General features: G+C 36.0%; 50 protein-coding genes, 1 tRNA gene and 1 other RNA gene. 23 read left to right on the top strand and 29 right to left on the bottom strand.

Going from position 1 to position 57,671, the window contains the following annotated elements:
* Positions 1 to 355: 355 nt before the first annotated feature.
* From EZ449_RS20000 to EZ449_RS20020, 5 genes are all read right to left on the bottom strand, one after another.
* A tRNA-Ser gene (locus tag EZ449_RS20000) sits at positions 356 to 442 on the bottom strand.
* 94 nt (positions 443 to 536) lie between these two features.
* Complete coding sequence (locus tag EZ449_RS20005) at positions 537 to 1,526, bottom strand: YihY/virulence factor BrkB family protein (RefSeq protein WP_131562267.1); 990 nt, start codon at positions 1,524 to 1,526, stop codon at positions 537 to 539.
* 6 nt (positions 1,527 to 1,532) lie between these two features.
* Positions 1,533 to 1,943 carry an acyl-CoA thioesterase gene (locus EZ449_RS20010; RefSeq protein ID WP_131562269.1) on the bottom strand — a complete coding sequence of 137 codons (411 nt, stop codon included), beginning with the start codon at positions 1,941 to 1,943 and terminating at the stop codon, positions 1,533 to 1,535.
* Entirely contained in the window at positions 1,943 to 2,998 is a 1,056-nt protein-coding gene (gene mltG, locus EZ449_RS20015; protein ID WP_131562271.1) for an endolytic transglycosylase MltG, read from the bottom strand. Before mltG ends, EZ449_RS20010 begins: the two co-directional genes overlap by 1 nt.
* Positions 2,999 to 3,014: 16 nt before the next feature.
* On the bottom strand, positions 3,015 to 3,785 hold the full coding sequence (locus EZ449_RS20020; protein WP_131562273.1) for a PASTA domain-containing protein: 771 nt from the start codon (positions 3,783 to 3,785) through the stop codon (positions 3,015 to 3,017).
* Positions 3,786 to 3,989: 204 nt separating this feature from the next.
* On the opposite strand from EZ449_RS20020, the gene EZ449_RS20025 reads away from it, so the two are divergent.
* The 3 genes from EZ449_RS20025 to EZ449_RS20035 all read left to right on the top strand — a co-directional run bounded on the left by EZ449_RS20025 (position 3,990) and on the right by EZ449_RS20035 (position 6,086).
* Positions 3,990 to 4,976: a D-alanine--D-alanine ligase gene (locus tag EZ449_RS20025; protein ID WP_131562275.1), complete on the top strand. Its 987-nt coding sequence runs from the start codon at positions 3,990 to 3,992 to the stop codon at positions 4,974 to 4,976.
* Positions 4,977 to 4,995: 19 nt separating this feature from the next.
* On the top strand, positions 4,996 to 5,577 hold the full coding sequence (locus tag EZ449_RS20030) for a Crp/Fnr family transcriptional regulator (protein WP_131562276.1): 582 nt from the start codon (positions 4,996 to 4,998) through the stop codon (positions 5,575 to 5,577).
* Positions 5,578 to 5,687: 110 nt separating this feature from the next.
* On the top strand, positions 5,688 to 6,086 hold the full coding sequence (locus EZ449_RS20035) for a DUF983 domain-containing protein (protein ID WP_131562278.1): 399 nt from the start codon (positions 5,688 to 5,690) through the stop codon (positions 6,084 to 6,086).
* A 28-nt stretch (positions 6,087 to 6,114) separates the two neighbouring features.
* Here the strand turns inward: EZ449_RS20035 and EZ449_RS20040 are convergent, their stop codons facing one another.
* The 5 genes from EZ449_RS20040 to EZ449_RS20060 all read right to left on the bottom strand — a co-directional run bounded on the left by EZ449_RS20040 (position 6,115) and on the right by EZ449_RS20060 (position 11,104).
* The gene (locus EZ449_RS20040) at positions 6,115 to 6,639 is read right to left on the bottom strand and encodes a hypothetical protein (protein WP_131562280.1); all 525 of its coding nucleotides are present in this window, start codon (positions 6,637 to 6,639) and stop codon (positions 6,115 to 6,117) included.
* 505 nt (positions 6,640 to 7,144) lie between these two features.
* A complete protein-coding gene (locus EZ449_RS20045) occupies positions 7,145 to 7,960 on the bottom strand; it encodes a copper homeostasis protein CutC (RefSeq protein ID WP_131562282.1) in 816 nt (271 codons plus the stop codon).
* A gap of 59 nt (positions 7,961 to 8,019) precedes the next feature.
* Positions 8,020 to 9,066 carry a N(4)-(beta-N-acetylglucosaminyl)-L-asparaginase gene (locus tag EZ449_RS20050; protein ID WP_131562284.1) on the bottom strand — a complete coding sequence of 349 codons (1,047 nt, stop codon included), beginning with the start codon at positions 9,064 to 9,066 and terminating at the stop codon, positions 8,020 to 8,022.
* 67 nt (positions 9,067 to 9,133) lie between these two features.
* Positions 9,134 to 9,937 (bottom strand): nitrilase family protein, encoded by an 804-nt coding sequence (locus EZ449_RS20055; RefSeq protein ID WP_205943042.1) that lies wholly within the window; start codon positions 9,935 to 9,937, stop codon positions 9,134 to 9,136.
* A 21-nt stretch (positions 9,938 to 9,958) separates the two neighbouring features.
* Positions 9,959 to 11,104, bottom strand: a complete 1,146-nt coding sequence (locus EZ449_RS20060; RefSeq protein ID WP_131562286.1) for a methionine aminotransferase — start codon at positions 11,102 to 11,104, stop codon at positions 9,959 to 9,961.
* Positions 11,105 to 11,440: 336 nt separating this feature from the next.
* Between EZ449_RS20060 and EZ449_RS20065 the strand changes: the two genes are divergently transcribed.
* From EZ449_RS20065 to EZ449_RS20085, 5 genes are all read left to right on the top strand, one after another.
* Positions 11,441 to 12,028 carry a TetR/AcrR family transcriptional regulator gene (locus EZ449_RS20065; RefSeq protein ID WP_131562288.1) on the top strand — a complete coding sequence of 196 codons (588 nt, stop codon included), beginning with the start codon at positions 11,441 to 11,443 and terminating at the stop codon, positions 12,026 to 12,028.
* A gap of 50 nt (positions 12,029 to 12,078) precedes the next feature.
* Positions 12,079 to 12,846: an SDR family oxidoreductase gene (locus tag EZ449_RS20070; protein WP_131562290.1), complete on the top strand. Its 768-nt coding sequence runs from the start codon at positions 12,079 to 12,081 to the stop codon at positions 12,844 to 12,846.
* 19 nt (positions 12,847 to 12,865) lie between these two features.
* Positions 12,866 to 13,099: a DUF2798 domain-containing protein gene (locus EZ449_RS20075; RefSeq protein ID WP_131562292.1), complete on the top strand. Its 234-nt coding sequence runs from the start codon at positions 12,866 to 12,868 to the stop codon at positions 13,097 to 13,099.
* On the top strand, positions 13,096 to 14,346 hold the full coding sequence (gene fabF, locus EZ449_RS20080) for a beta-ketoacyl-ACP synthase II (protein WP_131562294.1): 1,251 nt from the start codon (positions 13,096 to 13,098) through the stop codon (positions 14,344 to 14,346). Before EZ449_RS20075 ends, fabF begins: the two co-directional genes overlap by 4 nt.
* A 132-nt stretch (positions 14,347 to 14,478) precedes the next feature.
* Complete coding sequence (locus EZ449_RS20085; protein ID WP_131562296.1) at positions 14,479 to 16,320, top strand: sensor histidine kinase; 1,842 nt, start codon at positions 14,479 to 14,481, stop codon at positions 16,318 to 16,320.
* A 3-nt stretch (positions 16,321 to 16,323) separates the two neighbouring features.
* Here the strand turns inward: EZ449_RS20085 and EZ449_RS20090 are convergent, their stop codons facing one another.
* Positions 16,324 to 16,974, bottom strand: coding sequence for a YceH family protein (locus tag EZ449_RS20090; RefSeq protein ID WP_131562298.1), 651 nt, complete (start codon positions 16,972 to 16,974; stop codon positions 16,324 to 16,326).
* Positions 16,975 to 17,234: 260 nt separating this feature from the next.
* Here EZ449_RS20090 and EZ449_RS20095 point away from each other — a divergent pair, with 260 nt between their 5' ends.
* Genes EZ449_RS20095 through EZ449_RS20105 form a run of 3 tightly spaced genes read left to right on the top strand, consistent with a single transcriptional unit; the run spans position 17,235 to position 20,970 of the window.
* Positions 17,235 to 17,858, top strand: coding sequence for a (2Fe-2S)-binding protein (locus EZ449_RS20095; protein ID WP_131562300.1), 624 nt, complete (start codon positions 17,235 to 17,237; stop codon positions 17,856 to 17,858).
* A complete protein-coding gene (locus EZ449_RS20100; protein WP_131562303.1) occupies positions 17,855 to 18,838 on the top strand; it encodes an FAD binding domain-containing protein in 984 nt (327 codons plus the stop codon). The genes EZ449_RS20095 and EZ449_RS20100 overlap by 4 nt, the downstream gene beginning before the upstream one ends.
* 2 nt (positions 18,839 to 18,840) lie before the next feature.
* Entirely contained in the window at positions 18,841 to 20,970 is a 2,130-nt protein-coding gene (locus EZ449_RS20105; RefSeq protein WP_131562305.1) for a xanthine dehydrogenase family protein molybdopterin-binding subunit, read from the top strand.
* A gap of 438 nt (positions 20,971 to 21,408) precedes the next feature.
* Here the strand turns inward: EZ449_RS20105 and EZ449_RS20110 are convergent, their stop codons facing one another.
* The 4 genes from EZ449_RS20110 to EZ449_RS20125 all read right to left on the bottom strand — a co-directional run bounded on the left by EZ449_RS20110 (position 21,409) and on the right by EZ449_RS20125 (position 25,004).
* Complete coding sequence (locus EZ449_RS20110) at positions 21,409 to 23,019, bottom strand: S8 family peptidase (RefSeq protein WP_131562307.1); 1,611 nt, start codon at positions 23,017 to 23,019, stop codon at positions 21,409 to 21,411.
* 303 nt (positions 23,020 to 23,322) lie between these two features.
* Positions 23,323 to 23,919 (bottom strand): DUF4142 domain-containing protein, encoded by a 597-nt coding sequence (locus EZ449_RS20115; protein ID WP_131562309.1) that lies wholly within the window; start codon positions 23,917 to 23,919, stop codon positions 23,323 to 23,325.
* 59 nt (positions 23,920 to 23,978) lie between these two features.
* Entirely contained in the window at positions 23,979 to 24,428 is a 450-nt protein-coding gene (locus tag EZ449_RS20120) for a GNAT family N-acetyltransferase (RefSeq protein ID WP_131562311.1), read from the bottom strand.
* An 84-nt stretch (positions 24,429 to 24,512) separates the two neighbouring features.
* The gene (locus EZ449_RS20125) at positions 24,513 to 25,004 is read right to left on the bottom strand and encodes a YajQ family cyclic di-GMP-binding protein (RefSeq protein ID WP_131562313.1); all 492 of its coding nucleotides are present in this window, start codon (positions 25,002 to 25,004) and stop codon (positions 24,513 to 24,515) included.
* 75 nt (positions 25,005 to 25,079) lie between these two features.
* On the opposite strand from EZ449_RS20125, the gene EZ449_RS20130 reads away from it, so the two are divergent.
* The 3 genes from EZ449_RS20130 (at position 25,080) to EZ449_RS20140 (ending at position 28,740) form a co-directional block, all read left to right on the top strand.
* Positions 25,080 to 25,700, top strand: coding sequence for a hypothetical protein (locus tag EZ449_RS20130; RefSeq protein WP_131562314.1), 621 nt, complete (start codon positions 25,080 to 25,082; stop codon positions 25,698 to 25,700).
* Between the two features lie 98 nt (positions 25,701 to 25,798).
* On the top strand, positions 25,799 to 27,859 hold the full coding sequence (gene ppk1 / locus EZ449_RS20135; protein WP_131562316.1) for a polyphosphate kinase 1: 2,061 nt from the start codon (positions 25,799 to 25,801) through the stop codon (positions 27,857 to 27,859).
* The gene (locus tag EZ449_RS20140; RefSeq protein ID WP_131562318.1) at positions 27,859 to 28,740 is read left to right on the top strand and encodes a Ppx/GppA phosphatase family protein; all 882 of its coding nucleotides are present in this window, start codon (positions 27,859 to 27,861) and stop codon (positions 28,738 to 28,740) included. Before ppk1 ends, EZ449_RS20140 begins: the two co-directional genes overlap by 1 nt.
* 2 nt (positions 28,741 to 28,742) lie before the next feature.
* Here the strand turns inward: EZ449_RS20140 and EZ449_RS20145 are convergent, their stop codons facing one another.
* The 5 genes from EZ449_RS20145 to EZ449_RS20165 form a co-directional block, all read right to left on the bottom strand.
* Positions 28,743 to 29,099 (bottom strand): DUF5655 domain-containing protein, encoded by a 357-nt coding sequence (locus tag EZ449_RS20145; RefSeq protein WP_131562319.1) that lies wholly within the window; start codon positions 29,097 to 29,099, stop codon positions 28,743 to 28,745.
* A gap of 8 nt (positions 29,100 to 29,107) precedes the next feature.
* Positions 29,108 to 29,833, bottom strand: coding sequence for a 6-phosphogluconolactonase (gene pgl / locus EZ449_RS20150; RefSeq protein WP_131562321.1), 726 nt, complete (start codon positions 29,831 to 29,833; stop codon positions 29,108 to 29,110).
* 49 nt (positions 29,834 to 29,882) lie between these two features.
* Positions 29,883 to 31,397, bottom strand: a complete 1,515-nt coding sequence (gene zwf / locus EZ449_RS20155) for a glucose-6-phosphate dehydrogenase (RefSeq protein ID WP_131562323.1) — start codon at positions 31,395 to 31,397, stop codon at positions 29,883 to 29,885.
* 30 nt (positions 31,398 to 31,427) lie between these two features.
* Positions 31,428 to 32,843 (bottom strand): NADP-dependent phosphogluconate dehydrogenase, encoded by a 1,416-nt coding sequence (gene gndA, locus EZ449_RS20160; RefSeq protein WP_205943043.1) that lies wholly within the window; start codon positions 32,841 to 32,843, stop codon positions 31,428 to 31,430.
* A gap of 94 nt (positions 32,844 to 32,937) precedes the next feature.
* On the bottom strand, positions 32,938 to 33,696 hold the full coding sequence (locus EZ449_RS20165; protein WP_131562325.1) for an ROK family protein: 759 nt from the start codon (positions 33,694 to 33,696) through the stop codon (positions 32,938 to 32,940).
* Positions 33,697 to 33,860: 164 nt separating this feature from the next.
* Here EZ449_RS20165 and EZ449_RS20170 point away from each other — a divergent pair, with 164 nt between their 5' ends.
* The 7 genes from EZ449_RS20170 (at position 33,861) to EZ449_RS20200 (ending at position 45,342) form a co-directional block, all read left to right on the top strand.
* Positions 33,861 to 34,745 (top strand): sterol desaturase family protein, encoded by an 885-nt coding sequence (locus tag EZ449_RS20170; protein ID WP_225872386.1) that lies wholly within the window; start codon positions 33,861 to 33,863, stop codon positions 34,743 to 34,745.
* 836 nt (positions 34,746 to 35,581) lie between these two features.
* Entirely contained in the window at positions 35,582 to 38,908 is a 3,327-nt protein-coding gene (locus EZ449_RS20175) for a SusC/RagA family TonB-linked outer membrane protein (protein ID WP_131562326.1), read from the top strand.
* Positions 38,909 to 38,920: 12 nt separating this feature from the next.
* Positions 38,921 to 40,498: a SusD/RagB family nutrient-binding outer membrane lipoprotein gene (locus EZ449_RS20180; RefSeq protein ID WP_131562329.1), complete on the top strand. Its 1,578-nt coding sequence runs from the start codon at positions 38,921 to 38,923 to the stop codon at positions 40,496 to 40,498.
* 29 nt (positions 40,499 to 40,527) lie between these two features.
* Positions 40,528 to 42,162 (top strand): DUF5689 domain-containing protein, encoded by a 1,635-nt coding sequence (locus EZ449_RS20185; RefSeq protein WP_131562331.1) that lies wholly within the window; start codon positions 40,528 to 40,530, stop codon positions 42,160 to 42,162.
* A gap of 136 nt (positions 42,163 to 42,298) precedes the next feature.
* Entirely contained in the window at positions 42,299 to 43,708 is a 1,410-nt protein-coding gene (locus EZ449_RS20190; RefSeq protein WP_131562333.1) for a calcineurin-like phosphoesterase C-terminal domain-containing protein, read from the top strand.
* 13 nt (positions 43,709 to 43,721) lie between these two features.
* Entirely contained in the window at positions 43,722 to 44,621 is a 900-nt protein-coding gene (locus tag EZ449_RS20195) for a glycerophosphodiester phosphodiesterase family protein (RefSeq protein WP_131562335.1), read from the top strand.
* Between the two features lie 28 nt (positions 44,622 to 44,649).
* Positions 44,650 to 45,342, top strand: coding sequence for a GDSL-type esterase/lipase family protein (locus tag EZ449_RS20200; protein ID WP_131562337.1), 693 nt, complete (start codon positions 44,650 to 44,652; stop codon positions 45,340 to 45,342).
* On the opposite strand, the gene bioD is transcribed toward EZ449_RS20200, so the two are convergent.
* The 4 genes from bioD to EZ449_RS20220 form a co-directional block, all read right to left on the bottom strand.
* On the bottom strand, positions 45,334 to 45,942 hold the full coding sequence (gene bioD / locus EZ449_RS20205) for a dethiobiotin synthase (protein WP_131562339.1): 609 nt from the start codon (positions 45,940 to 45,942) through the stop codon (positions 45,334 to 45,336). The two genes, EZ449_RS20200 and bioD, sit on opposite strands and share 9 nt — an antisense overlap.
* On the bottom strand, positions 45,935 to 47,065 hold the full coding sequence (locus tag EZ449_RS20210) for an aminotransferase class I/II-fold pyridoxal phosphate-dependent enzyme (RefSeq protein WP_131562341.1): 1,131 nt from the start codon (positions 47,063 to 47,065) through the stop codon (positions 45,935 to 45,937). The genes bioD and EZ449_RS20210 overlap by 8 nt, the downstream gene beginning before the upstream one ends.
* 73 nt (positions 47,066 to 47,138) lie before the next feature.
* Positions 47,139 to 47,594, bottom strand: a complete 456-nt coding sequence (locus EZ449_RS20215) for a hypothetical protein (protein WP_131562343.1) — start codon at positions 47,592 to 47,594, stop codon at positions 47,139 to 47,141.
* Between the two features lie 77 nt (positions 47,595 to 47,671).
* Complete coding sequence (locus EZ449_RS20220) at positions 47,672 to 48,448, bottom strand: XRE family transcriptional regulator (RefSeq protein WP_131562345.1); 777 nt, start codon at positions 48,446 to 48,448, stop codon at positions 47,672 to 47,674.
* A gap of 133 nt (positions 48,449 to 48,581) precedes the next feature.
* On the opposite strand from EZ449_RS20220, the gene EZ449_RS20225 reads away from it, so the two are divergent.
* On the top strand, positions 48,582 to 48,932 hold the full coding sequence (locus tag EZ449_RS20225) for a GIY-YIG nuclease family protein (RefSeq protein WP_131562347.1): 351 nt from the start codon (positions 48,582 to 48,584) through the stop codon (positions 48,930 to 48,932).
* 55 nt (positions 48,933 to 48,987) lie between these two features.
* Here EZ449_RS20225 and bla read toward each other — a convergent pair whose 3' ends face one another.
* The 3 genes from bla to EZ449_RS20240 all read right to left on the bottom strand — a co-directional run bounded on the left by bla (position 48,988) and on the right by EZ449_RS20240 (position 55,699).
* Complete coding sequence (gene bla, locus EZ449_RS20230; RefSeq protein ID WP_131562349.1) at positions 48,988 to 49,845, bottom strand: subclass B3 metallo-beta-lactamase; 858 nt, start codon at positions 49,843 to 49,845, stop codon at positions 48,988 to 48,990.
* Positions 49,846 to 49,915: 70 nt separating this feature from the next.
* Positions 49,916 to 53,092, bottom strand: coding sequence for a peptidase MA family metallohydrolase (locus EZ449_RS20235; protein ID WP_131562351.1), 3,177 nt, complete (start codon positions 53,090 to 53,092; stop codon positions 49,916 to 49,918).
* A 165-nt stretch (positions 53,093 to 53,257) separates the two neighbouring features.
* Positions 53,258 to 55,699, bottom strand: a complete 2,442-nt coding sequence (locus EZ449_RS20240; RefSeq protein WP_131562353.1) for a transglycosylase domain-containing protein — start codon at positions 55,697 to 55,699, stop codon at positions 53,258 to 53,260.
* A gap of 141 nt (positions 55,700 to 55,840) precedes the next feature.
* Here EZ449_RS20240 and EZ449_RS20245 point away from each other — a divergent pair, with 141 nt between their 5' ends.
* Entirely contained in the window at positions 55,841 to 56,719 is an 879-nt protein-coding gene (locus EZ449_RS20245) for a polyphosphate kinase 2 family protein (RefSeq protein ID WP_131562355.1), read from the top strand.
* Positions 56,720 to 56,723: 4 nt separating this feature from the next.
* Here EZ449_RS20245 and rnpB read toward each other — a convergent pair.
* Both rnpB and EZ449_RS20255 read right to left on the bottom strand, forming a co-directional pair.
* Positions 56,724 to 57,103, bottom strand: an RNA gene (gene rnpB, locus EZ449_RS20250) — RNase P RNA component class A.
* Positions 57,104 to 57,160: 57 nt separating this feature from the next.
* Positions 57,161 to 57,610 carry a c-type cytochrome gene (locus EZ449_RS20255; protein WP_225872387.1) on the bottom strand — a complete coding sequence of 150 codons (450 nt, stop codon included), beginning with the start codon at positions 57,608 to 57,610 and terminating at the stop codon, positions 57,161 to 57,163.
* Positions 57,611 to 57,671: the final 61 nt, after the last annotated feature.

The raw sequence follows: 57,671 nt of genomic DNA on the forward strand, positions 1-57,671 counted from the left end.
GGAAGAGTATAACGGGTAGAGCGCGGAATTTAATGAAGATGGGTGTAGTAAAGTCAAGGGCTTATCAGTTGTCTAATACCCGTAAGGGGTACTGTAGGACTGCAAACAGCCCGACATTACTTACAACCCTCGACAAGAAGTTCTTTATTGGCCTTGGACTAGATGGATTCGCAAATTATTACTATTGGAAAACGACACACCAAACGAAGTTATTCTAGCAAACCGCTGTATACCGAACGGTACGTACAGTGGTGTGAGAGGACAGATAGGGAACTAATCCCTATCTTCCTACTCGATAAGCAAGTTTAATTAATAAAAAAACAAAAAAGCTACCCTTTCGAGGTAGCTTTTTCAGCGGAGAGTGGGGGATTCGAACCCGCGGACCCTTTAACAAGTCAACAGTTTTCAAGACTGCCGCAATCGACCACTCTGCCAACTCTCCGCGACAAAAGTACAAATCCCATTTAATTCTACAAATACGGATTATGTTTTTTTTATATAAAATTGATAATTGCTTAACACAGAGCGAGAAAAAATTACTTCTTTCTTAGGTTTTCCTCTATAGGATCTGATTTCTTGAAGAGATTGAACGTTGGCCTAATAATTTTCACACTTCTTTTACTTACATCTACACTTGCATTCAGCTCAAAACCAATAAGCAAGATTAGTGAGTTCAAGTAAAGCCAGATCATCACCACGATAAGTGTACCAATGGAGCCATAAACCTTATTATATGAAGCAAAATGATTTATGTAGAAAGAAAAGCCCCATATGGTTAAGAACGCAAGAATGGTTGCAAGCCAAGAACCAGCACTAAATAGTTTCCATTTTTTAGTGTGCGATGGTCCGTAACGATAAAGTATTGATATAGTAATGAAATATAGAATTGCCAAAAGTGCCCATCTGGTAAATTGGATCGCGTAAACAGCCAAGCTATCTTTAATGTGCAACTCGCCTTTGATGTAGTTTAGCAGAATTTCTCCTAATGCCATTGCACTTATGCAAACAATGATAGAGATACAAATTACCGAGGTAAGGATAAATGCAATTAAACGCTGCTTTAACCAACCTCGTGTTTCTATAATTAACGATGATTTGTTAAAAGCTTTCATCAGGTTTTTTACACCATTGGTAGCAAAAAAAATAGCTGATAGAAAACCGAATGACAATAAGCCCGTGTTTTGATTTTTTACAATATCCTTTAATGTAGATTCAAATGCATCATAAGCATTATGTGGAAGCACCAACTCTATCAAACTTAATAATTGATCTTGGAAACCCCTTATTGGAATAAATGGAATCAAGGTGAATAGAAAAATAATACCTGGGAAAATAGCCAGCATAAAGCTATAGGCTAAGGAAGAGGATTTATTTACAAGCGTATCTTTCCCAATTTCCCTAAAGAAAAATGTGGCAACCGTATACAATGGAAGTGGGCTAAAGCCAGGCAAAACGCAACTTTTAGTCCATTCGATAAATTGCGAATAGATTTTAAGGTGTAATAATTGCTTGTGTAACCATTCCATTTTTTACTATTGATTAAAAAATACCGACAACTTTTCCATAAAATTTTCGGGAGGATTTGTAGGCTTATTTTTCTTCATATCAACAAAAACAAGTGTTGTTTCGCCAAGGTTTATCAATTCTTTATTTTCGTTATACAATTCGTAATTGAAGAAAATTCGGATGCCTGGCAAAGTTTTTATTGTAGTTTTAACTGTAATCTCTTGATCGTAAAGGGCTGGTTTAATATACTTACATTTTAATTCTAACACAGGCATCATAATTCCATCAGCTTCCATAGAACTATAACTCATACCTAAACTACGCAACATTTCTACACGACCAACCTCATAATATTGTGCATAATTTCCATAATACATATAGCCCATTTGGTCGGTTTCGCCATAACGAACCCTAATTTTTGTACTGTGGCTATACATTATCTAAAAATATTTCTTTTGTTTAAAGCTTCACGATATTTTTTTGCATTAATTTCATGCTGCGCCTTGTTCTCCGCAAAATTATGGTATCCAGAAAAATCTTCCTTTGCACACATGTAAATATAGTTATTGGTATCACGATTCAATACGGCATCAATTGCATTAATACTTGGCATCATAATCGGGCCAGGAGGCAAACCAGCATATTTGTAAGTGTTATAAAGCGATTGGACCTGTAATAACTTGCCTGTTACTCTTTTTACTGTAAAATCATTATTTGCGAAAATCACAGTTGGATCTGCCTGCAATAGAATTCCCTTATTTAACCTATTCAAGTATAAGCCAGCAATTATTGGCATTTCCTTATCATAAAGAGCTTCGGCATCTACAATGGATGCTAAAGTATAAACCTGTGCTGGAGTTAAATTTAAACTTGCAGCTTTTTGTTTACGATCTGCATTCCAAAATTTATCATATTCCTTGTGCATACGCTCAAAGAAATCGACAGGAGAGATATTCCAATACATTTCATATGTGTTAGGAATGAACATTGCATAAACATTATCCTGATTAAATCCATATTTACTTATCAGTGCTGTTGAATCCAGCAACTTAATAAAGCTAAGCGAATCGGCTTCTAAATTATTAGCTAAGTAGGCTGCAAAGTTTTCCTTTTTACGGATATTTTGAAATTTAATTTTAACTGGCTCTTGGTTACCAGCCTTGATCATATTCACTAAAGTACGGTTAGTCATCCCTTTCTTTAAACGATAGCGACCAGCCTTAACATTTGTTGGCAAATTCATTTTTCCTGCAGCCGTAGCAAAAGATGAAATGCTTTTTACAATATCTTTCTTTTTCATTTCAGCAACCAATTCATCGTAATCACTTCCTGTTTTTATGTAAAGGAATTTTTGATTTTCGGTAACGTTAGCAGCAAAATAAACCTTGTAAAGATTTAAGGCAAAATATCCGGCAATTAAAATAATTACTACAGCAATTGCTATAATGGCTTTTTTACCGGTACTCATATTTTTTTTTTCTATTTCAGTCATGTTATATTCTAGGGTATTATTGTTCTTTATTGGATAAGGTGATATTAATTTTTGTACCGATGGCAACTTTCGATACCGAATCTGCAGGCATTGGATCTTGCTTCGTAATAATGGCATTTGCACTGTCAATAATAGCTCCTTCGTAAATGATAGTTCCTAAACTGAGATTAGATCCTTTTAAGCTGAACTTCGCCTCATCTACTGTTAACCCAACTAATTGCGGAACATCTACTTCTTCATTGCCTCTTCCATCGCCCAATACCAAGTTAATTCGCGATCCAACTGGTACAACATCTCCTGGCTGAATAGGAGAACCACCAAATGATGCTTCTAAAACAACATCTCGACTTACATCGGGTTTGTAGGTGGTATCGCCCAGCTTGAGCCTAGAACTTTCTATAATCGCTTGTGCCTCTCGCAAGGTTTTAAACGCAATATCTGGAAATTTTGTATTCGGAATTTTTCCGGCATTAATGGTTAAATAAATTGTTCTATTATCTTTTACGAACGTATTCGGATCGGGATCTTGATCTATAACAATTCCAGCGGGTTGATCCATAATGAAAACTGAATCCACCTCGTATTTCAAACCAGCATCTTCGAGTTTTCTTACAGCCTGTTCAAACGATAGGCCTTTAACCATTGGTACATTTAAGCCCTGCCCATGTTTGGTGTAATATCTTAAACTGAAGAAAGCGATAAGTAATAGGCCAACAACGGTTAAAACTGCAGCTAAAATATTGTTCCTAAAGGATTTGGTTTTTAAATAATCTATAAATTTAGACATGAATCTTAAATTCTGGGGTTATGCATACAAGCTCAAATGTAGTTATTTTAATTAATGAGTGAATTAAGGAGTGATCCATAATTGAATAGTTCAAGTATATTCCATCAATTTCTATCCATCAAAATTAAACAATGCGCAAAGATATTTATATTTTTGAGGATAATATTTACATTCAATTTCTATTTATAAAAAAGGATTTTCAACATGAAAAAAACGATAGCATTGTTAACAGGCGGTACCACTGGTGAATGGGTTGTTTCAGTAAAAAGTGCAGCTACAATTGCCCAAAATATTGATGCTGATTTGTATGATGTTTATAAGATTATGTTAAATGATAAGGGCTGGTTTTATGAACCTGCTGATTCTGTTAAAATAGAAATTGATAAAAACGATTTTTCATTAACCTTAGATGGTCGTAAAATAAAATTTGATGGTGTTTTTATTGCTATTCATGGCTCGCCTGGTGAGGACGGAAAACTTCAGGGCTATTTCGATATGATTGGAATTCCATACACTACATGTGATGCCTTAACTTCATGTATTACGATGAATAAAGGTTATACAAAGGCAATTGTAGAAGGAATCAATAACTTGTTTACAGCTAAATCAATACAAATATTTAAGAATGGGGATTACAACATCAGCCAGATTAAGCAGGATTTAAGATTGCCTTATTTCGTTAAACCAAATAGTGGCGGTAGTAGCATTGGTATGAGTAAAGTTAAACATGCCGATGATTTAGATAGTGCTCTTGAAAAGGCTTTTAGAGAAGATACGCAAGTTTTAATTGAGGAATTTGTAAGTGGTAGGGAGTTCTCCATTGGTGTTTACAGCGCAAAAGGCGAGGTTACTGTTTTACCAACTACTGAGGTTATCCCTGCAAATGAGTTTTTCGATTTTGAGGCAAAATACACGCCTGGTGCTACACAAGAAATTACGCCTGGCAACATGAGTGATGAAGAATATGCAAGGGTTCATCAAATTATAAAAGACATTTACAAAAAACTAAATTGTAGAGGTGTTGTTCGTATAGATTATTTTTTGGAACACGAAACTGGGAAGTTTTATTTTATAGAAATTAATACCATTCCTGGGCAAACGTCCACTAGTTTTATTCCTCAACAGGTTGCCGCTATGGGATTAACACTAAAAGAATTTTATACTAGCTTAATGAAAGAAACCTTGGGTTAATCATTTTCCTTTTAATAGAATGGACATACAAGAACTCTTAAATAGAGGTTTTAGGGTAAAAAAATATCGTAAAGATTCAATCGTTTATGAACCAGGAATGTTACCAAAGTTTGTTTATTTCATAAAATCTGGCGAGGTAAGAATGGTTACCGTCAGTGATGATGGAAAGGAATTTATTCAGGGTATTTTTAAAAGAGATCAATATTTTGGTGAACCGGCCATAATTGTAAATAGGAGATATCTGGCTTATACTATTGTGAGTAAGGATGCAGAAATCATCCCTGTTGGTAATAATGATTTTTTCAATCTGATAAGGAATGAGCCTAACTTTTCTACAGACTTGATCCAAACATTGAGTAATAGGCTTTTCTATAAATCGATGATGCTCGAAGAACTAGCTAACGAGAAAGCTGAACATCGATTACTCACCATTATAAATTACCTTACTAACGACATCGAGGTTGGAGAAACCTTAAAAATTACCAGACAGGAACTTGCCGATATGACTGGTTTAAGAGTGGAGACTGTGATAAGAGGAGTAAAGATATTGGTAGATAGAGGATCGATAAAGTTAAACCGCGGGAAGATTATCAAGATTTAATTTAGCGTATCCAACCTTTTTATCTTCATGTTGTTCTATTAATATGATGCAGATCATAATTTAACCTTTTTTCGAACCGTAAATTTGCCTCATAAATAATTTATATAATTATGGCAGAGCTTTCTAAATTTCAAGCTGTATTACAATGTAAGTGTCCACGTTGCCGAAAGGGTGATATTTTTACAGGCAGCGCTTATGCATTCACACTTCAAAAAACCAATGTTTATTGTCCGGTTTGTAACTTAAAGTTCGAACGCGAACCTGGCTTTTTCTATGTTGCAATGTTTGTGAGCTATGCAATGAATGTTGCCGAAATCATCACGATTGGTGTAGCTTCTTATGTATTAGGTTTACCGTTGGTTTACGAAAATCTATGGTATTATGTAGGATTGATTCTTGCAGGTGTTTTGCTTTTATCTCCAATAAATTATCGCTATTCGAGGGTTGTTTTATTGCACTGGTTAACGCCAGGCTTGGGTTACGTACCCGGAAGCGGCATTAATAAATAAAAAATGCCCGATTTTTCGGGCATTTCATTTACTTTTTCATAGGATGCTGAACATATTCTGACCAATGAACAACTTTTCCATTTTTTAATTTAAAATCGTTAAAGAAATTTACAGTATCTGTTTTGCCATCTTTCATTTCTGAAGCTTGTGTATACCAAAGACTAACATATTCCTCTGTTTTATCTTTACTGATAACTGACTCCATATCCTCCAGCATAATCTTAATGCTTTTAAATTTATCCATTTCATGCTTCGCCTCTTTCAAGAATTGGCTACTTGTTCCTTTAAATTCGTAACCGTCTACATTAAGCTGTAAACTATCCCCTAAAAGTGGTTTTAAAGATGTTGTATCAAGATTAGCAAAAGCTTTTAGCGCACTCATGGCAACAACCATATTTTTGCTGTCTGCATTCATTTCCCAATTTCGATTTTTTTTGGGTGTATAAGGATATTTTGTTGTGTCTGCAGTTGCAGAATCAGTTGTTTTAGCTTCTTTATTTTGGCAAGCAGCGAAAAATAAGGCAATAACAAATAGTGATGAGATTTTTTTCATAATAATTAATTTAGGTGATTTAGTTAAATAAATATACCTAATTATCTGAAAACTAAATAATTGATTAATTTTTATTTTCGCTAAGAAATTTAAAATAGATTGAAAATTTTAAAGCTTATGGTTATTCAACGGCTTTTTAAAAATACCGAAGCAAATATTTATTAAGAAAAGCAACTGACTTAAACCAAAAATTAAAGTAATCCAATTCAAGATTCTTCCGAACGGGTCGGTAGTAAAAATAAAAATTACAATTGAAAAAAGCATAATCACGATGTGGAGGTAGCTTAGCATAAGCAGATTTAAATACCTGTTTAATAGTTTATAAAATATGCTGAAGATAAAAAGAACTATGGCTATCAATCTTAAAAACTGAATGAAACCAATTACATAATAGGTGTCTGATAAGTTTACTTCGATTGTTTCTCTGGTGCCGAAGAAAGAAGCAATAAGAAATAACGTAGCGATTAAAACTAAAAAATTGTAGGGCTTAAAAATAACTGCCATTTTAAGTTTTTTCTATTATTTTAACCAAAGCCTTAACTTTTTCAATTGAAGTTAATTCATATTGATATTCATCTTCAAAACTTCCCATTTTACTTTCTATATTTCTAAATGCCATTTTGCTTGCTACAAAAGATTTAGCCGAAGCATGAAATTCTTTAGCACCAGTTTTATCGATAAGTTCCTGAACGTTATTTTCATTTATTCCGGCGCCAGGCATCATAGAAATTCTTCCGTTAGCTTGTTTTACAAGTTTGGCTAAAGTTTCTACTCCATCAATTGCTGAGTTTGCTCCACCTGAAGAAAGTACCCGAATAATTCCCAATTCAATTAAATCTTCCAATGCTTTTTCCATGTTATTACTCATATCGAAAGCCCTGTGAAAAGCAACGGGAAGTGGTTTCGCCAATTCAATTAATTCAACGCAACGGGTTTTATCTATGCTTCCATCAAATTGAAGTATTCCAATAACTATTCCATCACAATTTAATGATTTGCAAATTTTTATATCTTCTTTCATCAAATTAAACTCAATAGCAGAATACAAAAAATCTCCACCGCGTGGACGGATAATTGGCCACACTTCGATAGTTAAGTTTTTCTTAGCTAAGGCAATCTGGCCAAAACTTGGGGTTGTTCCGCCCTCGGCTAAGTTATCGCATAATTCAACTCTTTTAGCTCCACCAATTTGGGCAGCAAGAGCCGATTCATAACCGTTTGCACAGACTTCTAAAATTCCCCCAGCCCCCGAGGGGGGATTTGAATGGCCGTCGTTAAACCCCTCCGCCCCTAAAGGGGAACCTGAATTTCCACTGTTCATGTATCGCTAATAATCTACTGTTTACTATTGCTATTCCCACCTTGCTTTTCGCTCCCCCTTTAGGGGGCTGTGGGGTAATAACTTTTCCCTTTAATCAGCAAATCTTGCTTTTCAGCATTACAAACTGCATAGCTAAATCCCTGCTGAATCGCGTAAGCACCATATTCGCCTTTTTTATTGATGGCTAAAAAGCCGACCTGAATATTTTTTGCGGTTTCAGGCTTCTTTTTGATGATGCGCATAACGGCTTCTTTGCAAGCAGCTTCAGGTGTATAGCCTTGACGCATCAATTCAACAACTAAAAATGAACCCACATTGCGAACAACTTCTTCGCCAACACCAGTAGACGTTGCGCCACCTACCTCATTATCAACATATAAACCTGCGCCAATAATCGGACTATCGCCAATTCTGCCATGAAGTTTATAGGCCATTCCACTGGTGGTACATGCGCCTGAAATATTTCCCTTGCTATCAATGGCAAGCATGCCAATAGTATCGTGATTATATTGATTTCCTGGTAATTTTTGAGGTGCTGCTTTTTCGTAAAGCTTATTTTCGATATTCATTACCGGCTCATATTTGGCTGTTTTTAGCCATTCTTTCCAGGCCTTTTCGCTGGCAGGCCTAAGTAAATTTTCTTTTTTGAAACCTTGTTCCAAGGCAAATTGCAATGCACCATCGCCGGCAAGCATCACATGGGGAGTTTTTTCCATTACTTTACGGGCGACTGAAATAGGATGTTTAATATGCTCTAAAGCTAAAACAGCACCACAATTTCCCAACTCATCCATTATACAAGCGTCTAGGGTTACGTGGCCATCTCTATCAGGTAGGCCCCCATAACCAACAGACTGATTTTTTTCGTCAGCTTCGGGCACCCAAACACCTTGTTCAACTGCATCCAAAGCTTTTCCGCCATTAGAAAGCACTTTCCAAGCATCAGCATTTGCTGCAATACCAAAATCCCATGTCGAAATTACGATCGGCAAATTAGCGTTACGATTTGATGGGGATGGAATCGCATCAGCAATGCTGGTTTTATCAATTGCTAATAATCCAGCGGAAAGGGCAGTGGCTTTTATAAATTTACGACGGTTGAACATCTTTGTTAAGAGGGTTAATCGGTTATTAGTTAGAATCGGTTAATTGTGAACTCAAAATTGATAACTGTTAACTGATAGTAAACTTGTCAGCATCTTTCAAGAATGGAAATTGGCGTCTAATTTTAACCAATTCCTCGTAATTTATGGTAACGGTATACATATCTTCATCTTCGGGTTTGTAGTAAACTGTGCTTCCATAAGGGTCGATAACCATCGAATGCCCACCATGGTAGATTTGATTTCCATCGTGGCCGACACGGTTTACACCAATTACATAACTTTGGTTTTCAATCGCCCTTGCAGGAATTAAAGCACGCCAATGTGCAGAACGTTTATCAGGCCAGCTGGCTACCAAAAGCAAAATGTCGTATTCTTCATTTACGTTACGCAACCAAACTGGAAAACGCAGATCATAGCAAATGGCCAATCTTATTTTCCAGCCCTTTAGTTCAACAATAAGTTTATCACGTCCAGAACTGAAGTTTTTATCTTCGTCGCCCAAGCCAAATAAGTGGCGTTTATCGTAATATTGGTTGTCGCCATTTTGTTCCATCCAAATTAAGCGATTGTAATAATTTCCATTTTCTTTAATAATCAAACTTCCAGTAACTACACAATTGTATTGATGCGCCATTTTCTGCATCCATTGCATAGTTTTTCCACCCATTTCTTCAGCCAGAGCTTCAGAATTCATGCTGAAACCACTATTAAACATCTCGGGCAAAATAATTAAATCAGTTTTCTCTCGAACGCCCATTGATAATCGGAGGGCCAGATTTAAAAGGTTTTTCTCTATGTTCTCCCAAAAAAGATAAGCCTGAAAAATGGTGACTTTCAGGTTTTCTATCTGAGTATAAACAGGTGCTTCCATATGTTTAGTGTTACGGGATGATTAAACATTTTTTAACTTCTCTGCAGCCAAAGCAAGGGTTGAATTTTCTTTGGCAAAACAGAATCTTATAATTTTATAGTCGGTTGCTTTTTGGTAGAATGCCGAAACAGGGATGGTGGCCACTCCAAATTCTTTAATCAACCTCATGCTAAAGTCTGTGTCCTTTTCATCGCTAATTTTGCTATAACTCGCACACTGAAAATACGAGCCCTTACAAGGTAATAGCTCAAATCGGCTGTCAGCCAAAAGGCTTCTGAAATAATTTCGTTTATTTTCAAAAAAAGCGGTTATTCCAATGTAATTGCTTGGTTCTTTAATATAATCGGCAATGGCTTGTTGCATCGGACTATTAACGCTAAAAACATTAAATTGGTGTACTTTCCTAAATTCTTTGGTTAATTGTTCAGGAGCGAGGCAGTAACCAAGCTTCCAGCCAGTAGCATGTAAAAGCTTACCGAAAGATGCCACAATAAAACTTCTTTCTTTCAATTCAGGGAATAGCATTACGCTTTTATGTTTCCGTTCATCGTAAATTAAATGCTCATAAACTTCATCGCTAAGAATTAAAACATCTGTTCCGTTAATCAACCTAATCAGCGCTTTCATATCCTCTTCGGATAAGATACTACCTGTTGGGTTTTGCGGAGAATTTAAAATAATCATCCTCGTGCTTGATGTAAACAGCTTTTTTACCATATCCCAATCAATACCATAATCAGGCGGGGCCAGCTCATAAGTTTTTACCAAACCACCCAAAAGTTTAATTGTGGGCGCATAACTATCGTAAGCGGGCTCGAAAATAATAACCTCATCACCAGGGTTAATTATCGCAGCTAAAGCGGTAAAAATCGCCTGCGTTCCGCCCGCTGTAACTGTAATTTCTGTATCGGGATTGTATTTAACATTGTATAACTTCTCAACCTTTTCGGCAATGGTTTCCTTTAAGAAATTGTTGCCTGGCATTGGTGCGTATTGGTTAAAACCATCTTTCATAGCCTTAGTTACCAGCTGAGTTAGCTCCGGATCGCAAGGATAATCAGGGAAACCCTGAGATAAATTAATGGCATTATTTTCTGCTGCAAGATTAGACATTACTGAGAAAATGGTAGTACCTACACCTGGAAGTTTCGATTGTATATTCAACATGATATAAGCGAAAATAGCAAAAAAACCTTAAAGCTGCGATTGCATGATAAGCTTAAGAATTTGATTAATCTTTTTTGGAAAGCAATTCCAGTGGTTATTGGGTTTAGGTTGGCCCCGCTGTTCACTATAGCCCACGCCGTCCCGATGAAAAATCGAGACATGGCTAACGTTACCGTCGGGTTTAAGTGGCTTGGTAGCCAAACCTATTCGTTATTACAAGGCGGCAATCTATTTGTATGAAAAAGGTTGTGAGCTTAAATAGGAGATTACCATGATAAATAAATTTGCATTTAATATACCAATCGGTATATATTTGCATCGTCAATTCGAAATATCATGACCAAAGCAGAAAAAACAAGAAATTTCATTGTAGAGAAAACCGCACCCATTTTCAATATGAAAGGTTATGCAGGTACTTCTTTAAATGATATTACTGCTGCTACGGGCTTAACAAAAGGAAGTATTTACGGCAACTTCTCCAATAAAGATGAAGTTGCACTTGCAGCGTTTGACTATAACTTTAAAAGTAACGTTTCAAAAATCGAGGTGGAGATAAGTAAGCAGGATACAACAAAAGGAAAACTTCTGGCTTATGTAAATATCTATCAAAGCTTTTTGGTTGGTGGAATTTCTCAGGGTGGTTGCCCGATTTTGAATACGGCTATCGATGCTGATGATACACATCCGGCGCTCCGTGAAAAGGTTTTAAAAGCTGTTTTATCCTGGAAGAAAAGCATTATCAAATTGGTAGAGGAGGGAATTTCTACAGAAGAAATCAAAGTTGATAATAATCCCGAGCAAATCGCATTAACAGTTATTGCCATGATAGAGGGCGGCATCATGATATCAAGGCTCACTAATAAACTCGATAACTGGAACTTAATCATGGATTCATTAAAAAAATATATCAATAGCCTAGGCTAAAAAATTTTAATCTAAAATATACCGATTGGTATATAATAAAAATTACAAATATGAAAACTTCACAAAACACAGTATTAATTATCGGCGGAACAGCCGGTATTGGCTTAGAAATTGTAAAACAGTTAACGGCTTTAAACAATCATGTAATTGTTACAGGTAGAAATAAAGAACGCCTTGATAGCGCTTTAGCGGGTATAAAAAACGTTACAGCCATTCCTTTTGATGTAAGCAAGGCGGGAGAAGTGGATAATCTCGTTGAACGAATTGGCAAGAATTTCCCTAAATTAAACATGGTTATTAATAATGCTGGTAGGGCTTTGCTTTACAATCTGGCCGATAACAATCAGGATGCTTTTGCAAATGCTGAAGATGAAATGTTAACCAATTATTTGTCCATCATCAGAATTAATCAAAAATTATTGCCCATTTTAAAGGAGCAAGCAGAATCAGCAATTGTAAATGTTTCTTCGGTAGTGGCTTATGTACCAGGCATTACTTTGCCAACTTATGCAGCCAGTAAAGCTGCTTTGCATTCTTACACAACCTCATTAAGATTAAGTCTTGAAGTTACTTCCGTTAAGGTTTTTGAGTTGATGCCGCCATTGGTTGATACCGAATTTTCAAAAGAAATTGGTGGCCATAACGGTATCAAACCATCTGTTGTTGCCGATGAATTTATCGCAGCATTAGAGAAAGATGAATTCGAAATCAGGGTAGGTGACACTGCAAAAATTTATGAGTTGTTCCGTCAATCGCCAGTTGATGCTTTAAACGTAATGAATGCGAATAGAAAAGCTTGGATAGAATCGGTTAACTAATCAATTAAAAATAGCAGGAATGAAAAAGAAAATAACATTTGCCTTTATTATGGCAATCTTTACAACAGGAATCGTAACCTTTGCAGCAATCAGTGTGAACCTTGGTTTTACACCAAGCTTCCTTAAAATCTGGTTGAAATCATGGGGCATTTCTTATATAGTAGCCATTCCTGCTATTTTAATTATCAGTCCGAGGGTGCAATTATTCGTCGATTATCTATTTAAGGATAGCGACAAAAATTTAATAAAATGAAAAGAGTAGTAGTAACAGGTTTGGGTGCAATGACGCCGCTAGGAAATACCGTTGATAGCTTTTGGCAAGACATTCTTGCTGGAAAAAGTGGTGTAGGCCCAATTACGAAGTTCGATACGGAAAAATTTAAAACTCACTTTGCTGCTGAAGTAAAGGATTTCAATCCTGAAGAATTTCTGGAGAAAAAAGAAGCAAGGAAATTTGATACGTTTACACAATATGCTATCTTATCGAGCGACCAGGCCATAAAAGATTCGGGATTGGATTTCACTGCCATGAATGATGAGCAATTGGCAGATGTAGGTGTAATCTGGGCAACTGGAAATGGCGGAATTTCAACTTTTGAACAACAGCTGGAAGAATTTCATAAGGGAGACGGAACGGCAAGGTTCAGCCCTTTTTTTATACCGAAAATGATTGTTGATATCGCAGCAGGTGCAATTTCCATTCGCCATAAATTGCGTGGACCAAATTATTGTACAGTTTCGGCTTGTGCATCATCAAACACAGCAATTATAAGTGCTTTCGATACCATTCGTTTGGGCAAAGCAAATGTGATGATTGCTGGTGGCTCTGAAGCTGCAATTACCAAATCATCTGTTGGGGGTTTCAATGCCTCCCAAGCTTTATCAAAAAGAAATGATGACCCACAAGGTGCGTCAAGACCGTTTGATAAAACACGAGATGGTTTTGTAATGGGTGAGGGTGCTGGTGCTTTAGTTTTAGAAGATTTGGAACATGCATTGAATCGCGGTGCTCATATTTACGCGGAAATTGTCGGCGGCGGAATGGCTGCAGATGCTTATCATTTAACAGGAACACCACCCGATGGAATTGGCGCAGCTTTAGGAATGACCAAAGCATTGAAAGATGCAGGAATTTCGGCGGATAAAATCGATTACATTAATGCACATGCAACCTCAACAGGTTTAGGTGATTTAAGTGAATTGAATGCTATTAAAACTGTTTTTGATGGTTTACCAGTTGTAATTGGCGCAACAAAATCTATGACGGGTCATTTATTAGGCGCAGCGGGAGCAGTTGAAAGTTTAATTAGTATTTTGGCTATTAGAGATGGAATTATTCCGCCAACCATCAATACTAAAAACTTAGATGAAAACATCCCGAAAGGATTAAACATTGTGCTTGGCGAACCTGTTAAAAAAGAAATCAACTATGTTTTAAACAATACTTTTGGTTTTGGCGGGCATGTTGCAAGTACCATCTTCAAGAAATATACTGATTAACATCGGTATTAATACTCATAATAAATTTATGTTCATTCCATTTAGGTTTATACAATCAAAGTAGTAATTTTGGTTATCCTGAAAATCTTAAGAAACATAGCTGATTCATCTCAAACCATCTTTAAGATATTAATGATGGCTTTTTTATGTGCCATAAGTTTTGAGTCAGAGGCGCAGATTCAGGAAATCAGAAAAATCCAAAAAAATCTTCCATTTGTTAAAAATGAAAAGGCCAAAATAGACGCCTGGAATACTTTAGCATCGCTTTTTACACAAAATAAAAGAGATTCGGTTTTGTACTATGCAGATTTGGCTGAGAAACACGCAACTGCCATTAATTATGTAGCGGGCATTGCTAAAGCCTCGAATTACAAGGGCGAATATTACATGACGCTTAATAATTACCTCTCTGCTAAATATTACAATAAAGCATTAGAGTTATCTAAAAAAGCGAAAGACACATCGATAATTTGCGAGTCGATGAATAACATTGGTGCATCGCTATACATCGACCAAAATCAAAAATTGGCCATGAAGTATCTCTATGATGCAGATGATTTGGCAAAAAAAATGCAAAAAGATTCGATAAGGTCTCTGCTTTTGCTAAATATGGCCGGGGTTGATGTAAGCTTAACTGCTGAAAAACGGGATTCAATAAGTTCCTTGGCTTTATCTATTGCTAAAAAATATAAGGATGAAATAAAAATACTTCAGTACGCAGATGTACATGCTAGAACTTTGTATAATCCATTTTCGGGTCTGGTTACATTTTTAAAGGCAAACATTGCAAAAGCAGATAGCATGGGCAATACAACCATGAAAATTCATTTTCTACGTCGCCTGGCCGAAGCTTACATCATAAATAAAGACGGCACTAACGGCGTAAAGTATTATGAAGAAGCCATTCAATTATGCAGGGAAAATAGCTATCAGGTAATGACAGCGCATATACTCGGCGAGCTTTTTAAATATTACCGCAGTCAAGGCAATATGGAACGTTCTGGTTATTTCGCCGACCAAATGGTTCAGGAATATCAGAAACTAAGTGATGTTGCTAAAAAATCGGGTTTTAATTATGTGGATTATGTGATGAGCCCAAATAACCTTAAGGTTGAGCAGGAGCGAGCTGAAACTCAAAAGCGAATCATTATAGTTTTTTCTATATTAATTGCACTTACTTTGCTATTGTTGTTTTTTGTTTACCGCTCTTACAGGATAAAGAAAAATTATGCTAAGGTTCAGGAAGAACTTCATGAAAAATCTAAAGAACGCGAAGCTGATTTAGCGGATAGAGAAAAATTCTACAATACGATTATCTCGGTGATGGCGCATGATTTACGTTCCCCTTTTTCTTCGATTATGATGGCTTCAGACTTATACACCATGGGCGGAGATACTTTATCTGAAGAAGAAAAAAACCAGATTATGGTTAAAATGAAAGACATTTCATTAATGAGTATCCAATTTATGGAGGGATTACTTGCATGGGTAAAATCGCGAATGGATGGTTACGTTTATCAGGCTAAAAGCTATAATTTGAATCAATTGGTTTTAGAGGCTAATGCTTTTTGCTTAAATGAGCAGGAGAATAAAAACATAAAACTTGAATTAAAATCGTCTGCAAACGACCAAATACAGGGAGATAAAAATATGCTGCTTTTTGTATTTAGGAATATTCTAAGCAATGCAACGAAGTATTCAGGAATGAGTAAAGTTATCACTGTTAATTTAATTGAAAAGCAAGGAAGTTTATTGCTTTCCTTTACCGATTATGGAATCGGAATGACTGATGATGGCTTGAAAAACCTATTTAGCTATCAAGAGAATGCAGATTCTAAAACTGGAAAAGTTAAAGGCGCAGGCATCGCACTTACCATTTGTAAAGAAATGATTGGTAAAATGAACGGAAAAATCTGGGCCGAAAGTATTAGAATGGAGGGCTCTACTTTCTATATTTCCCTGCCTCATCAATAATTTTTACTTGTCCATTAAAAGATTAACAATTTCTTTAAGTTCTTCTATCTCTTGCTCCAACTTAGCCACACGGTTTTCTAGTTCAGAATTATCTACAGTGATAGCTGCGATTGCCATTTCATGTTCATTTGCAGTTTCTTCCGCTTGTTCTCCAAGCAAATGAACAAATCTGGCCTCTTTTTGTCCCGCCTTTTTGGGTAGTAATTTTACAAATTTTGGCTCCTCATCAGATAACTTTTGCAGTTGCTCTAATATTTCTTCAATGCTTTCAAACTCATATAATCTTCCAGAATTACTATTGATTTCGCCTGGCGTTAGCGGTCCGCGTAAAAGCAAAAGACAAAGGATAGAAAGCTCTGATGGAACCAAAGGATAAACAATTCCTAAATTATGTTTGTATTTAATTACACGGCTCGAACCACCTGTAGCTGTAGATATTAAGCCTTTAATTTTTAAAGAATTTAATGTCAGTGTAACCGTTTCCTCATCATAATTTACCACAGGATTTCTAGAGCTTTTTTGATTACAAGCCGCCGTTAAACTGTTTAAAGTCATCGGGTAATAATCAGGTGTGGTTCTGCTTTTTTCAATCAACGAGCCTAAAACACGTTGTTCTTCTGCGGATAAATCGGGTAACGGTTTAATATCTTCCATTTGCTAAAAATAGAAATTGAGTTAACATTTACGAAATTATTTTTATGGAATTAGCTATTTCTTTCTGTTAATGCCTAATGCGGGTATCATTCTTACGCAGCTGGGAATCTTAAAACTTTGCAGACTTTAGTGTGCCAAACCCTCCACCTTTAAACCCTCAACTTTCCACCTTATTAGAATTATTCTAAATATCCAAATCAAGAGATTTTTAGTTTTAGATTAACGAACTTTAGAAACAACAACATCTCAAAACATATTTTATGCAATCATCTGATAAGAAACCTAATCAGGGCGACAGCAGGCGAGACTTTTTAAAGAAAAGTTCACTCATCACTGCAATAGCTTTAACACCATCTGTAGCGCTTAAAGCTGCAGAAAACCAAGCCGATGAACGTTTCGCTGAACTTTTTGAAAAAATACCGTTAAATCTTACTGTAAATAATAAAGCATACAAAACATCAGTTGAGCCTCGGATTACGCTTTTAGATTACCTGCGTGAAGAACTTCACTTAATGGGAACCAAAAAGGGTTGCGACCATGGTCAGTGTGGCGCTTGCACCGTTCATGTTAACGGCGAACGAGTTAATTCTTGTTTGAGTTTGGCGGTGATGAACGAGGGGAAGAAAATTACGACAATCGAGGGCTTGGCCAATGGCGAGGAATTGCATCCGATGCAAGCAGCATTCATTAAACATGATGGTTTTCAATGTGGTTATTGCACACCCGGACAAGTTATGTCGGCTGTGGCTTGCGTTAAGGAGGGACATACCAATTCCAGAGCAGAAATTAGCGAATACATGAGTGGAAACATTTGTAGGTGTGGGGCTTATCCAAACATAGTTGATGCAATTGTTGAGGTTTCGAAAGGAGGAACTAAAGCATGATAAACTTTCAATACTTAAGAACTACCACGGCAAAATCAGCAATAGCATTGTTGTTGAAAGATAAAAACTCCAAGTTTATCGCCGGTGGAACAAACCTTATCGATTTAATGAAAAGAGGTGTAACAGCTCCTGAAAAGTTAATCGACATTAATCACGTTCCGCTAAAACAAATCGAGCTTGTTGGCGATAAAGTTATAATTGGTGCATTGGCATCAAACACAGCAGTTGCAGAAAATTCTCTGATAAAAGAAAAACTGCCATTACTAGCGATGGCATTAAACGCTGGCGCATCTGCGCAGTTAAGAAATGTGGCAACAGTAGGTGGGAATATGATGCAACGCACAAGATGCGGCTATTTTTACGATATCGAAATGCCTTGCAATAAACGCCAGCCAGGTTCTGGTTGTGGTGCTATTGGAGGCTTTAACAGGATGCACGCCATTTTTGGAACATCAGATAAATGCATTGCTGTTCACCCAAGCGATATGTGTGTGGCGTTAACTGCTTTAGATGCTGTTGTGGTTCTGGCAAATGCTAAAGGCGAACGGAAGATTCTATTTAAAGATTTTCATCGCCTTGCGGGTGATACTCCGCAGTTAGACAATAACTTAAAAGCAGATGAAATGATTATCCGATTGGAAATCCCAATAAATAATTTGGTTAAAAATTCTCATTATTTAAAAGTTAGAGATAGAGCTTCGTATGCTTTCGCATTGGTTTCTGTGGCTGCAGGATTAGAGATTTCCAATAATAAAATCACGGATGTTCGCCTGACGATGGGTGGCGTGGCACACAAACCTTGGCGTTTAACGGCATCTGAAAATTTCCTCAAAGGGAAAGAGGCAACCGTTGAAAACTTTGAGCAGGCCGCAAAATTAGCCATGACGGATGCTAAGAGTTTTGGAGAGAATGATTTCAAACTTCAAATGGCTCCAAATTCAATTATAGAAGCGTTAACCGTTGCAAAATCTAAAGCGTAATCATGGAAAATCAATTTTTAAGAGATGAAAACGACCGCGTAGATGGAATTTACAAGGTTACGGGAAAAGCTAAATACTTTGCAGAATACGAGCTGCCTGGATTAACTTATGGCGTTTTGGTTACCAGTACAATTACTAAAGGTAAAATCCTTTCGTTAGATACGAAAGCTGCAGAAAAAGCGCCTGGCGTAATTTCAGTGGTTTCGCATTTAAACAAACCATCGGCGCCTGGTTACGAACAAGAGGGTGGTTCGCCGTTTAAAATTTTTTATACTGATAAAATCTTCTTCAACGGGCAGCCAATCGCAATCGTAGTGGCAAATACTTTTGAAAAGGCCACTTATGCGGCATCGTTAGTTAAGGCCACGTATGCCAAAGAAGAGTTCAATACCGATTTCGAAAAGGCAATCGGCGATGCCAAAGCAAAGAAACTCCAAGGTCAACCCGATTATAAACGTGGCATAGAAAACGCTTACAAAACTGCCGAAGTACAAATTGAGGCGAAATACCATTTGCCAATCGAAACGCATAATCCGATGGAATTACATGGAATTATTGCCGATTGGCGACCAAATAATCAGGTTACGGTTTATGCAAAAACACAAGGAGTAAAGGCTACACAAGGCACTATTGCCAATGTGTTTAAAATTCCGATTGAAAACATTCAGGTAAATTCTGAATTTGTTGGAGGTGGTTTTGGTATGGCTTTAAGAACCTGGCCTGTAGAGATTGCGACGGTAATGGCATCCAAGCATATTGGAAAGCCAGTAAAGTTGGTTATTACCAGAATGCAGATGTTTACGATGGTTGGTAATCGCCCTGCGGCTGTACAAACAATTGGTTTGGGTGCAAATAAGGATGGAACCTTAACAGGCATCACCCACCGAGCTTTTGGCGAAACTTCTGTTTACGAAAACTTTACAGAAGGCGTGGTAAACATGGCGAAATTTATGTATCAATGCGATAATGTAAATACACAATATTTCGTTGTTCCTGTTGACTTAGGTGTGCCTATTTGGATGCGTGGACCAGGCGAAGCCACAGGTGCTTTTGCTTTGGAAAGTGCAATTGATGAAATGGCACATGCTTTAGATATGGACCCGCTCGAATTCAGAATTAAAAACGACCCCGAAAAAGACCAGCAACGAAATAAACCCTTTTCAGATAAAAATATTAAGGAGGCTTATCGAATTGGCTCACAAAAAATCGGTTGGAGTGAACGCAAAAACAAACCAGGTAGTTTGATTGATGGTCAGTGGAAAATGGGCTACGGCGTTAGTATAGGTGTATTCAACGCAAACAGGGGCAGAGCCAGCGTAAAAGGTATTTTAAAAGCCGATGGAACATTGGTTTTGCAAAGTGCAACGAGTGATATTGGTCCGGGAACGGGAACTGGAATGACTTTAATTGCAAGTAAATTATTAGGAATTCCCGTAAATAAAATAAAGTTCGAATTAGGAGATTCTTCTTTGCCTCCAGCACCAAGTCAGGGTGGTTCGGCGACACTCTCTACTGTCGGTTCTGCCGTGAATGACGTTTGTGTGAGCTTAAAATCTACAATTGCTGAGCTTGCCGCAAATTCAAATATGGATGCTACTTCAAATTTCGTTGAGGTTTTGAAGAAAAATAATCTTCCCTCCATCGAGGTAACCAAGCAAAGTCAGGCGGGAAAAGAACGTGATGATTATTCCATGTATTCATTTTCCATCCACTTTGTGAAAGTAAAAGTGCATAGCCTAACTGGTGTTGTTAAGGTTGATAAAATTGTTTCTGTTGGTGATTCTGGAACAATTGTAAGTCCTAAAACGGCTCGCAGCCAAATGGTTGGAGGTGCTGTTGGCGGTGTAGGTATGGCTTTAACGGAGGAATCCATAATCGACCATCGTTACGGAAGATACATCAACAATAATTTCGCTGACTATCATGTACCTGTTAATGCAGATATTCCTGAAATTGAAGTGCATTTTATTAACAAACCAGACCCTTACATTAACCCAATGGGCGCAAAAGGAATGGGTGAAATTGCTTTGATTGGTTTCTCTGCGGCTGTTGCGAATGCTGTTTTTAATGCAACTGGTAAAAGAATCAGAACATTACCGATCACGCCTGATAAGATATTGGCGAGCTCTTAAAAGATGCTGAAATGAATTCAGCATGACGAACTCTTATAGTCAATAACCTAATTTTTGGCGAAAATTTAATACACATATGATAGCTGCAACAGGATACGCTGTTCACAGCCAAACCGATAAATTGGCTCCATGGAATTTCGAAAGAAGAAATGTTGGACCGAAGCTTACGAACGCTTTTTAAATAGCACCGTTAATTATCGTTTTGTAATTGATATGGATACAGTTTAGGACTTGAGAATTTGATCTTTGCGGGTAAGCTGTCGTCATGCTGAACTTTATTCAGCATCTTTCATGCTAAGCGTTAATGCTATTAAGATCCTGAATCAAGTTCAGGAAGACGACCGGTCATATATTACGTTTTAGGCAATAACTCCGGTTTTTAAATAAAAAGGGCGAACTTCAAAAAAAGTTCGCCCTTTTGAATAAATGTGAAAATTATTACTTTGCTGCAGTTTTGCCACCATAAGTAGCTGCTAGTTTCAATGCATTGTAAGCATTTACAATTCCTCCACTAACACACAAATCAGAAAATGGAACCGAAACTTTCTCAGCGTTCGGCTCTTCGCTTTTTGCATACTCCACGTTATGGTTTATTTTAACAACAGATTTCATAATGATTTCCTTTACCTGTGCTGCTGTTAATTTTGGATAGTAAGAACGAATTAACCCTGCTAAACCTGCTACCACGGGTGATGCCATACTTGTACCATCTAAATTTTTATACTTAGAATCTGGAATGGTAGAATTAATTTGAACACCAGGCGCAAAAACATCTACCTGCGTTTTACCATAATTAGAAAAGCTGGCCTTAAGCGTTTCATCGTCTTTTGGTCCAGATGCGCCAACAGTAATCCAAGAAGCTATGGTTTTTTCATCTAAATCTTTATGATTTGGGAAATTTTTCTCTACATCGATGTTTTCATTCTCGTTACCAGCAGCCTGAACCAAAAGCACATCTTTCGATACAGCATATTTCATAGCCTCGTTAACCACTTCCTTATTCCAGCTATAAGCCTTACCAAAGCTCATATTTATTACTTTAGCGCCATTATCAACAGCGTAGCGAATGGAATTGGCAACATCCTTATCGCGTTCATCGCCATTTGGAGTACAACGAACACCCATAATAAGCACATTATCGGCAACTCCATTAATTCCTAATTTATTGGTTCTATCGGCAGCAATAATCCCGGCAACATGGGTACCATGCATTGCATCAGGGCCTTCTACATCATTATTTCCATAGAACTTTTCCGTCAAATTATTTTGATCGTCACCAACAATAGATCGTGGATCATAATCAATATTAAGGTTATATTCAGCCTGGCGAGTATAATAATCTATCCCCTCTACAATCTGATTTTCGTAAAAATCCTCAAAGCTAGATTTTTCTATTTCAGGCAATAATATTCCTTGAACACGTCCGTCTATTTCTGTAGTTGGTTTAAAGTTTTTAACATCTTCTAAAGTAGGGTTTGGCTTTCCGATTTTCTTAACAAATGCATCAATAGCTCCTTTTAAACCGTTGTAGCCAGCAAGTCCTTCTTTTGCTTCTGCTAATTTTTGCTCTAATTTTGATCTTTCGGCTTTAAATGCTTCCCAATCTTTTTTGTCTTTTTCAGCAACATTTGCATCTGTTGTGGAAGCAAACCGTACCTGATCTCTACGAACCAACCTGGTTAACTCAAGTGTTTCAAAATTTATCGACTCCTTTGGTCCGCCAATGAAATTCCATCCATAAATATCGTCGATATAACCATTCTTGTCATCATCTTTTCCATTGCCCGCAATTTCCTTGGCATTTACCCACATAATTCTTTTTAAATCCTCATGGTTTGCCTCTACGCCACCATCATTTACAGCAACAATCACTTTTGTCGATTTTTTACCTTTTAAAAGTTCCTTGTATGCTTTTTCTGTACTAATGCCGAAAATCGTATCAGTTTTAAGATCGAGATTTTGCCAGTTTTTTTGTGCATTTGCAACAAAGGGAGCTGCACTTATTGCTGCAACACCTAAAAGCGTTTTAAAAATTCTAAACTTGTTCATTAATGTATTTTTGTATTAAACGGCGAAAGTTAATTTTAATTTTTTCTATTTAAAGAAATTGTGTTAAAAATGATGCTTTTCGTCAAATCTTACTAATAAAAAATCCTGAATTGCTAAAATTCAGGATTTGAATATTTTGAAAACGATCGGAGGAATATCTTGGCAAATTAGCCCCGCTGTACTTTCTGCCGAGAAAAACGGCATTCATCCCATCGGGTTTATTTTACACAGGTATAATTATAAAACTTTAGCCTGTTGGCTTAGCGTGCTAACCATTTCCAATTGTTAAAAAGTAAAAATTAATTATTTCATTTCCGAAACAATCTTTTTGGCCATTGCATCATGTCCTTCAATAACAGATAGTGTATTTGTTGCCCATGTTTTTAATTCCTGATCTCTGTTTTGCATACCCTCTTTAAATAATGCAACAGTTTTTTCATGATCTGTAACCATCATTTCCATGTAGTGTTTATCGAAAGCTACTCCAGTCATTTTCTTCATTTCATCTAAATGAATTTGATCATCTGCAGGTAAACCATCTGGCGTAATCACTTTCCTTTGTACTGCCAAGGCCTTTAATTCGGCATTAGCTTTGGTATGGTCGGCAAGCATTTTTGATGCAAAATCTTTAACTGCCTGGCTTGATGCATTTTTTTCTGCTACTTCTGCAGCCTCAACTTCCATAATTCCGCCAATTGCGGCTTTCTTTAAAAAAGTAGATCCAGCTTCATCTAAGCCAGATTGAGTACTCTCTGCTCCAGCAACATGGTTTCCATTAACCATTGTGGTATCACCGGCAACACTATCTTTTGTAGTGGCCGATTTTTTATCTGCAGTTTGGCAAGCCTGAAACGAAAGGGCTAATGCAAAGGCAGTTGATAATAAAAATATTCTTTTCATTTTTCGTTGTAATTAATTTGTATTCAAAACAAGGAAGTATGGAAAAGGTTTTTTTGTTGTTATTGATTGGGTTGATCTGTATAGATATTTGGGATCACAATGCCCATTTGCCTTTCAGGGTTTTGAATAACCGTAAAGCCAAATTGTTCGTAAAGGCTATGTGCATCTAAAGTAGCCAATTGGTAACGGCGTAAGCCTTGCAAATTTGGATGGAAGATCATGAAAGACATTAACTTTTTTGAAAGTCCTAATCCTCTAAACTCTTCTTCAATATAAACATCGCAAAGCCAAGCAAAGGTTGCCGCATCGGTTACCCAACGGGCAAAACCAATTTGCTGCAGATCTTTGTAAACACCAAAACATAGCGAGTTATCAATTGCCCTGTTTACAGTTTCCAGTGGTATATTTTTCGCCCAATAGGATTCTTCACTTAGGTAACGATGAATAGCATCGCGGTTCAAAAGTGCTTTCTTATCTGAAAAAACAAATCCGTTTTCGCTTATTTCCATGTTAAATAATGGTTGAATTTTGAGTGAAGCATTAATCGACGTATAAATATACCTTTTATCAATCTGCTATTACATTCTAGATTTCTAGTTACGCATGTTAATGTATTGCAAGGGCTGACCGAAATCTTCGCCTCTACAAAAAGCTATAACCGCTTGTAAATCATCTATTTTCTTTGCGGTAACGCGAACCTGGTCATCCATAATAGCTGCTTGAACTTTTAAACCACTAGCTTTGATTTTAGCAACAACCTTTTTGGCTGCCTCTTTGTCTAAGCCTTCTTTAATGGTTATTTCCTTGCGAATCATATTTCCTGATGCTATATTTTCATCACCGAAATCAAGACTTTTTGGGTCAAGGTTTTGTTTCATCATTCTAGAAATGATAGAGCCCTCAATGGCTTTTAAACGCATATCATCTTCGGTAACAATAGTTACCACGTTTGTTTTTTTATCTAAATCTACAGTACTTTTCGAGCCGTTAAAATCAAAACGGTTAAGAATTTCCTTTTTAGCATTGTTAATCGCATTATCAAGAGTCTGCGCATCAACTTTACTTACAATATCAAAAGAAGGCATGGTTTTAGCTTTAAATTAAAAATTTAAGTAGATTTAGTAAAATTAAATCAACCTCACAAAAAAACGAAAAATAATATGAAAACCACTAAAGCAAAGTCTCAAAAAAAATCAACAAAAAAAGAAGCTCAGAAACAATTGGAACAATCTATCACTGCTCAGTTTTTAGATGTAATAAAAAGTTTAGGTCACGATGCATCAGAGATTAGTAGTGAAGTTGCCAAAGCAAGTAAGCGTGTGGCAAAAAAATTAACCAAAAAGTTTACTGTTATAAAAACTGATGTTGGCAATAAAATCGACGATCTCTTGCATTCATCAAAAGAAAAAGTTAAGGCAGAAAAAAAACCAGTTGTAAAGGCAGCTAGCAAGGCAGAAAAATCTGTAGCAAAAGTTGTTAAAAAAGCTGTTTCAAAGGCAAAGCCAATAGTTCAAAGCGTTAAGGTTGCTGCAATAGCATCAGAAGAAAAAGCCGAAAAAGCAATTTCAAAACCTGTAAAGGCAGTTAAAAGTACAGTAAAAAAAGTGGTTGAAGTGGCCAAGCCTAAAGTGGCAGCAGCTAAAAAAGTAGTGGCTAAGGTTCCTGCAAAAGTAACTGCCACAGTTAAAAAAGTTGAAGCTAAACCAATTATAGCAAAGACAGCAACTCCTAAAGCAGCAACTGCTGTTAAGAAGACTACCAAAGCTCCAGCAAAAAAATAATATGTTAATGTTAAGGTGCTAATTAATTAACATCGAGTTAACAAAATAATGTGCAGTTTTGATCATCCCTGTTTTGGCAGGGATTTTTTATTTTTTAAATGAGCAAACAAAAGATACCCTTTTTAAACCGCGAAATAAGCTGGTTATATTTTAACGACCGTGTTTTACAGGAAGCAGCAGATGAAACTGTCCCACTTATAGAGCGGATTAAGTTTTTATCCATCTTCTCTTCAAATTTAGAGGAATTTTATCGCGTTCGTGTAGCAACGATGACACGGTTAACCAACCTGAACGATAAGGCAAAAGCACTTTTAGGATTTAATCCTAAAAAGATTTTAAATGAAATTAAAAATATTGTTGTTAAACAAGAACGAAAGTTCGATCAGCTTTTTCAGGCTACCTTAATCAATGAGCTTGCTCAAAATAGAATTTTCATTTTAAACGATACCCAGCTGAATGTAAGTAGGGGGGAGTTTGTTAAAAATCATTTCAGGGATAAAATTCTTTCAAACTTGGTTCCGATCATGTTGGACATGGATAAGCCATTTCCAGAGTTGAAAGACCGCTTTTTGTATTTCTTTGTGAAACTTTCTAAGAAAGACACGAAGCTGAGAGAGAAATATGCATTGATTGAGATTCCACCAACGTTACCTCGGTTTTTGGTGCTGCCAGAAACCAACGATTTAAAATTTATTATCCTGGCTGAAGATATTATTCGTTACTGTTTAGATGATATTTTTTACGTTTTTACTTACGATAATTTAGAAGCCTATTCCATTCAACTCACCCGTGATGCTGAATTGGATATCGATAAAAACATTAACGATAAGTTTATTGAAGATTTAAAAAGTAGTTTGGAAAAGCGCAAAAAAGGTAAACCAATGCGTTTGCTTTACGATTCTGCCATGCCATTAAATATGTTAACGGTTTTGGTTAACAAGCTTAAACTGGAGGCTGAAAGTTTGATTCCGGGAAATCGTTACCATAAATTTGGCGATTTTATCGCTTTCCCAAATGTTGGGAAGAAAGAGTTGGAATATACTCCAATTGTACCGATAAAGGTGCATGGCTTGCACAGAACAGAAAGTGTTTTTAATAAGATTGCTCACCGAGATTATTTAGTAAATCTGCCTTATCAATCTTACGATTATATCATTTTATTTCTTCGTGAGGCTGCTATAGATCCCAAGGTAACGGAAATTCAAATCACGCTTTATCGCCTTGCAGAAAACTCCAAGGTTATTAATGCCTTAATTAACGCAGCAAAAAATGGTAAGGCCGTTTCTGTTTTAGTGGAATTAAAAGCCAGGTTTGATGAGCAAGCTAATATTTTTTGGACCAGTCGTTTAATGGAAGAAGGGGTAAAAGTGAATTATGGCTTAACCGATTACAAAGTTCACTCCAAGATTTGTTTAGTTAAAAGGATAGAGAAAGAGAAACCTGTTTATTATGCAAATTTAGCTACAGGAAACTTTAATGAGAAAACTGCTGGCTTATATTGCGATCATAGTATTTTCACGGCCAAAAAGGAAATCACTAATGATTTGGTTAAATTGTTTGATGCCTTAAGTAAACGAACCGTAACGAAGGGTTTTAAGCATCTTATCGTTTCTCCATTAGAAAGTAGATCAAAACTTATCAACTTTATAAATCGGGAAATAAGGAACGCCAAAGCAGGTAAAATCGCCTATATTATGCTTAAGGTTAATAGTTTAGCTGATGAGGGAATTATCTCTAAACTTTACGATGCCAGTAATGCTGGCGTTAAAATCCAATTGATTATTCGTGGCATTTGCTGTTTGGTTCCGGGTGTTAAGGGTTTTAGCGAAAATATTACTGCCATAAGCATTATTGATAAATTTTTAGAGCATGCCCGAGTTTACATTTTCAGTAATAATGGTAAAAATGATATGTACTTATCATCGGCTGATTTAATGAGCAGAAACTTTGAACACAGGGTAGAAGTTGGCTTTCCAGTTCTTGATCCCGATGTGAAACAAGAGATTCAGGATATGATCGATTTACAATTACAAGACAATACCAAATCTCGACAAATTAATGCCCTCAATAACAATAAGTACCACAAAAATAGGTTGAGTAAAAAAATAAGGGCGCAAGTAGATATTTATAACTATTTAAAAACCAAGCATCAATCATAATGTTAAGATACGCAGCTATAGATATCGGTTCGAATGCAGTGAGACTGCTCATTGCAGATATTAGCAGACAGGATGGAAAGTACAAATATAAAAAGACGACGTTAATTCGCGTACCACTTCGTTTGGGCGATGATGCATTCTTAGATCAATATATCTCAGAAAAAAAAGCGGGCGATTTGGTAAAGACAATGATGGCGTTCAAAAATTTGATGGATGTTTATCATGTTTCCGAGTACTTGGCTTGTGCTACATCTGCCATGCGTGAGGCGAGTAATGGACAGGATATTGTTAAGGTAATAAAGGAAAAAACCGATTTAACCCTGGAGATTATTGAGGGACAAAGAGAGGCAAATATTATTTACGCCAACCACATTGAAGAAGATTTAGATGAAAATAAAACATATCTCTACATTGATGTTGGTGGAGGTAGTACAGAACTTTCAGTTTTTGTAAAAGGAGTTCCAGAGGCTTCGAGATCATTTAATATTGGTACAATTAGAATGTTAGATAACCAGGATAAAGAAGAAACCTGGGATGAAATGAAAGATTGGGTAAAAGAGCAAACTAAGGCTTATAAAAATTTGGCTGCTATCGGAACTGGAGGTAATATTAATAAGCTCTTCCGCATGAGCGATGAAAAAGATGGCGCTCCTTTATCGCTCCAAAAACTAAATGCACTTTACAACAAGTTAACCAGTTATTCACTAAAAGAAAGGATTAATACATTGGGATTAAACACCGATCGTGCCGATGTAATTATCCCAGCATGCGAAATTTATTTAACCTTGATGAAGTGGACTGGAATTAAACAGATTTTCGTACCTAAAGTTGGTATGGCAGATGGTATCATTAAGTTATTGATTGAAGAAAAATTAGATTAAGTTTATTTCGCAAAGTACGCCATTTTCATAAATCTTTTCACTTCTTCATTAATGTCTTCGGTAAAATAAATTCTTAAATGGTGGTTAAATTGATTTGTTCCTGGAACTTGTGCAATCTTTATGAAACACAAATTATCTTTAAAGGGTATTTCAAATGGAAATACAACATGGACAAAGTTTTTACCCAATTGCGTGATGTAAGCAAAACCATGTGTAGACTCAATCGCGATCATTGATTTTGTTGCACGAAGATTCACCTTGCCAAATTGAGCAAATTCAGCAATAAAAAAACGGAATAGACCCAAAGTATATTCCGTTTTTCCATTTAAAAAGTCTGATAATTGTTTTTCTTCAGACATGATAATTTTTAATCTGCTAATAATTTAGTTGCAGCCTCATCAACAAAGAAAGTTAATTTCCCATCAATTGGATCAATTAATTGAGATGGGTAAGTGTCGAAATCTTTCTGCTGATCGCCAACCACATGTTTAATGGCTTCGGCTTTATTATCTCCAAAAACCAAGAAAGCCACATTGTCTGCTTTATTAATTAATGGAGCAGTAAAACTGATGCGATAGGTATCTAATTTTTCTACAAAAACCGATGCAATGTTTACTTCTTCATCCTTAACCAACGTGGTATGCGGGAAGATAGACGCTGTATGTGCATCATCGCCCATACCTAAAAGAATTAAATCAAACACGATATCCTCACCATTAAAATGTTTGTCAATCGCTTTTTTATATTCTATCGCAGCTTTTTCTGGAGCGAGAGTTGTATCAACATAAAAAATATGATCTGCCTTAATATTCAATGGATCGAGCAAAGCTTTCTTTGCCATTAAGCCATTGTAATTTTCATCATCGGCAGGAACGTTGCGCTCATCTCCAAAGAAAAAATAAACCTTTTCCCATTCAATCCTGTGCTCACATTCCGTAGCCAGCAAATTATAAAGGGCTTTTGGCGAGCTTCCACCAGTAAGAACAAAATTAAAGCGATCGTTTTCTTCGATTGACATTTCTGCAATTTTGATTACGTAATCAGCTAAATCTTGATTCAGTTCTTCTAGCGTTTTATATATTAATAAATTCATTTTCAATGGTTTATCGCCAATACTAATAAAGGTAAAGACGAGTTTGGTATTATTCCTTGTTATTTAATGGCAAATTAAACCAATGGAAACCATCTCTTGCAATTAAAGCTTCAGCTTCTTCTGGTCCCCAACTATCTGCATGGTAATTAGGAAAGTTGATTGATTTTTTGCTTTCCCAAGTATTTAAGATCGGCATTACCAATTCCCATGCGGCTTCTACTTGATCGCCACGCATAAATAATGTTTGGTCGCCCATCATTGCATCAAGCAATAAGGTTTCGTAAGCTTCTGGTGTATCACCTTCGTATGTTCCCTTATAATCGAAAACCATATCTACCGGATTTAATACCATATCTAGCCCAGGTCTTTTTGCCTGAACTTGCATACGGATACTCATCTCTGGCTGAATACTGATCACCAAACGATTTTGTTGCCAGTTTTCGGTTACATCAGATGAGAAAATTTGATGAGGAACATCTCTAAATTGAATGGTAATTAAAGAAGAAGTTTGGTTTAAGCGTTTACCAGTTCTTAAATAGAATGGAATGCCTTGCCATCTCCAGTTATCGATATGGAATTTGACTGCGGCAAATGTTTCTGTATTCGAGTGTGGATCCACGCCTTTTTCTTGACGGTAACCAGGAACTTCTTTTCCCTCAACCCAACCTTTACTATATTGACCACGAACGGTATGAAAACGAATATCTTCTGCAGAGAAAGGGCGCATTGCCTTTAAAACTTCCACCTTGCGATTTCTAATTTCATCGGCATCGAAGTTTATCGGTGCTTCCATACCAATTAAACAAAGCAACTGCAACAAGTGATTTTGAATCATATCTCTCAATGCACCGGCACCTTCATAATAACCTCCGCGATCTGCTACACCCAATTGCTCCGTTACAGAAATTTGAACGTGATCAATGTAAGATCTGTTCCATAAAGGTTCAAACAATGCGTTTGCAAAGCGGAAAGCCATCATATTCTGAACGGTTTCCTTACCCAAATAATGATCTATACGGTAAATTTGCTTTTCAGTGAAGATTGTACTCAGCAGCGAGTTCAATTCTTTGGCCGATTCCAAATCGTGACCAAAAGGTTTTTCAATAACTATTCTACTGTTATCTTCATTCTCAGTTAACTTGTATTTTTTAAGCGATTCTGCAATAATAGGGAAGAAGTTTGGCGCAACGGCAAGGTAAAAAATAACCTGAGTTGTTGGTCCGTATTCCTTTTGATATTTATCTACTGCAGCTTTTAAATTTTCGAAAGTTTTGGGTTGAGCAAAATCCGTTGGGCAATAATGGATGGTATTTCCAAAATTTTCCCACTTATCTTTTTTAACCTTTCCTGTACGAGAAAACTCATTAACGGCATCTTCAAGCGCCGTTTTATAACTGTCATCAGTAAATTCAGTTCTACCAGTTCCAATAATGGCGAACTTTTCTGGCATATAACCTTCAATAAATAAATTATAAAGAGCAGGTGCCAATTTTCTTTTATTTAAATCACCTGTACCTCCAAATATTACAAATATTGTAGGATTTAATGCGGTTTTGGTTTTCATTTTTATAACGGGATTCGTGAGTCTAACTAATTATGATAGTTTATTCCAATCGGCATGGAAAACGCCATCCTTATCAATGCGTTCGAAAGTATGTGCACCAAAGAAATCTCTTTGTGCCTGAATTAAGTTCGATGGCATTCTTGCTGTTGTAATGGTATCGAAATAGGTAAGGGTAGAGGCAAATGCCGGAATTCCTAATCCTGAATTTAGACAAGCTGAAATGGTTTTGCGTGTTCCACCTAAAGTAGATTTAATAATATCCTGAATACCCGAATCGCCAAAAAGATGCTCTAATGAATTGTTTTTCTCATAAGATTGATAAATATCTTCTAAGAACTTAGCTCTAATGATACATCCGCCTCTCCAGATTTTTGCAATTTCCTGCAATTTTAAATCGTACTGATATTCTTTTGATGCCTGAACCAATAAATGCATGCCTTGTGCGTAAGCACTAATCATCGAGAAATAAAATGCATTTTCTAAATCATCAACTGTGACATCAATTTTGTTATCTTTCTTACCAAAAGCTTCTTCTAAAGAAACCCTTAATTTTTTAAATTTAGATAAATCGCGATTAGAAACAGCTTCGTTAATGGTTGGAATTGGCAATTGAAGTTCCATTGAAACTTCTGAAGTCCATTTTCCTGTACCTTTGGATTTAGCTTCATCCTTAATTTGATCTAATAAATCGTTCTGTGTTTCAGTATCCTTAAAAAGGAAAATCTCAGCAGTAATTTCTAAAAGGAAAGATTGAAGTCTGCCTTCATTCCATTTCTTAAAAGTATCGTATATCTGTTGGTTGCTATAACCTAATCCATTTTTCAGAATGCCATAAACCTCAGCAATAAGCTCCATTATAGCATACTCAATACCATTATGCACCATTTTCACAAAATGACCAGAGGCACCAGGACCAATATAAGTTACACATGGGTCGTTACCAACTTTTGCCGCTACAGCTTCAAAAACATCTTTTACCACATTGTAAGCTTCCTTATCTCCACCAGGCATCATACTAGGGCCAAAACGTGCTCCTTCTTCGCCACCAGAAATTCCCATTCCAAAGAAATGTAAACCATCTTTTTCCAATTCATCAACACGGCGGTTGGTATCTGTAAAATGAGAGTTTCCACTATCAATTATAATGTCTCCTTTGCTTAATAACGGTTTTAATTCTGCAATAACGCTATCTACAATCGGACCAGCTGGAACGAGTAAAATTAATGTTCTTGGCGTTTTCAAACTGTTTATAAAATCTTCAATATTATCAAAACCTTCAAGATTGTGAGTCTTTCCTTCTTCTTCAAGTTTTGAGATCATTTTACGATCCTTATCATAACCTGTAACAGAAAAGCCTTTATCAGCCATGTTTAATAAAAGATTTCGGCCCATTGTGCCTAAGCCAATCATTCCTAATTTATATTGCTCTGAATCGTTATTTGCCATTTTTATATTTTTGAATACACCCAAAATTAGGGTTTACAAATTAAAATTTTATTTTATGTTGTTATAAGATTGTAATAATTGATAGGAGCGCTAATTACTTTTCTGGGTTCACGGTGAAGATATTATATTTATCAGCAAGTTTCCAAAGTTTGGCTCCGCCCTTAATCCCATCTCTATTGGTAACCAATTTAATATTACTTTCTAATTTGAAATCTATTTGCTTAGAATTTCCACCACCAATATATAAGGTATCGTAATTAAAAACCGTTTTATAAATCTCGATCACTTTCCTTAAACGCTTATTCCAGCGCTCAGTGCCGATTTTTTCAAATGCTCTGTTGCCAACATAATCATCGTAATCTTCTTCCTTGCTAATCGGGAAATGAGCCAATTCTAGGTGAGGCAATAATTCTCCATCAAAAAGTAGTGCTGTTCCAAATCCAGTTCCTACCGTAAAAACAATCTCGAAACCCTTGCCTTCTACAACTCCCAATCCTTGCTGATCGGCATCGTTAACCAAACGAACTGATTTCTTTAAAACGTTAGCCACACGCTGGGCCAAATCTACCTCGGCCCATTTATTTTTGGCTAAGTTAGGGGCTGTTTTCACTACTCCATTTTTTACATACCCAGGAAAACCGATAGAAACCCTATCGAAAGTATCTGGAAAAGGCTTTATAAGTTCTACAATTCCATTTACAATATCTTTTGGAGTAGCCTCAGCTGGCGTTTTACTTTTTAAATATTCTGTTAACATATTCCCACTTTCATCAAGCAGAACCGTTTTAATACTTGTTCCGCCTATATCAATCGATAATATATTGTTTTTGCCAGCTTGCTGTTTAGTCGCCATAGTTGTTTAATTACGTGGTTCGAAGTTCTACAAATAAATTAAAACAACAAATATTAAATGAAGATGGAAGTAATTTGTGTGTAAATAAAATAAACTAGTAAATCTATATATTTAGTAGAATATCTTTAAGTTTGTTCCGTTAAGATTAAAAATCATAAAACTCTATGGCTGTAAATTACCTTGCGTTTGCAATTCCTGCATTCTTTTTGTTTGTATATATCGAACTTAAGATCGCAAATTATCTAAAGAAAAATAGCGTTTTTAAATATGAGAGTTCGGTAGCTAATTTCAGTGTAGGTATTGTAGAAAGACTACTTAATCTATTTTTGGCGGCAAGTTTTTACCAAGTTTACAGTTGTGTTTATCAGCACTATGCTATTTTCGATATTTCTAATAGGTGGTATGTTTGGATAATGCTTTTACTGGCTACAGATTTTGTTTGGTATTGGTACCACAGGTTTGGTCATGAGATTAATTTCCTCTGGGCTGCACATATTGTACATCATCAGAGTGAAGAATTCAATTTATCGGCAGCAGCTAGAATTACAACTATACAAGCTATTTTTCGAAATGTGTTTTGGTGTATTTTGCCTTTGCTAGGTTTTCATCCAAATATGATCATTACCATTTTGCTCGCTCATGGCGCTTACTCATTTTTTACGCATACACAATTGGTTGGCAAGCTTGGCTGGCTCGAGCATGTATTTATAACGCCATCCTTACACGGCGTTCACCATGCTTCTGATGAAAAATACCTCGATAAAAATTACGGCGATGTTTTTGTCTTTTGGGATAAACTTTTTGGTACATTCCAGCAGGAAGAGGAGCGACCTCAATATGGATTAACACATCCCATTAAAAGTTATAGTTTTCTATGGCAACATTTTCACTATTACCTGGAAATTGCAGAGTCTTACAAAAGAGCGAATGGATTCAAGGCAAAATGGAATGCTATTTTTGGTAGTCCGGCTTTAATGGATCAAAATATTAGACCCATTTTAGAAGAGAGATACTTTCAGAATAAAAACGAAGAGATTAGCGCCCATTAGATTTAAAACCTATCTAAATCTTCAATTAATTCTTGTTGTGGGATTGTTAACCACCGCAACTTTATTCTATGGTTTTTTATTGCCATTTACTAAAGTTTCCATCTTGATATTTGTTCTACTTTCGCTAATTAATATCGGTGCATTATTAGAACAGCGCAAGTGGATTTTTTACCTCGAATGTCTAAGGTTAATCCTTATTTTCGCATTTATCTTTCACAGTTTTAATATTATTGGTTTGTTAATATTTCCCGTGGTAGGATTAATTATCATAGAAAGAACTTTTTCGTTGAAGAATGTTTATAATGAGTACGTTTTTAATCATAAAAAGACTTGATTTTAGGTTTCCATATGTTTCGTATTAATAGATCGTTAAATTGTTACATATCAAAATTTCCTTTTAGCTCTCTTAATTTTACCGGTATTTACATAAAGTGTAATAGAAATTTTACGCTAAATATAATTCTTATTTTCTACTAGTTTAATTCTTAATTGGTTTGGCAAAATCTTCCATATTGATGTGTTAGACGGATATATAATCCTAAAATCATACAGCTCTTTACCTTTAGTGCTTCGGTTATTGTTTGTACGAAGCACATTGCTCACAATTTTATCTAGCAGAACATCTACATTATTTTTAGTTTCGATTTGTTTTTATAATTTTATATAAAGAAACATATAGTAAGTTAAAAGTAAATAAATCGTAATATATAGGTATTGCAACAGAATACCTTAATACTGATTTAACATAGTTTTAACATAAACAGACTTACTTTGCCCGAAATCCGGAAGAAATAAATCGAAACTATGTACCCTATCACTAACTGGATATACTAATTATGATTAGAAATTTTACTCAACAGATTTCATGGCTGCAATGCGTTCTGCATGTAAAGAAAACTAGCCCAGATAATCACAGTAAGAAAAGCAATTTTTTTTCTTACAAACCACTAAAACGCTTTAGTATTATAACATGTTTATTAGCGTTCAATTTTCTTTGTGTTAATGAAGTTTTTGCGCAAACAGCTCCGCAAAATATTTCAATTAAGGGAACTGTTTTGGATAACGAAGATGGGCAGCCCTTGGTAGGTACAACCATTACAGATAACAACAGAAAAGTCTTGGGCGTTACAAACGAAAACGGGAATTACTCGATAAATACTGTGAAAGGTGCTACCATATCATATAATATGGTTGGATATATCACCTCTAGCAAAACATTTAGCAGTAATGAAAATAATGTTGTAGTACGCCTGGCTTCTTCAACTAGTCAATTAAATGAAGTTGTGGTTACCGCTCTTGGCATTAAAAGAGAACAAAAGGCATTAGGTTATGCTACAACCACAATTGATAGCACACAATTAACTGAATCGGCAGCTACGAACTGGACTGATGCACTTTCGGGAAAAGTAGCCGGTTTAAATCTGGTGAGGTCAAACAGCGGGCCAGGTGGTTCGAATAAAATCATACTACGTGGCGAAAATAACTTAACGGGCGATAATGAGGCATTAGTTGTTCTCGATGGAGTTGTAGTGAGTAGTAGCGGAGGTAGACGTACAGCTGCAACATCTGGTGGTGTGTATGGAACTGGAAGTGACAATATGCCTGCCGATTATGGCAGTACAATTAATGATATTAATCCAGAAGATATTGAAAGTGTAACGGTTCTTAAAGGCCCTGGTGCATCAGCTTTGTATGGTCAAAGAGGTGCTAATGGTGCAATTATCATCACTACAAAATCTGGAAATTCTAAGCGAAAATCATTAGGGATAAAATTTACCTCTAATGGATCATTTGAGGAAGTTAATCGCTGGCCTGATTTACAATATGAATATGGTCAAGGTTTAGATGGTGCTGCATATTATTCTTATGGTGCTTCCGCAGATGGTGCAAGTACCAGCGGAACAAGTTCGGCTTACGGTCCCAAATTTGATCCAAGCTTAAGTTTCTTTCAATATGATGGGACTAGACAAAATGTTGGTTTAACACGTACTCCGTGGGTTCCTTATACCAATCAAATTAGAGAGTTTTTTAGCAAGGGCGAGAATTTAAACAACACCTTAAGTATTGATGGCAAATTAGGTAAAACAACCAATTTCCGTACTTCCATTTCCAACCAGAGCAATACTTGGATTATTCCGCTATCAGGAATTGAGCGTACCAATGCATCTTTATCAATCAACTCTGATATTACAAAGAAATTGAAGTTGTTGGCTAAAGTGAATTATGGTAATAGATATAGCGATAACTTGCCTGGTAATGGTTACGGAAATCAATCAATAATGTATTGGTTTATATTTTGGCAGCCAAATGCTGATTTAGAATCAATCAAAAATTATTGGGTTACTGGACAGGAAAATAGGTTAATTAAGTACCCTTACAGTTCATTTCCCGAGAATCCTTATGCAGTTGTTAACGAATTTAAAAATAAACAGCGTCGTAATAATGTAACGGGAAGTCTTCAATTAAGTTACCAGTTTACTAAAGAATTGAGTTTGTTGGTTAGATCAAGCATTGATTATGCTAAGCAGAAACAAATGCAAGAACGCCCTTATGATTCGGGTAGTAAATTAATTTTCGGTTCATATCGTGAGCAAAATAGCCATACATCAGAAAGTAATAGCGACTTCTTAATTAGATACGATAAAAAAGTTAGCAATAACTATAGCTTCAATTTATCAGCAGGAGGTAGTCAGTTAAGAAACAGATATGATAGATCAGATATTCGTGCAGATGGATTGAAAGTTCCAAACATATACGAATTATCAAATAATTTGTATCCATTGCTATCTATCCCTGATACTTCTAGATTAAACATCAACAGTTTTTATGGTATCTTATCAAACAGTTATAAAGATTTTCTTTTCTTAGACATTACAGCTCGTAAAGATTGGAATAGTGCTTTAGCATCTTCTACAAGGACAGATAATGTTGGGTTCTTCTACCCATCAGCAAGTGCAAGTTTTGTGTTATCAGAAATTGTAAAAATGCCAAAGTTTGTAAATATGGCCAAGTTAAGGTTTTCTGCATCTCAAGTAGGTAGTGGAAGTTTAATTCCGTATAGAACGGCTTATACCTATGGCTTGGCTTTTAGCGGTGCTTATCCGGATAGTGCATTATCAAACCCAGGTTTATTGGCGAATAGTAATTTAAAGCCCCTTAGAACAACAACTTATGAGCTAGGAGCAGATATTAGACTATTTAAGAACAGGTTGAATTTTGATATCGCAGTTTATGCTGGTAAGACTAATGATCAGCATTTAACGCGAATTGTTGATAGAGCGACAGGTTACAATCAAATGTTGATTAATGCTGGTCAGGTTAATAACAGAGGACTTGAAATTTCCGTTAATGGAAAGCCGATTCAAAGTAAAAATGGTTTCAATTGGTCAACTTTCATGACATTTTCAACCAATCAAAATAAGATTATTGATATGAATGGAGATAGTTCGGTTGTGTTAAGGACGGGACCTGTGGCTGGCGGACAAATTGTGGCCAAAGTTGGCGGAAGTATGGGCGACTTGTATGGCAGGGGCTACGTTCGTGATCCGCAAGGAAATGTGGTGTTTGATGCAACAACCGGCTTGGCCAAAATTACAAATGACGTTGTTTATTTAGGTAACACCACCGCTCGCTTTAAAGGCAGTATAGGTAATACCTTTAGCTACAGAAATTTAAGTTTAAATGTATTGTTTGATGCGCAACTTGGCGCAGTAGCTCACTCATTGTTAAATTATAAATTGGTAGAACAAGGCAAGCTTACTTCAACCTTACCTGGCAGATATAGTGGTATTATTGGTAATGGAGTAGTACAAAATCCAGATGGAACATACCGTAAAAATGATGTAATTGCCACTGATATTGATGAGTACTATCGTTCAAACATGGGTGCTGATAATGCTGAGGGCAGTACTTTTAGTACTGACTTTATCAAATTCAGAGAGGCTGCAATTACTTATAAGTTTGCTCCAAAATTCCTTAAAAGTATTGGCTTAAACTCTGCCTCTTTCGGACTTTATGGTCGTAATTTATTCATTTGGTCTCCATGGCCAATGTTCGATCCAGAATTTGGTACCATTAGCGGATCCGACATCGTTCAAGGATTTGAAATTGGGCAATTCCCTTCAACAAGAAGTTATGGCTTTAATCTATCTATTGGAATATAACTGGAAAAAATCATGAAAAATAATATAAAAAAGTTTGTTATCCTTTTAGTTGGCGCTAGCTTAACGTTTAGCTCTTGTCAAAAAGATTTTATAGCAATTAATACCGATCCAATTAATATCATCGATACCACACCAGATAAGCTAATGGCACCTGCTTTGGTTAATTCATTATCGTTAGGCATGTTTCGCAATAGAAATTTTAACAATGAATTGATGCAGGTTACTGTTAATCAAGATGATGGAGACGCAACGGTGTTCAGGTATCAATATCGACGTACTTTTGCAGATTACCTTTACAATGGTTGGTATATTCAATTAACCAACTTTAAGGATATGTATGCAAAAGCTTCAGAGCCAACAAAACTTAATAAATCGTATCAAGGAATTTCATTGCTTATGCAAGCTTGGCTTTATGCCAACTTAACTGATACCTATGGAGATATTCCTTTTACCGAATCGATTAAGGGCTCGGAAATAACCGAACCTAAATTTGATACGCAGAAAGATGTTTATTTGGGTATTTTCAAAATGTTGGAAGAGGCCAATACCTTACTAAGTACAGGTACACCAATTGTGGCTATTAGCGATCCGCTTTATAATGGAGATGTTGCCAAATGGCGTAAATTTTGCAATTCCTTATACTTAAGATTATTATTGAGAGTAGCCCATAAATCAGATGTGTCGGCTCAAGTGATAGCAAAAATGAAAGAGATTGCGAATACTAATACCACTCAATATCCTATAATCACTAAAAATGCTGAATCAGCTTATTTAAAGTGGAATGGTGGCATTAATGTTTCCGATCCATATACATCGCCATTGGTTAATGGTATCCGTGAGCAAGATTATCGATCTCCAGCTATTGCTAGTTTCTTCATTGATCGTTTGGTAAGTTGGCAAGATCCTAGAATTGATATCACTGCAGGTAATGGTTATGCCAATGCTGGTATTAATCGCTTTGGAATAGCTCAAGGCTCGGCTGGTTTTGCTGGAGTTCCTAGTGGATATGTAGTTGGCGGTGGAGCGCCAAAACAATCCTATTTCTACTCATTTGCTCAAACCGTTTCAAGCGTAGCCTTAAACGATAAATCCCTACAGGCCAACCCACTTACGGGTATTTTTATGAATTATGCAGAATTACAGTTTATCTTATCAGAAGCTGTTGTGAAGAATTATATTACTGGTAATGCAGAAAATTATTATAATAATGGAATTGCTAATGCCATTAATTATTGGGTGCCTAATTTTTCTGCTTCAACAACCGACCCAAGATTTATAAACTACATCACCTCGGGCGACCTTGAGTTTGGAACGCTAAATTTAGGTAGTACTGAAGATAAGTTGGAGCAAATACATACACAAAAATACTATGCCTTATTTATGGTTGATATGCAACAATGGTATGAATATCGCAGAACAGGTCATCCCTATTTACCAAAGGGCCCAGGCTTAGCGAACGGTGGAGTAATGCCTGCCCGAATGACATACCCTGTTTATGTACAGTCTACCAACCCCACCAACTACAAATTGGCTGTAGCATCTATGGGTGGCGACGAAATCAACACACGAGTTTGGTGGCAAAAACCATAGGCTGTTTTAGAGTATTAAAAATTATCGACATGAAAAAAATTATTATAAATAGCATTATTTTATTCTCATTGGCCATTGTAGGTTTTGGATGTAAAAAGCAAAATTATCCGGGTGGAGAGGTAAGTCCTTATTTGCCAATTTTCGATTTAAGAGGTCTATATAAAGGAGACGATATTACTTTGAATACTGATAATATGTATGGTTCGAGTAGCATTTCTGCAGTTGTTATTTCAGATCACTCTGGAAAAAACCTACCTGCTGGATTATTAATAGTTCAGGATAAAAAACGTCTATCTCAATTGAGAGGTATTGCCATTCCAATTGGTTCCGATGCTGATAAGTATGTTCCAGGCGATTCTGTGGTTATCAATGTCTCGGGTGGCGTATTGAGTCGTGTGGATGGGATTTTGCAAATTAAGGGAATTGCCCCAAGCGCTGTGATTAGGGTGGCGCAAAATAAACCAATTGCCAAGAATAGGGTACCAAGTAGTTTTATTCTAGCTGATCCAAATAAATATGAAAGTACATTGCTTGCCATTGTAAAGGGTGGATTTGATCCACTTCCATCACCCACAGATGTATTATCAGGAGATAAAATCTTGAATGATGGATTTGCCGATATAACCTTACATACTGAAGCCACAGCTACCTTTGCGAAAAATCTCCTACAATTCTCAGCGAATTATTATGGTATCTTGTTCAATAAAGTTAGCTCAACAGGAAGTCTTATTCCACAACATCGTTTAAGAACTGCCAATGATATAATTACTTTAAGTTCAACCCCCGAAATCCCTGATTTCATTATTTCTGGATGGATTGTAGATCCAAAAGGCACCAATGCTAATAACAATTACATTCAGTTTATTGCAACAAGGGATATTAATTTTGCAACAACTCCATTTTCAGTGGTAACAACAAACAATGCTGGTGCATCACTTCCAACAGGTTTCCCATCAAATGGATGGGCTACGGGAGGATTACGTACTTACAAATTTAATTTAACAAGTGGTTCTATTAAAAAGGGCGAATACTTTTATGTAGGAGGTACAGGCAGAATGATTAATAGTACTAGTTCTACGCCAATTCCTACAGCACAATACATTAGAGCAATTAATTACTCAACTACAGCTGGAGATGGTTTTGGCTCCATTACCAGTACATTGTTAGCCAATAGCGGTAATGCATATGGTATTGCAGCATTTAAAGGAACAACTGTTACAGTTAGCACAAAACCAATCGATGTTGTTTTTGTGAGTAATGGAGGTAGTTTATTTTCACCTGGACCACCAGCACAAGGCTATCGCATTGCGAACAATGATTTTTATGATGTTTATGATCCTTTAGAAGTTGATCCCGCGGATCCTAACAAAGGCTTTCAGCCATTTTATCTACAGGGCACAAATACTCTTAGGTTTAATTATCATCCAGGAGCAGGCGGAACTGGAACTGCTATTGATTTGGGATACTTCTATAAAGCTGGCGGTATCTATAGCGTAACGTTAGGTAAATGGATCAAAGCAAGAAGTGTGAAACATTTTATTTTGTCTAAAGTACCACCAGTGGCAACAATGGCTACTATCGAAGATGATAATGTCGTAATTAATACGAATGCAGCTGGTGTAGAAATTGGTAGAGATACTATTCCTCCTACAAGAATAAAATAATTCGTTATTTAATATAAGATGCCCAAAGCTTTAAACATCCTAGGGCATCTTTTTAAATATTTCTCATTATAAATTAAAATATTCTTTCTATTAGCAATAATTGAGAAATATTTCCATTGATCCCCATTTCCCTATCATGAACAGAAGATCCTTTATACAAAAATCAAGTTTATTAACCACAACCTTATTTGTTAGCTTAAAATCTTTTCCATCATCTCTATTTTCTGTGGATGGCTTAGTAAGTGGAACCGTTACCAGTAAGGGCAAAGCAGTTGCCGGAGTAGTTATTTCTGATGGATACAGTGTTGTGCAAACAGATAAAAATGGAGAATACAAAATTCAATTAAATGAATTGGCTCGTTTTGTTTGGATTAGTACACCATCTGGCTATGAATTTAAAACGGAAAGCAGCATCGCTCGTCATTATTATAAACCAGATGCGGCAGGAAAATTAAATTTTGATTTAAAATCTTTAAAGCAAAACGATAACGAACATAACTTTATCATTTGGGCCGATCCTCAAGTAAAAAATAAAAAGGACGTTGCTCAAATGATGGAAACATCTGTGCCAGATACGCAGAAAGTGGTGCGCAGTATGGGTAATACACCTGTTCATGGCATTGGTGTTGGTGATTTAGTTTGGGATAATTTCGATTTATTTCCAGCTTATGATGAAGCTATTGCTAAAATTGGGATTCCATTTTTCCAAGCTTTGGGAAACCATGATCAAGATTACAGGCTAGGGGTAGATGAAACATCAGATAGAACATTTCAGGCTCATTATGGTCCAACATACTATTCGTTTAATAGAGGCAAGGCACATTATGTGGTGTTGGATGATGTTCGCTACTTGGGTATAGAAAGAACTTATGATGGTTATATCACCCCAACGCAGCTAGAATGGTTAGCAAAAGATTTGCAGTTTGTTGCAAAAGATGCTTTACTGATTATTTGTCTTCATATTCCTGTGCATAACTCCGTAAAAAACAATGATGATTTTTATGCAGTGATTAAAGACTATAAAAACGTTCACATTATGTCTGGCCATACCCATTACAATAAAAACGTAATTAAAAATGGTGTTTACGAACATAACCATGGAACGGTTTGTGGTGGCTGGTGGACTGGGCCAATTTGCGAAGATGGAACACCTCGCGGTTATGGCGTTTATGAAGTTGATGGTACAAATTTAAAGTGGTATTACAAATCTACGGGTAGGGATAGAAAAGAGCAGCTTGATATTTATGTTGATACCTTAACAAACCAAAAGCGGTTAATTGCCAATGTCTGGAATTACGATCCAGAGTGGAAAGTAGAATATTTTTTAGATGGAAAGCCGATGGGAACCTTAGCACAACAAGATGGATTTGATCCGTTAGCTGTTAAATTATATAAAGGCGATAAACTTCCAAATCCAAGGCCATTTGTTGAGGCCCGTTCAACAAATCACTTATTTTTGGCGCATTTCGAGCCAACTGTTACCAAAGTGAAAGTTATAGCCACCGATAGATTTGGAGAGCAATTCCAAGCAGAAATAAATGCATAATTCAATCAAAATCATGAAACTTAAAACTTCCTTTTTATTATTAGCCCTGACCGTTTTATCGCTTAAATCTTTCAGTCAAAAGTCAGAATTTCCTGCCTTTAGTGCGGAGGCACACAGAGGCGGAAGAGGTTTAATGCCAGAAAACACCATCGAAGCCATGCTTCATACCATGAAAATTGATGGAATTACCACATTAGAAATGGATACCCATATTTCTAAAGATGGCAAAGTGGTGGTTACGCATGATGATTATTTAAGTCCAGCTTTTATGCTTACGCCTGATGGAAAGGATATTCCAGAAACTGATGCCAAGAAATACCCAGTTTTTGGAATGAACTACAGCGAAATTAAGCAGTTCGACCTAGGAACTAAATATTATGATCTTTTCCCGAAACAGCAGAAAATTAAAACTCATCTTCCGTTGTTATCAGAGCTGATAGATGGTGTGCAGCAAGATATCAAGAAAAATAAACGCAAACAATTCTTCTACAATATCGAAACAAAGTGCAGTGAAAAAGGAGACGGCATTACCAATCCTAAACCCGAGGAATTTGTTAAGCTTTTGATGGCTGTGATCCAAAAGAAAAAGATTACGCAATTTGTGGTTATTCAATCATTTGATAAAAGAACTATTCAAATAATCCATCAAAAATATCCTGAGGTAAAAACTTCTTTCTTGGTGGCGAATAAGAAATCGTATGAAGAAAATATTGTCGATTTAGGCTTTAAACCATTTATTTTGAGTCCGGTTTGGCAAATGGTTAATGCTGAAATGGTTACCAAAGCTCATGCCGATGGTGTTAAAATCATTCCGTGGACGGCAAATACGGCTGAGGAAATTGCAAAATTAAAATCGTTTGGCGTAGATGGAATTATTTCTGATTATCCAAACATTTTAGTGGGCGCAAAATAGTATTTTGGCGCTTTTAAAATCATCCATTATGAGAAAATTATTGAATAGCACTTTAATAGCCCTAGCATTCTTTTTAAGCGTAAATCTGAGCGCTGCTCATGCGCAAACGGTTAAATGGGATAGTGTTTATCGGCCAGGAAAGTATGTAGAACAAGTTGCTAAGTTTAAGGCTGATCCCAAATCGAAAAAAGACATTGTATTTTTAGGAAATAGCATTACGGCTGGAACAGATTGGGCTAAACTTTTGGATCTTCCTCAAGCAAAAAATAGAGGGATTTCTGGAGATATTACTTTTGGGGTTTTGGATCGTTTACAAGATGTGATTGATGGAAAACCGGCTAAAATATTCATCCTGATTGGTATTAACGATATTTCTCGCAACATTCCCGACAGTGTGATTTTAAGGAATTATAAATCAATGATTTCACGAATTAGAAAAGGCTCCAAGAAAACGCAGATTTATTTCAATACCCTTTTACCGGTGAACAGTGCTTTCGAGAAATTCAAGAACCATTACGGTAAAGATGAACACATCCTTTGGCTGAATGATGAAATTAGAAAATTCACTTCAAAGAATATAACGGTAATAGATTTGTATCCAAATTTTACAGATCAAGACAAACATTTAAAGGCCGAACTTACGAAAGATGGTTTACATTTAATTCCATCAGGCTACCAAGTTTGGGCCGATTTTCTGAAAAAAAGTGGCTACTTAAATTAAAATATTTGCTCCAGCAGCAATAATTTTTTCTCTGTCTATCTCTATTAAGCTAGGAACATATCCTAGCTTTTTTATTGCCGTATATTGCTGGATATATCTTTCACTTTCTTTATTTTCATCTCCGTTAAAAATAATTCCCTTGATCGGAATTTCATATTGCTTAAGTAAATTGATGGATAAAAGCGTGTGGTTAATACTTCCCAAATAATTTTGGGAAACCAAGATAACTTCTACTTCGAGTTTTTTAATAAGATCGATAATTAATTGCGTTTCATTCAAAGGCACCATTAATCCTCCAGCTCCCTCAATAATTAGGTTATTTGCTGTTTCTGGGATGATGATGTTCTTCAATTCAATTTGAATTCCATCTAACTTGGCAGATAAATGTGGCGATAAAGGCTGCGTTAAACAATAACTTTCTGGATGAATAATCGTATTCTGATTACTGATCAAATTAGCAACTGTTTTGCTGTCGCTGGTTTCTAAATCACCAGATTGAATCGGTTTCCAATAATCAGCTTTTAGTTTTTCGGTTAAAATGGCACTGATTAAGGTTTTGCCAATTCCGGTACCAATACCCGTAATAAAATATTTAGCCATTATTTTGAATTTCTTTTAAATGATTAATAAGCGAATTGATTTCCTTTCCTGTATTAAAGGTATGCAGGCAAATCCTCAAACGCTCTTTTCCTTCTGCAACCGTCGGACTAAGAATGGCCCGAACATCAAAACCCTTATCTTGCAAAGTGGTTGCCGCATTTTTAGTTAAACTATTAGATGAAAATAATATGCCTTGAATAGCACTTTCACTATTTAACGCATTAATATTATTATCCACAATCAACTTTCTGAATAGAGCAATTCTCTGATGGATGCTTTGATGATTTATAGTTGTAAGAAGTTGATAAGCAGATTTTAAGGCAACGATATTATGGATAGGAGCGGCAGTGGTGTAAATAAATGAACGAGCGAAGTTGATCAAAAAGTGTCTCAAATTCTGGCTTCCTAAAATGATAGCACCATGAGTGCCCATCGCTTTTCCGAAAGTTACAACTCTAGCAAAAACCTTATCCTCAATCTGATATTGATTTACCAAACCTTTTCCAAAAGGCCCAAATAAACCTGTTGCATGTGCTTCATCAACTATTAAATTAGCGTTATATTTTTCACAAAGTGATGAAATTTCTTTTAACGGAGCCATATCGCCATCCATAGAATACACACTCTCAACTACAACAAATACATTTCCTTTAGATATTTTAAGTTTATCATTAAGATCAGTCAAGTTATTATGCGAAAATTTATAACGTGTGGCATGGCTTAACCTGCAACCATCAATAATGCTGGCATGAATTAATTCGTCGGTTATAATTGTATCTCCACGTTGTGGAATGGAGGAAAGTAAACCTACGTTTGCATCATACCCTGAATTGAAAATCAATCCACTTTCAGCTTGATGAAAATCAGCAATAAACTGTTCGGTTTCTTCTATAAATTCAGTATTTCCACTTAATAAACGAGAACCACCAGACCCATTTTGATAGGAATTTAGTTGTGATAAATTTTGATTAATACGTTCTTTTAGCTCTTTTGATTTTGCAAAACCCAGATAATCATTTGAGCAAAAATCTATAGGAGAGAAGTTTGTAGATAAATTTCTAATCGAAAGGTTCTCTTTTCGTTGTATAAGTTTATCATTAAGAAACTTTTCAATATTGCTCATCGGCCAAAAATAAAGAAAGCGCCACGAATAATCGGGGCGCTTTCAAAAAAAAATAATTAATTACTTATTCAAACTATCCTTGTGTTGGCGGATTAGAAACCACAGGAGCTTTGTCTTTTCTTCCTCTTTCGCCCATTCCTTTTCTCATTTTCTCACCTTTTTCTTTGGCTTCAGCACGGAAAGCATCCATTTTTGTTTTTTGTTCTGCAGTTAAAATACCGTCAATTTTAGCTTTTTGTTCGTCGATAGCTGCTTTACGTTCTTTCATCTTTCCTTTCATATCACCTTTGTCAGCCGATCTCCAAGCATCCATTTTCTTAGCGTTATCTAATTCAATGGCATAAATCTTTGTTTTTTGGTCAGCAGTTAAACTAAGTTGCTTTTCCATTCTTGCAGTTACTTTTTCCGCTCTTTGCTCAGCAGTCATTTTAGGCTGCATGGGCTTTCTCATTTTTCTTGTACTGTCTTGAGCAAATGCAGCAGTGAAACCCATTACTGCAATTGCTATCGTTAAAATTGCCTTTTTCATAGTTTTATATCTTTATGTGTTTGTAGTTATAGATATGAAAAATGGCAAACGGTTTAATCACCACTTGTTAAAAAACGTTAATTTTTATTGAGCTGTGAAATAGATTTCTGCATTTGTGACATCATTTGTGTTAAAGTTTCCATCGTTGGATCTGGTGTTGGCTCTGGCAAAGAAGTTGAAATATATGCTTTCGCTTTCCAAATCTCCAAAATATCTTCAGCCGCAATGGTATAGGCATCGTAAACTTTATTATCCGAAATTAATTTCAAATCCTTATTTTCTCTGAAACGATTTCCAGCTCTCTTATATACTACACCTTCATTTTTACTAATCACAATGTAAGTCTCTCCAGTTTTTACCTCATTCCAATTATCAAGGTATTCGCCAATGATAACACTGCCGGGTTGAACAGGCAACATACTATCTCCCATAATTTCAAATGCCCGGAAAGTACCTTGTCTCAAAGCCGCAATTGGAAGTTGGAATTTAGGAAGATCACTGATATATTGAGGATCTGAGAAGCCATTTAAATAACCAGCACTTGCCTTAACCGGAACCAATTCTATATTTTCCCTATCATTTTGATCAACAGAAATACTGAGCACTCTAAGGTTCGAACCCTGACTTTTCGGTTTCGGTTTCCAGCTATCAGATATCTTCTCGTTGATGAATTCATCGATGGTTAAGTCGAAATACTCTGCTATTCTTTTTAGTAAATCATATTTTGGCTCAGCTCGGTCTTCTTCATAAGCACCGATTAGCGATCTCTTAATCTCCATAATATCAGCGAAATTCTGCTGTGTATGGCCTTTTTTCTTCCTGAGGTACTTTAAATTATTTGAAATATTCGACATAAAAATAAATTTTAAAATAAATTTGGAATTACTAAAATAGTTAGTAATTTTATGCTCATAAAGTTAGTAATATTATTTTGATTCGCAAGAGGGTATACTAAATAGTTTAGTTTTAATTTTTAACTCCTTTATTATGAAAAAGTTTGTTTACATCGTTACCGACAGAAATCGTACTAGTATGCATGTTGGCATGAGTTCTGATTTAATTAAGACATTGGATTTTTATAAGCAGATGCCAAACTTATTTTTTGATAGTGGACAACAATTAACGCGTTTGGTTTATTTTGAAGAGTTTAAAACTGAAGCACAAGCATTGATTCGCTTTAAATCTATTAGCAGATTTACACGAATGCAAAAAGAGCGTTTAGTAAGATCATGTAATCCAGATTGGATTGACTTAACCATTGGTTTAGATTTCGAGAACATTCTATTGCATAGAAATATTACTAATCAAGTTAAGCTTGCCTTCACCAGTTTATCTTAGTAATTACCTGTGTTTACAAGAGGGATTTACTTTGATAGTTTTCGAGTAGTCTCGGTTATTGTTTTATTTTTTCAGAATAAATATTCTTTAATTTTTTAATACTTTCAAAGTATTCATTTTTATCCATGAAAGCTTTTGGGTTGTAAGCGGCTCCGGGTTTGCATTTTTGGTGAAGCTTAAATTGACTTGCATGCGATGCAACCCATAGGTTAAAATCAATTTTTTGCATCGCTTCAAAAGTATTGCCGTAATCTTTCTGAATATTTGGATAATTTTTTATTTCCGAAAACGGCTTGTCAACAATTATTGATGGTAAGTTTGCAATTAAAACCTTATAGCTTGCGTTCTTATCTTCGGTATTGTAAATGAAGCTACAAGATCCTTTTGTATGCCCAGGATGATGCAACATTGTTAAAGTGGTATTACCCAATATGATCTTATCATTATTTTTTAAAAAATGATCGGGTTTGATAGGCTTAAAAGTTACGCCATATTTTCCCATTTCGTAATCAGATTTTCCACCAGTCTTTAGTTCCTTAGCATCCTTTTCATCTACATAAAGTTTGGCGCCTGTTTCTGCTTTAATATCAGCCATAGCGCCTAAGTGATCAAAATGAGCTTGAGTAAGTAATAATATTTTGATTGATTTATAATCAAATCCCAAGGTTTTAATATTCTCTTTTATGATTGGGAGAGAATTAGCTAATCCAGTATTTATTAAGATATTTCCTTTATCAGTCACGATTAAATAAGATGCTAAATCGTAAGTGCCAACATAATAAAGGTTGCCAGCAATTCTAAATGGTTCCGTTTTTTCTGACCATTCTTTCGGGTTGTCGGTTGGCTCAGTAACATTTTGAGCGAAAACCATTATCCTAAAAGATAGTAGGATAATTAAAGCAATTTTCTTCATGTAAACCTTTTTTAAGATTTTGAAACGAAGTTAATCGTTGAAATCCCACTCCAAAAACAATTTTTTTCAATTACCAACCTGGTGCAAATGTTAATCCAAATACTCCACCTTTAACATCTTTACGTTGGAAAGGAATTGCATAGTAAGGCTCTATTACAAAATAACCAAATACATTTACCCTTAACGAAATACCTACACTGATCGCAGGAACACGCTCGGTTGTAGTTTGATAAGTTACAGGCTTGTTATTTTTATCTAAAACTGGTTGTCCATTAGCATCCAAAAGTGGTTCATCTACAAAAGTCGGTTCGCTTTTAAATTTAACTTTCGTATTATTTGTCCATGCTACACCAGCATCAAAAAATAGATTCAGATCTGAAAAAAGAAATTTTGATGGAATTGCCGTTAATTTTTTAGGTCCTGTGAATGGCAAACGAACTTCAAAATTAAATACAGCTATTTTACTTCCGCTCAATTGATCAATGTCAAAAGATTGAGACGATGTGTTTGATTGTGTTTTATAAATTGAATTTGCCTCATAGCCTCTAATTAAATAAGGATATCCGATATACATTGGATATAAACGATCGGCATCTTTACCAATACGCATCACATTGTAAGATCTTGCCGCAATTGTTACAGGTTTTGCCCTCCAGTATTTTCTTAAATCTACTGTGGCACCTGCAAAATTATAGGTACCAAAATACTTTTCTCCACTTAAACGATATCTAAATCCATCTAGCGGACCAGTTAAGCCAAATATTGAATTGTCTCCAACAAAACCTGCATTTAGTGAATAGAGTGTAAAGGAATTTAATGGAATACCAATATCAGCGGAGGCTTCATCATTGGATACCTTTCTTCGCTCAGAACCTAGATAATAACCAGTTGTTGGATCGTAATAAGTACTATAACGATCTATCCTGTAGCTATAATGTGAAAATGCTCCACCAAGTTCAAAACGATGAATTTTACTAAAAGGATAGGCTCCAAATACTTGAACCTGGTCCTCAAAAGTTCTAATAATATCCGTTCTCTGATTTAAAACATCAGTGCTTGTACTGTTACTGCCGGGAAGTTTTTCATACGCATAAGTTGTCAACCCAGAAACATATGGGATGTGCGAAATTGCTGCACCCCAATTTATTCTGCTTTTTTGGTTGATGTAACCCACTAAACCTCCAAAATCATAAATCTCTCCATTTACGGAAAGGTTGGCGATAATTTGGTTGGTGCCCAATATATCACTAAACATTCCAACAATACCTCCTGATACACCTGTGCCAAAGCGACTTGTAGATACACCGACGCCACTGTTAGCCAAATAATCTAACCTAAATTTAGGCGTATAGGGAACCGTCCTCATTGAATCGGCAACAATTTTTTCAAAACGATCGAAATTATTCAGATTTGAGTTGATGATGTTTACCCCAATATTTTCCATTGGAGGAAGAATTGCCGCATCGAAATTTTCTTCTTGGTTACCAATACGTTTTGCTTTGAAGCTACTCAATTTGGCATTATACAGCGTGTATCGTTGGTAGCGATAATAACTATAAACAATGTCATCAGTATTTGAAATTGAAATTGCTGGCGAAAATTCAGTTATACCGCTAATTCCAGTAAAATAATCTGTAAGCTGATCCACCGAATTATCGGAAAAATTGTATTTATAAAGATTTCTAAAACCATCTCTATTCGATAGAAAATAGATGTTTTGGCTATTAGATGAAAACTGTGCATTTAAATTATTTGCACCCGGAAAGACATCTAAATTTGAAACACTTTTGGCTGCAATATCATAAACTGCCAAGTTTATAGGTAAAACAGCATTAATTGATTTTGCTTGAATGGAAGCTCTATCCGAAGAAAAAACAATCTTTTTGCCATCTGGGGAATAGCTTGGTGCATAATCAGAATAAACATCATTTGTGATTTGAGTAACCAATTTTGTGTCTAAATTATAAGAGAAGATATCACTCTGTCCTTCCACCATTCCAGAAAAAGCAATATCTTTTCCATTAGGAGCCCAAGTTAAATTACCGAACTGTGCCACCTGATCCATAGCAGTTTGAGAAACCGTAGTTCCATTGGCCACATTAATAATCATCATCTGGTTCTTGCCATGACTAAAAATACTAAAGGCAAATTGCTTACTATCTGGCGACCAAGCGCCAGCAGATTCGATAAAGTTAAAATCATCTATATGTCCGTTGGAAATCTGACTGCTTAACTTTCGAAGAATTTTGCCGGATTTAGCATCTGCAAGAAATAAATCAATTCCAAAAAGATCTTTTTCAGACATAAAAGCAACGTATTTCCCATCAGGACTGAGGGCAGGAGCAACGTTCATGCTTCCTGCGTTTTTATTATCGATAATCTTAGTTCCTGTAATTTTTATCTGTGAACTATCTGCCTTAAGCATAGGTTTGTAATGGGCGTCGATAGCATTTTTCCACAAACCAGATAGTGTTTTATCATCGTAACCAAAAGTGTATCTAATGGCATTTTCATAACCATATTTTGCTGTATTTTTAAATAACGGAACTATTGTGGTATCACCATATTGAGAACCAATGTATGTCCAAAAAGCTTGACCATAACGATACGGGAAATATTTATTGGAATTGGTAAGGTCTTTTAATGAGGGGATATCACGATTAAGCATGGCATCACGCATCCACATAGAAGTAAAAGCATCTTTTTTACCAATCGAAAGATATTCTGCCATTCCCTCAACCATCCATGAAGGAGTTTGACCTACATTTTCTAAACTGATAGAATCTTTCTCAAGCAAAATATGATATTGAAAAGCGTGTACCAACTCATGTCCAAGTACATGTCTTGTTTGGCTGTTAAGTTCCATTACAGGCATAACAATCCTATTTTTCAACGCCTCGGTAACACCCCCAGTCCCAATTCCTACTTCACCGTTTAATACTGTAGTTTGTTGAAAATCTGGGTGATTATTGTATAAAATTAAAGGATTCTTTTTCAAAAACGTATCTCTAAAAACCTCTTGGTGCATTTTATACCAAGTTTCTGCATCTTGAGAAAATCTTTTTAAAAGATTTTCATTTTTAATATAATAGTAAATCTCAAAATGCGGAGTTTGTAGTACCTTGAAATCGAGTTTTTTATACCTCACTTTATTTTGACCAAAATACTGCGCTTGAACAGAAAAAGAAACAATAAGCAGGAGCAACAATGGAACATATCGCTTCAAAAAAGTAGAGCTTATTTTCATATGTATAATTTTAGTAATGGTGTTCAATAATAAACGAAAATGAATTTGTAAGAGATTTGGAAACTAAAAATAGTAATTGTTTAATTTACTATTTAAAATTTAACACTTTTAAGCGTGCTTAAAGGTGAATATTTTTATTAAATCCTGAATTATAAGCTAATGGCGTTAGTTTTCTCCATTATTCTTCTTTTCACGCTCTTCCTGGCGCTGCTTTCTTTTCAACTCACGTTCTTCTTTTTTGGTTAAAGGAACTGCAATTGCAGGTTGGTTTTGAACAGGTTCTGTTTTCTTTTCTTCCTTTTTAACCTCGGGCTCAACAGCTGTTGGTGTAACAGTTTCTGGAATTTCAGGAATAAATTCCGTTGAATCTACAACAACACTGTCGGTGGTAGTTGTATCCCTTACAAACTGAGGACTAGGACAGTTGTATGTTCTGGTAATTTCAACAGTAGCTTTTGGAAAGGGACCGTAAGTATATCCTGATGTAGGATCTAAATACACTTTCTCCATAAATTTGGCGAATATTGGTAATGCAGTTCGAGAGCCTTCTCCCTGTTCTCCGTTTTTAAAATGAGCGGTTCTTTCATCGCAACCCACCCAAACTCCAGTTACCAAATCTTTAGTTAGTCCCATGTACCAAGCATCTACATAATCTGATGAGGTACCGGTTTTACCACCAATCTGATTATTTTTCTTGAATAAATTAGGCCACTCCCAAAGCGCTTGAGAAGTTCCTCGAGGCTCTTCCATGCCGCCACGAAACATATAGGTCATTAGCCATGCGATTTCTTCGGTTAATACTCTCTTTGTTTTAGGCTTAAATTCATCAATTAAATTGTTATCCTGATCAGTAATTTTTTCTACTAAAATAGGATCTGTTTTAATACCTTTATTCATGAAAGTGGCATAAGCCTTAACCATTTCGTAGACACTTACATCATTTGGGCCTAAACTTACAGAAGGCACAGATTCTAAATGACTATCGATTCCACATATGTGAGCATATTTTACCACATTATCCCATCCAACTTTTTCAGTAACCTGTGCGGTGATGGTATTTACCGATCTTGCCATTGCCCAACGCAAACTCATTTCCTGGTAGGTAACGCTATAATCGGCATTTTTCGGCTCCCAATATTTTGTTTCTCCTTTATCTTGATAGGCAATTTTAACTGGTTTGTCGGTAAATTTATCACAAGGACTCATACCTTGCTCTAATGCAGTTAAATAAGCGAAAGGCTTAAAAGTAGATCCTGCTTGGCGTTTTGATTGATTAACGTGATCGTATTTGAAGAATTTATGATCGATACCACCAACCCAAACCTTAATTTTACCACTGGCAGGTTCCATTGTCATCATACCCGTATTTAAAATCTTTCCGTAGTAACGAATCGAATCTAGCGTTGAAAATAAGGTGTCGCGATCGCCTTTATAGGTAAAGATTTGCATCCTTTTCTTCTTATTGAAATATGCTTCTACAGAATCTGGTTGGCTTCGGAATTTTTTTTGCAGCAAGGCATAAATCGGTAAGTTTTTCATTGCCCTATCAGGATAATTCACCTTTTGCTTTTCAGAATCGTACCAGGGATCTTCGTTCCCCCAAACACTATAAAATCTGCGTTGCAGAGTTTTCATTTGCTCTGCAACAGCTTCCTCTGCATATTTTTGAAGTTTCGAATCAATAGTGGTATAGATTTTTAATCCATCTTCATAAAGATCATAACCATTATCTGTAGCCCATTTTTCTAAATATTTGGCAACTGCGGCTCTTAAATAAGAATCTCCATCGCTACCATCCTGCATTTTCCCTTCCTTGAGTTTTACTGGTTCTTTTGATAATTCTGCCAAGCTATCCTTACTCAAATACTTGTACTTAAACATTTGCGCAAGCACCACATTTCTTCTTTCTAAAGCCTTTGCTGGGTTTTTAGTAGGGTTGTATAAGCTAGTGCCTTTCAACATTCCAACTAACATAGCGGCATCATTGGTTGATAATTCCTTGGCTTCCTTATCAAAATAAATTCTACTTGCAGTTTTTATCCCATAAGCATTATTTCCAAAGGAAACGGTGTTGAGATACATCGTAATGATGTCGTTCTTAGAATAGTTAGATTCCAGTTTAACGGCTGTCATCCATTCCTTTAGCTTCACAATAAGCGTTCTTACTAATGGAATTTTGATCAATAATCCTTGAGATTTATTGTATCTAGTTCGATATAAGTTTTTGGCTAATTGTTGGGTAATGGTACTTGCTCCACCATCTTTACCCAAACCAATTACAGCTCTACCAACGGCTTGGGCGTCGATTCCCCAATGTTTATAGAAACGAACATCTTCAGTAGCGACAAGTGCATTAATTATACTGTGTGAAATTTCCTCATAATTTACTGGAGTTCTATTTTCCTTAAAATACCTGCCAATTAGCTTTCCATCCGATGTGTAAAGTTCGGAACCTACACGAAGCGTTGGTGTTTTAATATCCCTAACACTTGGAGAATACCCAAAAAGCCACAGAAAATTAAGTTGAAGCGCTGAGAAAAAAATTATTATAAAAAATAAAAATATAAGGGAATATCGTAAGTACTTGTTTTTTATCTCTTTAAACATATTGGTTAAGGTGATGTTTAGGTAAAAGGTATCGCGATAAATATAAAAAACTCTACATGCAAATTAGCGTATTTAATTTACTTATTTTTTAGTTCTATATTTAAATTATTGATACCTTATTTTTATAAATGACACATAAATATGAAAAACGAATTTAAAGGATTAATTGTACAAAAAAATAAAAAATTTTCAATTAAGGATGCTAAAACGGACTTCGTTGGTAGTTATAATAAGGAAAAGGCTAAAGATGCTTTAGTGAATTCAAAAATTGAGATCAATCATCTCCAAGAAACATTATATGCATCGGCAACACATTCTATATTGATTATTTTTCAAGCTATGGACGCCGCAGGAAAAGATAGTGCAATAGAACATGTAATGAGTGGATTAAACCCTCAAGGTTGCCAAGTTTTTAGCTTTAAGGTTCCTACATCCGAAGAATACGAACACGATTTTTTGTGGAGACATTACAAAGCGCTACCAGAACGGGGACGAATAGGGATACACAATCGCTCGCATTACGAAAATGTTTTGGTTTGCAAAGTACATCCTGAGTATATCTTAAGTGAGAATATACCAGGTTTTGATGATGTTAAGAAAATCAACAAAAATTTTTGGAAGCAACGCTACCAAAGCATTAGAAATTTTGAGGAACACCTTACTGCAAATGGAACGGTAATTTTAAAATTCTTTTTAAATGTGAGTAAGGCTGAGCAAAAATTGAGATTTTTGGATAGGATAGAAGACCCTACAAAGAATTGGAAATTTTCTTCTGGTGATATTAAGGAAAGGGCTTTATGGGACGATTATATGAAAGCGTATGAAGATGCGATTAACCAAACCAGTACGAAAGAGTCGCCATGGCACATTATTCCTGCCGATAAAAAATGGTTTGCCAGACTAGCTATAAGTGAAATTATTGAAGATAAGTTAAAAAGCTTAAACTTGAAATTTCCAGTTTTAGGAGAGGAAGAAGTGGCAAAACTTGGGGAAACCAAATTGGCCTTAATGAGTGAATAAATAAAAAAAATGCAGGTCTATAAGCCGGGTTCTGTTTCTCGATTGCTCAAGATTTCTATCATTTATCCACTATAAACGTTGCCGTTTATCTCTAACGACCTACCCACTAACATCGGACGGGCAGCCCTACATGCGTTAGCCTATTTGGTCTTTCAACTCTCGGGGTTTACAAACCACCGCAGTCGCCTGCAATGCTCGTGCGCTCTTACCGCACGTTTTCACCCTTTCCCAAGTTACCTCGGGCGGTATATTTTCTGTTGCACTAATCCGTAATTCAAGTTTTCATTCTTGAATTCCTTTCCGTTAGAAAGCGAGATGCCCTGTGTTGCCCGGACTTTCCTCTCTTCCGATTTTACTCGGAACAGCGATAGAACAACCTGCATTTTGCGCAAAGATGCTTGTTTTTGACCACAAAGCCACCATGAAGATTAAGAATTTTGATTATTTACAGTTTTGTAGTTGCGTAGAAACTTCAGTGTATGGTACGAATCCTTGTTTATTTCCGAATGAATTGGTCACGTAAACCATCACTTGAGCTACATCAATATCTGCTAATTCAGGGAATGCAGGCATTTTTTCTTTGTATTCCTTACCGTGGATAATTAACGACTCATTAGCGCCATTTTTGATGATACAAGCCAAACGATTTTTGTTGGTTTTTAAGAAAACTGAATCTGTTAACGGAGGTGCAAGCTGACCTAAACCTTCACCATTTTCGCCATGGCAGTTTTGACATTTAGCTTTGTAAATATCCTTGCCATTCGACATATAGTTTTGCAAATCGATGGTTTCCTGGTTTTGGCAAGAAACGATAATCGCAACAATCGAAAGCAGAAAAATGAAATTGATGATGTATTTGCGCATGGATGTTTTGTTAAAAATAATCGTCATTTCGAGCGGAATAAAATGCAGCCGAGAAATCTTTTCAATTAGTTTCAAAGATTTCTCCACT

Origin of the sequence: Pedobacter frigidisoli (assembly GCF_004331675.1) — a bacterium.
GTDB lineage: Bacteria > Bacteroidota > Bacteroidia > Sphingobacteriales > Sphingobacteriaceae > Pedobacter > Pedobacter frigidisoli.

Coding starts and splice junctions, on each gene's coding strand:
- EZ449_RS20005 (WP_131562267.1), bottom strand. CDS start 1,526: ATGGAATGGTTACACAAGCAATTATTACACCTTAAAATCTATTCGCAA.
- EZ449_RS20010 (WP_131562269.1), bottom strand. CDS start 1,943: ATGTATAGCCACAGTACAAAAATTAGGGTTCGTTATGGCGAAACCGAC.
- mltG (WP_131562271.1), bottom strand. CDS start 2,998: ATGACTGAAATAGAAAAAAAAAATATGAGTACCGGTAAAAAAGCCATT.
- EZ449_RS20020 (WP_131562273.1), bottom strand. CDS start 3,785: ATGTCTAAATTTATAGATTATTTAAAAACCAAATCCTTTAGGAACAAT.
- EZ449_RS20025 (WP_131562275.1), top strand. CDS start 3,990: ATGAAAAAAACGATAGCATTGTTAACAGGCGGTACCACTGGTGAATGG.
- EZ449_RS20030 (WP_131562276.1), top strand. CDS start 4,996: ATGGACATACAAGAACTCTTAAATAGAGGTTTTAGGGTAAAAAAATAT.
- EZ449_RS20035 (WP_131562278.1), top strand. CDS start 5,688: ATGGCAGAGCTTTCTAAATTTCAAGCTGTATTACAATGTAAGTGTCCA.
- EZ449_RS20040 (WP_131562280.1), bottom strand. CDS start 6,639: ATGAAAAAAATCTCATCACTATTTGTTATTGCCTTATTTTTCGCTGCT.
- EZ449_RS20045 (WP_131562282.1), bottom strand. CDS start 7,960: ATGAACAGTGGAAATTCAGGTTCCCCTTTAGGGGCGGAGGGGTTTAAC.
- EZ449_RS20050 (WP_131562284.1), bottom strand. CDS start 9,066: ATGTTCAACCGTCGTAAATTTATAAAAGCCACTGCCCTTTCCGCTGGA.
- EZ449_RS20055 (WP_205943042.1), bottom strand. CDS start 9,937: ATGGAAGCACCTGTTTATACTCAGATAGAAAACCTGAAAGTCACCATT.
- EZ449_RS20060 (WP_131562286.1), bottom strand. CDS start 11,104: ATGTTGAATATACAATCGAAACTTCCAGGTGTAGGTACTACCATTTTC.
- EZ449_RS20065 (WP_131562288.1), top strand. CDS start 11,441: ATGACCAAAGCAGAAAAAACAAGAAATTTCATTGTAGAGAAAACCGCA.
- EZ449_RS20070 (WP_131562290.1), top strand. CDS start 12,079: ATGAAAACTTCACAAAACACAGTATTAATTATCGGCGGAACAGCCGGT.
- EZ449_RS20075 (WP_131562292.1), top strand. CDS start 12,866: ATGAAAAAGAAAATAACATTTGCCTTTATTATGGCAATCTTTACAACA.
- fabF (WP_131562294.1), top strand. CDS start 13,096: ATGAAAAGAGTAGTAGTAACAGGTTTGGGTGCAATGACGCCGCTAGGA.
- EZ449_RS20085 (WP_131562296.1), top strand. CDS start 14,479: ATGATGGCTTTTTTATGTGCCATAAGTTTTGAGTCAGAGGCGCAGATT.
- EZ449_RS20090 (WP_131562298.1), bottom strand. CDS start 16,974: ATGGAAGATATTAAACCGTTACCCGATTTATCCGCAGAAGAACAACGT.
- EZ449_RS20095 (WP_131562300.1), top strand. CDS start 17,235: ATGCAATCATCTGATAAGAAACCTAATCAGGGCGACAGCAGGCGAGAC.
- EZ449_RS20100 (WP_131562303.1), top strand. CDS start 17,855: ATGATAAACTTTCAATACTTAAGAACTACCACGGCAAAATCAGCAATA.
- EZ449_RS20105 (WP_131562305.1), top strand. CDS start 18,841: ATGGAAAATCAATTTTTAAGAGATGAAAACGACCGCGTAGATGGAATT.
- EZ449_RS20110 (WP_131562307.1), bottom strand. CDS start 23,019: ATGAACAAGTTTAGAATTTTTAAAACGCTTTTAGGTGTTGCAGCAATA.
- EZ449_RS20115 (WP_131562309.1), bottom strand. CDS start 23,919: ATGAAAAGAATATTTTTATTATCAACTGCCTTTGCATTAGCCCTTTCG.
- EZ449_RS20120 (WP_131562311.1), bottom strand. CDS start 24,428: ATGGAAATAAGCGAAAACGGATTTGTTTTTTCAGATAAGAAAGCACTT.
- EZ449_RS20125 (WP_131562313.1), bottom strand. CDS start 25,004: ATGCCTTCTTTTGATATTGTAAGTAAAGTTGATGCGCAGACTCTTGAT.
- EZ449_RS20130 (WP_131562314.1), top strand. CDS start 25,080: ATGAAAACCACTAAAGCAAAGTCTCAAAAAAAATCAACAAAAAAAGAA.
- ppk1 (WP_131562316.1), top strand. CDS start 25,799: ATGAGCAAACAAAAGATACCCTTTTTAAACCGCGAAATAAGCTGGTTA.
- EZ449_RS20140 (WP_131562318.1), top strand. CDS start 27,859: ATGTTAAGATACGCAGCTATAGATATCGGTTCGAATGCAGTGAGACTG.
- EZ449_RS20145 (WP_131562319.1), bottom strand. CDS start 29,099: ATGTCTGAAGAAAAACAATTATCAGACTTTTTAAATGGAAAAACGGAA.
- pgl (WP_131562321.1), bottom strand. CDS start 29,833: ATGAATTTATTAATATATAAAACGCTAGAAGAACTGAATCAAGATTTA.
- zwf (WP_131562323.1), bottom strand. CDS start 31,397: ATGAAAACCAAAACCGCATTAAATCCTACAATATTTGTAATATTTGGA.
- gndA (WP_205943043.1), bottom strand. CDS start 32,843: ATGGCAAATAACGATTCAGAGCAATATAAATTAGGAATGATTGGCTTA.
- EZ449_RS20165 (WP_131562325.1), bottom strand. CDS start 33,696: ATGGCGACTAAACAGCAAGCTGGCAAAAACAATATATTATCGATTGAT.
- EZ449_RS20170 (WP_225872386.1), top strand. CDS start 33,861: ATGGCTGTAAATTACCTTGCGTTTGCAATTCCTGCATTCTTTTTGTTT.
- EZ449_RS20175 (WP_131562326.1), top strand. CDS start 35,582: ATGATTAGAAATTTTACTCAACAGATTTCATGGCTGCAATGCGTTCTG.
- EZ449_RS20180 (WP_131562329.1), top strand. CDS start 38,921: ATGAAAAATAATATAAAAAAGTTTGTTATCCTTTTAGTTGGCGCTAGC.
- EZ449_RS20185 (WP_131562331.1), top strand. CDS start 40,528: ATGAAAAAAATTATTATAAATAGCATTATTTTATTCTCATTGGCCATT.
- EZ449_RS20190 (WP_131562333.1), top strand. CDS start 42,299: ATGAACAGAAGATCCTTTATACAAAAATCAAGTTTATTAACCACAACC.
- EZ449_RS20195 (WP_131562335.1), top strand. CDS start 43,722: ATGAAACTTAAAACTTCCTTTTTATTATTAGCCCTGACCGTTTTATCG.
- EZ449_RS20200 (WP_131562337.1), top strand. CDS start 44,650: ATGAGAAAATTATTGAATAGCACTTTAATAGCCCTAGCATTCTTTTTA.
- bioD (WP_131562339.1), bottom strand. CDS start 45,942: ATGGCTAAATATTTTATTACGGGTATTGGTACCGGAATTGGCAAAACC.
- EZ449_RS20210 (WP_131562341.1), bottom strand. CDS start 47,065: ATGAGCAATATTGAAAAGTTTCTTAATGATAAACTTATACAACGAAAA.
- EZ449_RS20215 (WP_131562343.1), bottom strand. CDS start 47,594: ATGAAAAAGGCAATTTTAACGATAGCAATTGCAGTAATGGGTTTCACT.
- EZ449_RS20220 (WP_131562345.1), bottom strand. CDS start 48,448: ATGTCGAATATTTCAAATAATTTAAAGTACCTCAGGAAGAAAAAAGGC.
- EZ449_RS20225 (WP_131562347.1), top strand. CDS start 48,582: ATGAAAAAGTTTGTTTACATCGTTACCGACAGAAATCGTACTAGTATG.
- bla (WP_131562349.1), bottom strand. CDS start 49,845: ATGAAGAAAATTGCTTTAATTATCCTACTATCTTTTAGGATAATGGTT.
- EZ449_RS20235 (WP_131562351.1), bottom strand. CDS start 53,092: ATGAAAATAAGCTCTACTTTTTTGAAGCGATATGTTCCATTGTTGCTC.
- EZ449_RS20240 (WP_131562353.1), bottom strand. CDS start 55,699: ATGTTTAAAGAGATAAAAAACAAGTACTTACGATATTCCCTTATATTT.
- EZ449_RS20245 (WP_131562355.1), top strand. CDS start 55,841: ATGAAAAACGAATTTAAAGGATTAATTGTACAAAAAAATAAAAAATTT.
- EZ449_RS20255 (WP_225872387.1), bottom strand. CDS start 57,610: ATGACGATTATTTTTAACAAAACATCCATGCGCAAATACATCATCAAT.